This is a genomic window from Vibrio sp. L3-7, from assembly GCF_963898195.1.
Lineage (GTDB): Bacteria > Pseudomonadota > Gammaproteobacteria > Enterobacterales > Vibrionaceae > Vibrio > Vibrio echinoideorum.
This window is the reverse complement of sequence record NZ_CAWQUW010000024.1, coordinates 1-43388: the sequence shown is the minus strand read 5'-3', so window position 1 is coordinate 43388 and position 43388 is coordinate 1. Positions and strand designations below refer to the sequence as shown.

General features: G+C 41.9%; 34 protein-coding genes. 12 read left to right on the top strand and 22 right to left on the bottom strand.

Features of this window, described 5'->3' with window-relative positions:
• Nucleotides 1-258: 258 nt before the first annotated feature.
• Nucleotides 259-648, top strand: a complete 390-nt coding sequence (locus AACW75_RS16750; protein ID WP_135456288.1) for a helix-turn-helix domain-containing protein — start codon at nucleotides 259-261, stop codon at nucleotides 646-648.
• On the opposite strand, the gene AACW75_RS16745 is transcribed toward AACW75_RS16750, so the two are convergent.
• Nucleotides 606-818, bottom strand: coding sequence for a single-stranded DNA-binding protein (locus AACW75_RS16745; RefSeq protein ID WP_135456486.1), 213 nt, complete (start codon nucleotides 816-818; stop codon nucleotides 606-608). The two genes, AACW75_RS16750 and AACW75_RS16745, sit on opposite strands and share 43 nt — an antisense overlap.
• Before the next feature lie 225 nt (nucleotides 819-1043).
• On the opposite strand from AACW75_RS16745, the gene AACW75_RS16740 reads away from it, so the two are divergent.
• The gene (locus AACW75_RS16740; protein WP_135456290.1) at nucleotides 1044-1643 is read left to right on the top strand and encodes a porin family protein; all 600 of its coding nucleotides are present in this window, start codon (nucleotides 1044-1046) and stop codon (nucleotides 1641-1643) included.
• Between the two features lie 334 nt (nucleotides 1644-1977).
• The gene (locus AACW75_RS16735; RefSeq protein WP_029224947.1) at nucleotides 1978-2592 is read left to right on the top strand and encodes a DUF2971 domain-containing protein; all 615 of its coding nucleotides are present in this window, start codon (nucleotides 1978-1980) and stop codon (nucleotides 2590-2592) included.
• Between the two features lie 108 nt (nucleotides 2593-2700).
• On the opposite strand, the gene AACW75_RS16730 is transcribed toward AACW75_RS16735, so the two are convergent.
• From AACW75_RS16730 to matP, 4 genes are all read right to left on the bottom strand, one after another.
• Nucleotides 2701-3921, bottom strand: a complete 1221-nt coding sequence (locus AACW75_RS16730) for a hypothetical protein (protein ID WP_017074279.1) — start codon at nucleotides 3919-3921, stop codon at nucleotides 2701-2703.
• A gap of 132 nt (nucleotides 3922-4053) precedes the next feature.
• The gene (locus tag AACW75_RS16725) at nucleotides 4054-4374 is read right to left on the bottom strand and encodes a hypothetical protein (RefSeq protein WP_135456292.1); all 321 of its coding nucleotides are present in this window, start codon (nucleotides 4372-4374) and stop codon (nucleotides 4054-4056) included.
• 105 nt (nucleotides 4375-4479) lie between these two features.
• Nucleotides 4480-4788 carry a DUF3634 family protein gene (locus AACW75_RS16720; protein WP_017074278.1) on the bottom strand — a complete coding sequence of 103 codons (309 nt, stop codon included), beginning with the start codon at nucleotides 4786-4788 and terminating at the stop codon, nucleotides 4480-4482.
• 19 nt (nucleotides 4789-4807) lie between these two features.
• Nucleotides 4808-5263, bottom strand: a complete 456-nt coding sequence (gene matP / locus AACW75_RS16715) for a macrodomain Ter protein MatP (RefSeq protein WP_017074277.1) — start codon at nucleotides 5261-5263, stop codon at nucleotides 4808-4810.
• A 189-nt stretch (nucleotides 5264-5452) separates the two neighbouring features.
• Between matP and AACW75_RS16710 the strand changes: the two genes are divergently transcribed.
• Both AACW75_RS16710 and fabA read left to right on the top strand, forming a co-directional pair.
• A complete protein-coding gene (locus AACW75_RS16710; protein ID WP_145572248.1) occupies nucleotides 5453-7105 on the top strand; it encodes an AAA family ATPase in 1653 nt (550 codons plus the stop codon).
• A 70-nt stretch (nucleotides 7106-7175) separates the two neighbouring features.
• Nucleotides 7176-7691, top strand: coding sequence for a bifunctional 3-hydroxydecanoyl-ACP dehydratase/trans-2-decenoyl-ACP isomerase (fabA, locus tag AACW75_RS16705; protein WP_010440782.1), 516 nt, complete (start codon nucleotides 7176-7178; stop codon nucleotides 7689-7691).
• Nucleotides 7692-7935: 244 nt separating this feature from the next.
• Here the strand turns inward: fabA and rmf are convergent, their stop codons facing one another.
• The 14 genes from rmf to AACW75_RS16635 form a co-directional block, all read right to left on the bottom strand.
• A complete protein-coding gene (gene rmf, locus AACW75_RS16700; RefSeq protein WP_017074275.1) occupies nucleotides 7936-8109 on the bottom strand; it encodes a ribosome modulation factor in 174 nt (57 codons plus the stop codon).
• 160 nt (nucleotides 8110-8269) lie between these two features.
• Entirely contained in the window at nucleotides 8270-9988 is a 1719-nt protein-coding gene (locus AACW75_RS16695; protein ID WP_145572249.1) for a DUF3466 family protein, read from the bottom strand.
• Nucleotides 9989-9997: 9 nt separating this feature from the next.
• Nucleotides 9998-11914, bottom strand: a complete 1917-nt coding sequence (locus AACW75_RS16690) for an ABC transporter ATP-binding protein (RefSeq protein ID WP_145572250.1) — start codon at nucleotides 11912-11914, stop codon at nucleotides 9998-10000.
• Nucleotides 11892-12152 (bottom strand): glutaredoxin family protein, encoded by a 261-nt coding sequence (locus AACW75_RS16685; protein ID WP_017074272.1) that lies wholly within the window; start codon nucleotides 12150-12152, stop codon nucleotides 11892-11894. Before AACW75_RS16685 ends, AACW75_RS16690 begins: the two co-directional genes overlap by 23 nt.
• Nucleotides 12153-12178: 26 nt before the next feature.
• Nucleotides 12179-14299 carry a bifunctional 23S rRNA (guanine(2069)-N(7))-methyltransferase RlmK/23S rRNA (guanine(2445)-N(2))-methyltransferase RlmL gene (rlmKL, locus tag AACW75_RS16680; RefSeq protein ID WP_017074271.1) on the bottom strand — a complete coding sequence of 707 codons (2121 nt, stop codon included), beginning with the start codon at nucleotides 14297-14299 and terminating at the stop codon, nucleotides 12179-12181.
• A 508-nt stretch (nucleotides 14300-14807) separates the two neighbouring features.
• Nucleotides 14808-15356, bottom strand: a complete 549-nt coding sequence (locus tag AACW75_RS16675; RefSeq protein ID WP_135456304.1) for a cell division protein ZapC — start codon at nucleotides 15354-15356, stop codon at nucleotides 14808-14810.
• Nucleotides 15357-15661: 305 nt separating this feature from the next.
• Entirely contained in the window at nucleotides 15662-16672 is a 1011-nt protein-coding gene (gene pyrD, locus AACW75_RS16670) for a quinone-dependent dihydroorotate dehydrogenase (protein ID WP_145572251.1), read from the bottom strand.
• Nucleotides 16673-17042: 370 nt separating this feature from the next.
• A complete protein-coding gene (locus AACW75_RS16665) occupies nucleotides 17043-21884 on the bottom strand; it encodes an NAD-glutamate dehydrogenase (RefSeq protein WP_145572252.1) in 4842 nt (1613 codons plus the stop codon).
• Between the two features lie 229 nt (nucleotides 21885-22113).
• On the bottom strand, nucleotides 22114-22332 hold the full coding sequence (locus tag AACW75_RS16660; RefSeq protein ID WP_017074267.1) for a DUF2835 domain-containing protein: 219 nt from the start codon (nucleotides 22330-22332) through the stop codon (nucleotides 22114-22116).
• A gap of 328 nt (nucleotides 22333-22660) precedes the next feature.
• The gene (gene pepN, locus AACW75_RS16655) at nucleotides 22661-25267 is read right to left on the bottom strand and encodes an aminopeptidase N (RefSeq protein ID WP_145572253.1); all 2607 of its coding nucleotides are present in this window, start codon (nucleotides 25265-25267) and stop codon (nucleotides 22661-22663) included.
• 217 nt (nucleotides 25268-25484) lie between these two features.
• The gene (locus tag AACW75_RS16650; RefSeq protein ID WP_017074265.1) at nucleotides 25485-26168 is read right to left on the bottom strand and encodes a hypothetical protein; all 684 of its coding nucleotides are present in this window, start codon (nucleotides 26166-26168) and stop codon (nucleotides 25485-25487) included.
• Between the two features lie 278 nt (nucleotides 26169-26446).
• Complete coding sequence (gene prc, locus AACW75_RS16645; RefSeq protein WP_145572254.1) at nucleotides 26447-28441, bottom strand: carboxy terminal-processing peptidase; 1995 nt, start codon at nucleotides 28439-28441, stop codon at nucleotides 26447-26449.
• A gap of 17 nt (nucleotides 28442-28458) precedes the next feature.
• Nucleotides 28459-29082: an RNA chaperone ProQ gene (gene proQ, locus AACW75_RS16640; RefSeq protein WP_017074263.1), complete on the bottom strand. Its 624-nt coding sequence runs from the start codon at nucleotides 29080-29082 to the stop codon at nucleotides 28459-28461.
• A 97-nt stretch (nucleotides 29083-29179) separates the two neighbouring features.
• The gene (locus AACW75_RS16635; protein WP_065104250.1) at nucleotides 29180-29671 is read right to left on the bottom strand and encodes a GAF domain-containing protein; all 492 of its coding nucleotides are present in this window, start codon (nucleotides 29669-29671) and stop codon (nucleotides 29180-29182) included.
• Between the two features lie 89 nt (nucleotides 29672-29760).
• Here AACW75_RS16635 and AACW75_RS16630 point away from each other — a divergent pair, with 89 nt between their 5' ends.
• The 4 genes from AACW75_RS16630 to rsmF all read left to right on the top strand — a co-directional run bounded on the left by AACW75_RS16630 (nucleotide 29761) and on the right by rsmF (nucleotide 37169).
• Nucleotides 29761-31557 (top strand): ABC transporter ATP-binding protein, encoded by a 1797-nt coding sequence (locus AACW75_RS16630; RefSeq protein WP_145572255.1) that lies wholly within the window; start codon nucleotides 29761-29763, stop codon nucleotides 31555-31557.
• Between the two features lie 54 nt (nucleotides 31558-31611).
• Nucleotides 31612-32949: a paraquat-inducible protein A gene (locus AACW75_RS16625; RefSeq protein ID WP_145572261.1), complete on the top strand. Its 1338-nt coding sequence runs from the start codon at nucleotides 31612-31614 to the stop codon at nucleotides 32947-32949.
• Nucleotides 32936-35599, top strand: coding sequence for an MlaD family protein (locus AACW75_RS16620; RefSeq protein ID WP_135456317.1), 2664 nt, complete (start codon nucleotides 32936-32938; stop codon nucleotides 35597-35599). Before AACW75_RS16625 ends, AACW75_RS16620 begins: the two co-directional genes overlap by 14 nt.
• A gap of 148 nt (nucleotides 35600-35747) precedes the next feature.
• Nucleotides 35748-37169 carry a 16S rRNA (cytosine(1407)-C(5))-methyltransferase RsmF gene (gene rsmF / locus AACW75_RS16615; protein WP_145572256.1) on the top strand — a complete coding sequence of 474 codons (1422 nt, stop codon included), beginning with the start codon at nucleotides 35748-35750 and terminating at the stop codon, nucleotides 37167-37169.
• 332 nt (nucleotides 37170-37501) lie between these two features.
• Here rsmF and AACW75_RS16610 read toward each other — a convergent pair whose 3' ends face one another.
• Nucleotides 37502-38410: a CvfB family protein gene (locus AACW75_RS16610; RefSeq protein WP_186437229.1), complete on the bottom strand. Its 909-nt coding sequence runs from the start codon at nucleotides 38408-38410 to the stop codon at nucleotides 37502-37504.
• 28 nt (nucleotides 38411-38438) lie between these two features.
• Between AACW75_RS16610 and AACW75_RS16605 the strand changes: the two genes are divergently transcribed.
• The gene (locus tag AACW75_RS16605) at nucleotides 38439-39794 is read left to right on the top strand and encodes a hypothetical protein (RefSeq protein WP_145572258.1); all 1356 of its coding nucleotides are present in this window, start codon (nucleotides 38439-38441) and stop codon (nucleotides 39792-39794) included.
• A 68-nt stretch (nucleotides 39795-39862) separates the two neighbouring features.
• On the opposite strand, the gene AACW75_RS16600 is transcribed toward AACW75_RS16605, so the two are convergent.
• Together AACW75_RS16600 and AACW75_RS16595 are read right to left on the bottom strand one after the other, a co-directional pair.
• On the bottom strand, nucleotides 39863-40348 hold the full coding sequence (locus AACW75_RS16600; RefSeq protein ID WP_017074255.1) for a PaaI family thioesterase: 486 nt from the start codon (nucleotides 40346-40348) through the stop codon (nucleotides 39863-39865).
• Nucleotides 40349-40504: 156 nt separating this feature from the next.
• Nucleotides 40505-41392, bottom strand: coding sequence for a putative PEP-binding protein (locus tag AACW75_RS16595; protein ID WP_145572259.1), 888 nt, complete (start codon nucleotides 41390-41392; stop codon nucleotides 40505-40507).
• A gap of 207 nt (nucleotides 41393-41599) precedes the next feature.
• Here AACW75_RS16595 and AACW75_RS16590 point away from each other — a divergent pair, with 207 nt between their 5' ends.
• Together AACW75_RS16590 and AACW75_RS16585 are read left to right on the top strand one after the other, a co-directional pair.
• Entirely contained in the window at nucleotides 41600-42658 is a 1059-nt protein-coding gene (locus tag AACW75_RS16590) for a 3-deoxy-7-phosphoheptulonate synthase (protein WP_135456322.1), read from the top strand.
• 12 nt (nucleotides 42659-42670) lie between these two features.
• Nucleotides 42671-43153, top strand: a complete 483-nt coding sequence (locus AACW75_RS16585) for a YajQ family cyclic di-GMP-binding protein (protein ID WP_145572260.1) — start codon at nucleotides 42671-42673, stop codon at nucleotides 43151-43153.
• Nucleotides 43154-43388: the final 235 nt, after the last annotated feature.

The window sequence follows — 43388 nt, the reverse complement described above, 5'->3', positions numbered from 1 at the left end:
CAACAAAGAGCCCTTCAAACAGCCCCTCGAGCCATCAACCCAGTGCTCACCGAACCATTCAAAACCTCCAGTCGAAAGACCTAACAAGGGGACATTTCTATTTGGGACAAATGAGGACATTTTAAAACGGGATTGACAGAGCTTGCCAGAGCAATTTAGTAATGTCCGGTTTGAGCCATTTTAAAATGTCCTCCTAAGCTTACCTATATTGGTCTGCTTAGGAGTTATCCGGATGCTTATTACGATCATCGATTCAAGGTGCTTACTGACGTACGTGAAAAACGACTACGCCAAGTTGACGCTGCTATCATTTTGAATCTGTCTGCGCGTCATATCCGACGTTTGGTGAACAAACTTGTCTCTCTTGGAGCTCAAAGTCTTACACGCGCAGCGCGTGGACGCCCAAGTAATCGACGCTATTCAGAACATTTCAGAATTGAAATACTGAAACTTATTCGTGAGCATTACTCTGGCTTCTCACCAACGTTCGCTCTGGAAAAACTGACTGAACTACATAATCTATCAGTCTCTAAAGAAACACTCCGTCAATGGATGATCGCCGACGGATTATGGCTTCCACATTCACAACGTAAACCTCGGATCTATCAGCCTCTATTCACGGTAAAGCTTGAGCTATCAAGTTCGTAATTTCCTGATTTATATGCAGATCGGTCGTCTTGTAATGATAGCTTCATTTCGACTGGGAACTTGCCACCTAGATATACATATCCTATTTGTTCTCTTATCGTTCTGGCTTGTTTACCATCTTTGCCTGGTAAATTTGTTGGGAGCTCCATAGTCATTATTTCAAACTGCATTTCCACTAAAATTTGCCCTCCAATGTACAGCTTGGTTAATAATAAGTTACAACGCAACACTATCTCCTAGATCGTAACACTTTGTCTTACAACTGAGATGCTGGTATTTCTATCACTAATAAGTCTTTAAAATCATATCCTTAGACAGTTTTTACATTCGTTGGTATATCTTTTATTTGTTAACATATTTTCGAAATCAATAACTTATTATATAAAAGGCTTAATATGAAAATCAGCATGATCGCCCTATCACTATTGACCGCTTTTGGTATGAGCTCATACGCACAAGCTAGTGACAACGAAGCCTCCTCTAAAGAACTCGGTAATTTTTATGCTGGAGTTGATGTCGGCTTTTATAATGAAACTGAATTAGAATACCGCGGCAGTGCAATTGAAGATTCATCTGACCTATCCGACCTGAGTTACAACTTAGTTGGGGGTTATGAGTTCAATACTCACGATGTAGTCAAGTTAGGATTAGAGGCTGAGTACCGACAAATTGGAAAAGTTAACTTTAGCGATACAATGAACATTGAAGGCCAAGCTTTCTTCGTAAATATCAAACCGAAGTTCATTGTTAAAGGTGACGTAGTCGATTTATATGTATCACTATTAGCTGGGGTTGGCTCTATGGATATGGAGGCGAAAGCTTTTGGGGTTTCTGACTCTAAGTCTGAGACTGGTTACCAAGTTGGTGGTGAGCTTGGTGCAATCGTTACAGACAATATAGACATTCACCTTGGTTACCGAAATGCACGCGTTGAAATAGACTCCATAGATGTTTCATCACAAACAGCTTACTTTGGAGCAAGGTACCACTTCTAAACTATCTCCAATAGAACGTTCTATCACAATTAAGCCGAACTCTTTGAGTTCGGCTTAATTGTGATACTTTTCTCCCCTGTACACATAAGCTCTCTAGACAACTCACCCCAACAAAACGTTACGTTGTCTCTTATCTGTAATGATACTTGCCTTACCAATTAGGTTCACACGAAACAAACCGCCTAAACAGGCTACTATTTCGTGTTTAAATTTTGATCTATCAATCAGTTATATGAACAAATAAGGTGATTAAGCAATCAAATGCAATGCATTCGCACTTCCGTTGTGATTTTAAGTGTTAACATCAGGCAATTTTGTAAAATAGGTGTTTGATATGTTGCCTAAGCTTTATAAGTTCAGATCCCTTCACGATCGAAACATACAGTCAATATCTGAATGTTCGTTATGGTTTGATTACGCAAAAACCTTTAATAATCCTTTTGAATCGAATCACGAGTTCAACGAGAACCTTCAAAACAACTTTAAATTAATGTGCTTTTCTCAATCGAGTAGTCACCCCATACTGTGGTCTCAATATGGCGATAATTTTAAAGGTATGTGTATCGAGTATGATCTTAACTTTTACAACGGCAAGGCTAATCTCAACTGCTTTGAAGTCCAATATGAAGATAACCCCGCCATATTTAATTTATCGTCGTTAACAGGGTTAGAAGTTAAGTTGAAAGAAACTAAGTTGGGGTCGGAGTTATTTAAAACTAAGCATTCTAACTGGCGTCACGAACAAGAATATCGATGGGTGTTACCTGATGAAGAAATTGTCGGGAATAAATTGTATCTGAACAAAGAATGCTTAAGAGCAGTGATCCTCTCAGAGCACGCTCCTGTTGACCGAAAACTGAAAGTCTTGATGACTTGTCAAAGCCTTGGTATTCCCGTTAAACACGCTATGGTAAAACATGATTCATTTACGTTTGAAGCGGTAAGCTAAACTAGTTACGAACAAAAAAACCAGCTAAGTGAAGTGGTTATGAAATTTTACAGTGTAATTAAAAGTCCAATTAGATATGGATCTCTTAATTTTATTCTCAACCTGTGTCTACATATTCGTGGTCAGTTTCCCTGGTATTCTACCTTGCACTTGTTCAACCGTCGAAGATGCCATTTGTACCGTAGAGAACCAATAAGGACGATGCTTTGCATTGAATAAGTCACTATTATCCAAAGCTTCAAATATGGAGAATTTTCTACCCTGAGCCAATGCAGCACCATAGACGGTGCGCTCAAGTGCTGGGGTTTCATTCACTTCTTCAAGAAGTGCCCTCTTTATAAACTGGTTACCCGGGCTCCAATCAATAAAATCAACAAGATTTTTTAGTAGCTTAAGCTCTAATTTTTCAACCATCGTTTCTAGAAACTGGGTGTTTGGGAGAACTTCCGTGCAAGCGTAATACTCATCATGTTTGTCGCTCGCGTCTCTGTACCCAAGCATCGTTTTCACCAGCGCATCTTCAAATGTTGATGAGAAATGGTTACAAATCAAAAATAAAGGTAAAACTCGTAGCACACCAAGAAGTATCCCAGCCTTGGGCTCCTTCACAGACGTTTCTTGAAGTCGAAGTCGCGTAACGTTTGAAGTCACCACTAAGTGTTGCCAAACCTTGGGAACGATATGTTTGATGTTACCGTCATTCCATTTAATCAATTGTTGGCTCATGAGCAATGGAAACAACAAGCGACAGTTCTCGATACCGAGCTGTCGCGCTGCAACTTTAGGGTCAAGAATCACCTTGGATTTCTTTCCATACTTCTCGGTAAACTCATGATTGGAAACAAACTCGATTAAACTTGAACTTAATGGTCTACTTTTAGCTGATATTTCATGAAGTTTAGAAAAATTTAAGGACGGCGAATAGGCAACGCTAGCGAACTGGTTGTAATCTGGTAGGTCTGAGAACAACGAACTTATTAAGGTACCTTGAAGCTTCTCAAGCATCAGAGCCGAGGCTGCATTACTCACATCATCGATAACGTATCGCAGTGTTTGTTGCTTCGCGACGACTTTCTCGCGATGCACATTGACTCGATCCTGCTCACAACGTAGTAAAATACGTTGATTGTGGGATATGCGGTCAGACTCATCAAATATCACACTATCACAGTATCTATTTTCCAAACTCAGTAATGTGTCTACTGTACCTTGCTCAAGATTATACTCTGGTGAGATCAACCATCGATTAAAGCGAGCCTCAACATTGATTGAGACCTTTCTAGAGATCTCAATCACTTCAGGGGGGTAATTTTTATTTGCTAACAACAACCGTGCTTTCCTTTGCCCTAAGTTTCTTTTGCCGACATATTCTGTCTTTATAATAAAACTAATATTAATAGAAATTAGAGATTGGTTCACGAAATTGTTTCAAAAGAATTAAGATAATTTAGTTATAGTGCACTAAGGTGCTAATTCTGTGATGTGTAATCGAATAAACTTCTCAGGGAAACTGTATTTGAACTTTTTCTTCTTCGGCAAATACATTTTAGCGTGTTTGCATGCCGTACTATCGCCAGACGCCCTAACCTTTTTGATTCTGGCGTAGCCTTTAGAATGCTTCATTTCGATCATAAGATCACAATACCCCTCGACTTCAACATTGCTCTTGTTGAATCCTTTGATAACTGTCGCTTTGATCTTTTTTGCTACTGGATTAACTAATGCATCATCAGTGAGTGCATGCAAAGGTAAGAAATAAAAAAAGAATACTAGATATCTCATATCTGTTCTCCATTATGAAAGTTGAGAACAGTATGCAGACAATTGAGAGAAACTGAGGATTAATTAAGTATGACTAATTACTAACTCGGACGAAATTTTTGACAATTATGCCTTCTTCGAACCTTTAGACTTAAAGCCATTATGCGGGAATACGTTACGAATACGTTGCTGTACGCTTTTAGGTATATCTTTAGTGAACTTGAGGTTGTAGCCAGCGCGTTTCGCATACACTTTAAGTTCACCTTTAAACGCATTATTGTGACCAATTTCTTGAAGGTTATGTTTAAAGCTCGGCGGAAGATGCCCTTTAACTTGCTCAATAGATCCGTTATTGAATTTGATTTTCAACACGGGTCTATCAATTGCAACTAACCAAAAAACCAACACCGCACCGATTAAAATTACGTACATCATAATGCCACCACTTTGATGATTATTTGTCGTCAGAAAGGAGTTTGCTCAAGTCTTCTTTAAGGCTGGTTACCGTCTTACTTGCCTGTTCACTACGAGAGGCTTCACTCACTAAGTATTCAATTGCGTCTGATAACGTACAACCCAATTCATTCGCTCGTTGAGACAGCTTTTCCCATACGCGATAATCAAGGTCTATAGACTTCTTCTTGGTGTGAACTTGCTCGGCATTGAAATGGCGTTTTCGCTTAGCTCGGATCGCTTGTTTAAGCTTATTATCGAGCTCTGGAGACATATTGTTAGATATCCACTCAAGCACGCCTGTAGGTTGGTGCTCTAGCTTCAATAAAGCTTGTAATGCGACATCAGCTTCACTTGAATCAATGTGACAGGTAATCGATTCACCTTCTTTCCATTTTTTGACCAGATAGTTCCATTTCCAACCACATTCTAAGTTTTCAAGTTGCTGATATTTCATGTCTAATCTCGAGAGTTGATTCTAGTGACAGCGTAACCCAGAATGGGCTACTTAACAATTATTGTCTTGAAAGAATAGACCAAGATCATACTTATATTAGCTTAGTGATTAGTAACTACAACATAGAGCTACAAGCCAGATCGGTTTTTCTATATACTCCCTACCTTATTATCATAATCAGAAACTTAAATGACTCAAGTAGATTGGCGACATGTTACGCCTCAGTACGACGAATATAGCGCTCAATTAGAGCAATTCCCTGACATCTCGCCTTTCCCGTTTTCAGACATTCAACATAGATTCAGAGACGCGCTAACCCGCTTTGTCCGCTTGTCCAACCTTTCGCGTGTATTACTTGTAAACGCCCAGGACAACTCGATCTATCGTCAAATGATTGTTGAATCTTTAGCTACTGCATTAGACGACCAGACTCTTCCGGTAATAAAAACCGAATCTTTAAACGCTGTTTCTCTGTTTGACCAAGTCCAATCAAAAGACGGTAAGATTATTGCTACAAAACCCGGCTTGTTATCAAGGGCAAACAACGGCTACCTGATCGTTTCAGCAAACTTGATCTTGGCAAACCCGGGAAGCTGGTTGTTATTAAAGTCTGCGCTTCTTGGTGAAGCAATAGAGCCAATCAGTAGTAACCCTGAACACTTGAATCAATCCCCAACTTTACCTCTTACCTACAACATTAAGCTGATTGTAGTTGGAGACAGAGCTCAATTGGGTGACCTTGATTACCTGGATAGCGATATTCAAACTGGTTTTTGCCTATTCAGTGAAATAGAGCAAGACATTAAGATCTCACACGACACTTTGACTCAGTATCTTGGATATCTAAAGTGGCTTCAGCAACGTTATAACCTCCCAAACATCACGCAACAGGCGCTAATTGGGATTCTTACCGCTGGAGCAAGAGAGACCGAAGATCAAAGTTACATCCCCTTATGCCCGATTTGGCATAATGCGCTTTTGAATGAAGCTTTAGTTGAAGCGGACAATAGCGAGATTGATGTTCACCATATTCAACAAGCTCAACAACATAAATACCACCGAGAGTCGTACCTACCAGAACGCGCTCTTGATGATATTCGAGATGGCCAAGTCATTATCGAAACCGAGGGTGAGCAAGTGGGTCAAGTTAACGGTCTAACCGTTATCGATGTTCCTGGACACCCTGTATCTTATGGTGAACCGGCTCGAATTTCATGTGTCATTCACTTTGGTGATGGAGACATTACCGACGTTGAACGTAAAGCTGAGCTTGGTGGTAACCTGCACGCGAAGGGCATGATGATCATGCAAGCGTTTGTTAGCAGTGCATTAAACCTTGAAGATCCCCTGCCATACGCCGCATCTGTAGTATTTGAACAATCATATTGCGAAGTCGATGGCGATAGCGCTTCTCTTGCAGAGCTGTGCTCTTTGGTAAGTGCTCTGTCTGAATACCCTATCAATCAACAAATTGCTGTAACAGGTGCTGTTGACCAGTTTGGTCGTGTACAAGCAGTCGGTGGGCTTAACGAAAAAATCGAAGGTTTCTACCATGTATGCAAACACAATGGTTTAACTGGTGAACAAGGTGTGATTCTTCCAAGATCTAACTTAAGACACCTTGCGCTCAAGCCTGACCTTATTGAAAGCATAAAAAATGAAGAATTCCATATTTGGTCTGTGTCTAATGTAGATGAAGCAATTCCTCTAATTATGAACAAACCATTTAGAGACGATGAACAAGAAAGCGTTCTGAGCAAAATCGCAGAACGTATTGAAAACTTTGAAAGACATGAGCACCCTATTGGAATTGTTGCACGCATTAAAAACTGGTTTGTCTAGTACTGATCGGACTTGTTTAGCGTACACCTGTTCACTAAAATGCACCTATCAAAAATCGGAGTAATTGATAATGCAAAACAAACGTGATTCTTACACTCGCGAAGATCTTCTAGCATCAAGCCAAGGCGAACTATGGCCAGAAGGTCCTCAACTACCAGCACCGAACATGTTGATGATGGATCGCATCACTAAAATGTCTGAGACTGAAGGTGATTTCGGTAAAGGTTTGATTCTTGCTGAACTGGATATTACTCCTGACCTATGGTTCTTCGACTGTCACTTCCCTGGTGACCCAGTAATGCCTGGTTGTCTAGGACTTGATGCAATGTGGCAGCTTGTTGGCTTCTACCTTGGTTGGGTTGGCGGCAAAGGTAAAGGCCGTGCTTTAGGTGTAGGCGAAGTGAAATTCACTGGTCAAATTCTACCTACTGCGAAAAAAGTAACTTACGAAATCCACATGAAACGTGTGGTTAACCGTCGCCTAGTTATGGGTCTTGCAGATGGTCGCGTACTTGTTGATGGCAAAGAGATCTATGTTGCTAAAGATTTGAAAGTTGGCCTTTTCCAAGATACGTCAGCATTCTAATCTAATAGTTAGATTTTTAATAAAGCAGCTAATGGTTGCTTTATTTTTATCTTAACATATTTAGTTATAGTGCATTAGGGTATAGCTAGTTAAACTGAATAATTATATGTCCACCAGCGAAACAACCTTAAATCACTGTGGCTAATCCACGGTTTATAAGGCCTTGTATGTATCTCAGAAACTAACAAGGCTCCAGCCATTGTAAATAGCATGGAGCCTTAACTTTTGAATATGTTTGCCCTATCTACTTATAGAGACCTGAATGCTTATCATCTTTGGCATCACGCCAACCACCTAACCAATACGATTTGGAATCCATTTGGCTATATGGGCAAGCTTCTTGTGACCTGCCATTTAAACCAGCTTTGTAACCTTGAGATTGTGCTCGTTCTAGGCGATCACGCTTTTGTCTCTTCATAGTGCAGTCCTCATACGGGTGTTAATTTACTAACATACAATGATTACAACTTAGCGGAGTTTTTGTGACTCCAACTTTAAGAATCGACCAACTTTTCACTTTTCTCAAGGCGAAAAAAAGCCCGAGTTCAAAATTGTGAACTCGGGCTCAAGAGATAAAATTATTTAAATTTTCTACGGAACCCTAACAGACCAAGAACAGTCAAAGCAAACCAACCTAAACTGCCGCCTTGGCGATCAACTTTTTCAGTGTCTGCACTACGAGTTTGGATGTCAGCTTTGGTTGCACCAGAGATCGGAACCAACTTAACGGCTACCACTTCTTCTACCGCATTAGATGCCGCTGCACCACAGTAAGAGTTATGTGACGTTGTATCGTATGCTTGTGTCGTTCCACCGACTGTACACTTAATAGCGGTTGCTGAAATCACACCTGCATCGTTAATTCCTGAAGCGTCAATAATTCGGAAACGGTTATTGGCATCAGAATAATCTTGTCCATCAGCATTTACACCATTTGTTAGATCATCTAACCACCAAGCTTTACTCTCAAACAGCGCAATTCTTGATGCATCAGTGCCGGTCGCTTGATACGGGTAGATAAAACCACGGTGTCTACGTTCACTACCATCGACTTCACGAGTCGTCTCAGCGTCAATTTGGCCGACAAACTCATTGAAGTTGTTAACCGCTTTAGCTTCACCACTCGAACCACCAAAGAAGATACCACCAGACAAGTATGTTGCAGTCGGAGTTGATGCAGATGCATCGGTGACAACGAAGATCTTGTTACCGGCACTACCGCTTTCTGGAACGTAACCATTACGCTTAGAATAGCCCACAGCAAACAAGTTATCGTTAATATCGGTCGCAACAGAGTTGCTGTATCTAGCATCATCGTTTGACGAACCAGACTTAACCTCTGCACCGCTAATCACTTTCGTTGTCCAAGTAGCGCTAGAGATATCCACTGAACTACTGACAAAAACACTTGCATTCATGTCTTGTAGATCGCCATTTCCATCTACAGTGTTGTAGCCCACACCATAAAAAATCGAGCTTGATTCAACAATTGAACGCATACTGCCTTGAGCAAAATAATCATTTTGTTGAGCGTCGCCCCCTCTGACCCAATCGATTTCTTTTGTTGTATTTCCATCCCAGATTGCCGCTTTAGAGCTAAACGTTGTATCCGAAGTATCTGTTTTAGGGCCCTTCGTAGATACACTACCTACATTGTAAACAGTGCTGGTTGCCGTTATAGCTTTCCATGCACGAGTTTCAGAAGAACCAGCAGGTCCCGAAGTAGTCGTAAACAACGCATTATTACGGATACTTCCTTCAGATTTAACGCCGACAGGTTGAGCATTGTCATCCAGAGAGTTAATTACAGTATTGCGGCTATCAAATGTAGTTCCATCTTCTACAAATGCTCTTGCATTGACGTAAGTAAGGTCGTTTCTTTCCTTATTCCAAGTATCGTTCCAACGATTGTCTGCCCAACTTTCACACGTAGAGTATCTCAACTCTCGATAACAATAGTTTTCGAAATCGTCACGCTCTTGAATGTATTGGAATGGAGCATCCATTGCGAAAGGAACTTCCTCGCGATAACTTACAGCTTCAAGAGTATCGCGAGTTTCACCAGCAAGTTTAAATGTACTATCAGCACAGTTGGTCGCCGTTGAGTCAAAACAACCTAACGTAAGATCGTTCGTTCCGTCTGTAGCAGCACCAGGTTGAATCGCGACACCATAGATTTCAGATGCATCTGTGATAGAAGGCGTAACTTCAACGACCTTGTAAAGCGCAGCGTTAGCATTAGTTGCAGCCAAAACTAGGGCTGCAACTGTGGTTAATTTAAATTTAGTACAAGTCATTATTACTTCTTAACTTTCCTGTTGTATTGCTTCGAGCTCTTCCCAGCGCTCAAATGCAACTTCAAGCTCCTGCTCTGCTGCAGATAGCTTATCTAAAACTGGTTGTGTCTGCTCTACAGGTTTTGAGAAGAAGTCTGGATTATTAACTTCTTGCTGCAGAGTTTCAATCTCGGTTTCCAATTCTTCTAAACGCATTGGTAGCGTTTCTAATTCTCGTTGTAGCTTATACGATAACTTCTTGGTTTTAGCTTTAACTGGCGCAGTTTTGGGAGTTTCCTCAACAACTTTGTCCGTCTTTGCTGGCTTTTCAACCTGACGGTACTCAAGTGCTTGTGCTCTTTGTTTCTGAGCATCGTGGTAACCACCAACAAACTCTTCCACTACACCGTTGCCTTCAAAAATCCAGCTCGTCATTACCGTGTTATCAACAAATTGACGATCGTGACTCACAAGGAGCAACGTACCCTCATAGTTGGCAAGCAAATCTTCCAAAAGTTCCAATGTTTCGATATCTAAATCATTGGTAGGTTCATCGAGAATCAGCAAGTTATTCGATTTAAGGAAAATACGAGCCAATAACAGGCGGTTTTTCTCACCACCAGAGAGCGCTTTAACAGGCGTACGAGCACGTTTAGGAGAGAACAAGAAATCTTGTAAGTAACTTAGAGCATGACGCTCACGTCCACCTACTGTTACTTCTTGCTTACCATCAGCAAGGTTGTCAATTACCGACTTCTCAGGATCTAAAATTTCTCGGTATTGATCGAAATACGCAACTTCAAGCTTAGTACCACAATGCAAGCGACCTGAATCAGGTTTAAGTTGATCAAGAAGTAATTTAAGAACCGTACTCTTACCACAGCCATTTGGCCCAATAAGTGCGATACGATCACCACGCATGATATTGAAACTAAAGTCTGTAACGATCTCTTTGCCTTCAAACGCAAAGTTAAGGTTCTCTGCTTCAAATACAATTTTTCCTGAACGTCCAGACGTATCGATCTGAATATTCGCTTTTCCTTGAACTTCACGACGATCTTGACGCTCTTCACGTAACTTTTTAAGAGCACGTACGCGGCCTTCATTACGTGTACGACGAGCTTTGATACCTTGACGGATCCAGACTTCTTCTTGCGCTAGCTTTTTATCGAATTCTGCATTTTGCATCTCTTCAACACGTAGTGCTTCTTCTTTATCTAGTAAGTAGTTTTCATAATCGCCAGGGAAAGAACTTAGCTTGCCACGGTCAAGATCAACAATGCGTGTTGCCATTGATTTAATGAAAGCACGGTCATGCGAGATAAAGATGATTGAACCGCGGAAGTCCTTTAAAAAACCTTCAAGCCATTCGATCGTTGCAACATCTAGGTGGTTAGTAGGTTCATCAAGCAGTAATACGTCAGGATCGCATACAAGCGCACGTGCAAGTGCTGCTTTACGTTGCCAGCCACCTGACAATTCCGTTAGTTTCGTGTTTGCGGTTAGTTTAAGTGCATCAAGAACATTGCTTACACGATCTTCAAAACGCCAAGCATTCGCGTGATCCAATTTCTCTTGAACGCGAGTGAGGCGGTTTAAATTCTTCTCGCTCGGATCTTCAGCAATCACATCAAGTAAGTTGTGGTATTCCTTAAGCAACTCACCTACCTCAGCTAAACCACCAGATACGTATTCGTAAACAGAACCTTGCTCATTACGCGGTGGATCTTGCTCTAGACGAGATACAACCACATCTTGTGTGATCTGCATCTTGCCGTCGTCCATGATGATGTTGCCAGACAAGATCTTCATCAACGTAGACTTACCAGCGCCATTGCGCCCTACCAAACACACACGTTCATTTTCTTGCAGCGCGAAGTCCGCACGATCTAATAATGGGTGATCGCCAAAGGCTAATTGCCCATTATGAATTGTAAGTAATGCCATTCTTCTTTAACCAATCATTAAGTTCTAACAAGCCAAATGGCCAGTTAAGCTCTGAGCTTTGAGAAAGGTCAGAGCTTTCAAATTTGAGTACCGGAATAGTGACCCCGTAACGGGAAAAGAGCTCATCATCCAATGCGATATCGACTACATTGACTTTATGGCTAATATTTAACTGTTCCGTAAGTTTAAATGCCATCTCACATAGATGGCACCCTTCTGTACTGTAGAGAGTCAGCACTATATATCCTTATACAATCTCTTTGACTACTTGTGTGTAATCAACCAGCAGTTATGAATGTGCTTGTTGCGGGAGAAGTCCAATGGAAGCGTTTTTGCTGAAATATTCTGAGCCGTGAGACCTAGTTCTTCTAGACCTTCAACATCCATTTTGAAGTGGCGCTTGTTGTTAGAGAACACAATAGTGCCTTCTTCACGGAGAATACGTTTCAAGTCTTCCATCAACTGGATGTGATCGCGTTGAACATCAAAAGATTGATCCATGCGCTTAGAGTTTGAGAACGTTGGTGGATCAATAAAGATTAAGTCATAAGATCCTTGTTCTTTAGCTAGCCATTGTAAACAGTCTGCTTGAACGAATTGATGCTGACGACCAACACGACCATTAAGGTCCATGTTCTGTTTTGCCCACTCTAGGTAGGTATTAGACATATCAACGGTTGTCGTTGAACGTGCGCCACCTACTGCAGCATGAACAGATGCACTACCTGTATAAGCAAACAGGTTAAGGAAATCTTTGCCAGCAGCCATCTCACCGATACGACGACGAGTGATCTTATGATCTAAGAACAAGCCAGTATCTAGGTAGTCATGAAGGTTAACAATCAGCTTAGCGCCGTATTCGTTTACTTCTAGGTTAGAAGAGTCTTGAGCCATCTTCTGGTATTGAGAACGGCCCTTCTGCTTCTGACGAACCTTAAGCACGACGTTGTTTGCTTCAACGCCGGTCACTTGGATAGAAGCTCGGATAATGTCGGTTAGGCGGCGTTTTGCTTTATCTTCAGGCACATCTTTAGGTGCTGCGTATTCTTGAATAACCAGGTGACCTGGGTAGACATCAATCGCTACATTATATTCAGGCAGGTCTGCGTCATAGATGCGGTAGCAATCTAATTTCTCTTTCTTAGCCCACTTACCGATTTTACCGATGTTCTTTTTAAGACGGTTCGCGAAATCAGGAGCAACCAATTGTTGTTGCTGCTCTGTAGGACGCTCTGACATAGGGCGATCTGAAATTGAATAGTTCTTCTGGTGACACGGTAACGCACCATTGTTCAATTTAAATTGTTTGTCAGCACGCATACGCAGACAACTTAACAGTTCGTCTGAGCTAGAGAAGATTGAAGCGTTACAGCCACCAAATTCCGCTTTCAGTTGTGCACCAAAAGCAGTGTAAAGTGCAATAAGACCGGGTTCTGTCCCTAAACGCTCACCATATGGTGGGTTAGAAACAATCACACCGTCAGCAAACTCTGTTGGACGCTTAAGCTTTGCAGCGTCACCTACTTCGAATTCAATCAACTCTTCAACGCCAGCACGACGTGCATTGTCACGCGCCGTTTTGATCATGCGTTCATCATTATCGTAGCCGTAGAACTTACATTCTACTTTCTTAACGCCACGACGGCCTTGAACGTTCGCTTCAGCTTTCACTTCAGCCCAAAGCTCTGGTTCAAAATCTTCTAGTGATTCAAAACACCATTTCTGACGCTTAACACCCGGAGCTAGGTTTGCAGCCATCATTGCCGCTTCAATAACCAAAGTACCAGAACCACACATAGGATCTAAGAAAGGTTTTGTTGCATCCCAGCCACTTCGAAGAAGAACCGCAGCAGCTAGCGTTTCACGCAATGGTGCACGACCTGATTCAGGACGGTAACCACGTTGATGAAGACCACTACCTACCATATCAACACCAAGAATCGCTTTATCACGGTGAAGACGAACGTGAATGCGAATATCTGGGTTTTCTTTACTGATTGAAGGACGCGGTAAAGACTTCTTCTCGAAGCAATCTACAACCGCATCTTTTACTTTCATCGCACCGTATTGGCTGTTACGAATTTCGTTATTCGTACCGTTAAAGTCAACAACAAAACGTTTTGAACTATGGAATTGATTTACCCAATTAACCGCTGTCGCTGAAAGGTAAAGATCCATGTCGTCCAGACAAGTGAATTCAGAAAGCACACGTACAAATCGAGAAGCCAAACGGCTCCACAAACAACAACGATAAATTTGCTCATTTGTGGCTTTGAATTTAACACCTGCTTGAACAGGTTTTGCGTTTGTAATCCCTAGTTGGGTTAGTTCTTCAACTAATAAATTCTCAAGGCCATTTGAGGTCACCGCTAGATATTGATTCATAGTGTTCTTTTATTGATAAAAATTAGCTCGATTATACCTGAATTTACTATGAGAGCATCACACTAAACTCGTCTTTTCATTGAATCTTTCTACTAATTGTTTAGCAAATGCGCAACCGCGGAGCGATCGCTTACCCATACGCCCTTACAACACAATACCTATCTAACCCACGAGAATAACCGTCATACCAACCTTAAAAAACCAAAGTGAATTGTTATTCACCCTTAAATTGGTATATACCAATATTAAATTAATGGTGTAATTGGGTTACAAACGAACTAAAACAGGGAATAAACATGGGGAGTTTGCACTTTTGGTTAAGAAAATGGGGAGAAATTAAGGTGAAAAAATAGTCGAATGTTCACTATTTAAATGAATAAGCAGTGATGCATTTATCAAGATGAGGTTTTTTAAGCACAAAAAAATCGGCTATTGAGCCGATTATGAGGAAGGTTTTACAGGTTTATGAGTTGTTACACGTGTTAGAAATGATGCTCTAGATTGGAGGTTAACCTACCATAGCGATATGGCCGTGATGAAGGATAGCGTTCGCGTTAACCATTCTATCGTGCATAACCTTAATCGAGTCTCCGAATCGCAACCCTTTTGATGGAGTAAGCAGAAACTCTTCTAGGTCGACAAAAGCACATAGGCTTGCACACTCTCCCACTTCTAGTACGATGAAGTAACCTAGGCTATGCTCGTTACTCATTTGTACAATGTCCCCTTCCTGAGGGTACTCATGTCCTACGCTTTGTGAGTCGAAGAACCAACTCTTAGGCTGTACAGGCTTGTGAAAGCGCTTTGCTGCGACACAATAAAGTGCGAGTTCAGCTTGGCGAGGCTCAGACAACTCTAAGCCAGAAATTTGTTCTTTGAAGGTCTGGTATGAAGATGCGTCATCAACGGTGAATTCATTATCTTTAAACGCGCAGTCCACCAGCTTGTTGCGGACCAGATTCGTTTTGAAAATCATATCCTCTCCGAGGTTTAGCATTAATGAACATTGCTGCTCATCGTAATACCAACTCCATGTATCGCTAGGTTTAAGCATCATTTCGTCTCACACTGTTGAACCATTCCATTAGGTAAAACGCAAAATTACCTTCAATTACAGTAATTTTACTGAGCAATAGGCAAAAAAAAAGAGGAAATGAATTCCTCTTTCTTATCGCTTTTATCTACAACTCAGTGAGTTACAGTGTCTCTTTTGATGAGACGATGCCAGATTACGGTTTTTATAAGCACTGCTATTTTACGAACAGTAGCTTATTAATAACATTCACTCTTCGCGGACTGTAGCTTTTCAAAAACTTCAGATATTTACGAACTATAGCGAATACAACCTATCGCTATTTAAGGCTACAGGTTTTTAACGATATCGCCTACAAGGCTTGGACCTTTGTAAATGAAACCAGAGTAAACTTGTACAAGCTTAGCGCCTGCCATCATTTTCTCTTTTGCAGCAACATACGAGTCAACGCCACCTACCCCAATGATCGGCACTAGGTCACCAAGCTCTTCATGAAGTTTACGAACAACTTCAGTACTGCGAGATTGAACAGGACGTCCACTTAGGCCACCCGCTTCATCGCAATGCTTCATACCTTCAACAATGCTACGATCCAATGTTGTGTTTGTTGCGATCACACCATCGATCTTATTTTTGATCAATGATTCACAAATTTGGCGAATTTCATCGTCACTTAGATCCGGAGCGATCTTAAGAGCAAGCGGGACATATTTGCCATGCTTCGTTTCTAATTCAGATTGCTTGGTTTTTAGTTCAGACAACAGATCATCAAGTGCTTCGCCGTATTGTAGCGAACGAAGTCCTGGAGTATTTGGTGAAGAGATATTTACCGCAATGTAACCTGCGTATTGGTATACCTTCTCCATACAGATAATGTAATCTTCTGCGCCCTTTTCAATTGGCGTGTCTTTGTTCTTACCAATATTGATACCTAAGATGCCGTCATAGTTCGACTTCTTAACATTCTCAATTAGGTTATCTACGCCTAGGTTGTTAAAACCCATGCGATTGATAATACCTTCAGCTTCAACAAGACGGAACAAACGTGGTTTGTCATTACCTGCTTGTGGACGAGGAGTAACAGTCCCTACTTCTACAAAACCAAAACCCATTGCGCCAAATGCATCAATACATTCGCCGTTTTTGTCTAGGCCGGCAGCAAGGCCAACTGGATTTTTAAAAGTAAGACCCATGCACTCGACAGGTCGGTGAGGTAATTGTTGGCGATACAAAAGATCAATAGGTGTGCCGGTGAAGCGTTTGAAATTTTGAATTGCAAGATCATGAGCCTTTTCGGCATCAAGTTGGAAAAAGCCAGTTCTGGCTAGACGGTAAAGCATTGTGCCTCCGATAGAAAAAAGCGCCGTGTAAACGGGGCGATATTATTTACTTATTTACCCAACTATTCAATCTATTACTGTCTGTAAGGGTAAGATAATCGAGTTTGCTAACGAATGAGGTTTATTATTAAGCAAACGTTACCGTATCCTCCCGCGAATCGCCCATTTGACTATCATTCATGTAACGAGCATCAGTCAACTCGGCCAATTAAAAGCTAACTTGAACAACCATAAGTGACTCAACGAAATAATTGGATTCGTCATTCACTATTCGGTCAAATGACACTGTTCTGCTAAATAACACTGTTCAGCCAAACGAAAAAGGCAGACCTTATGGCCTGCCTTCGTATTTTTCTTCTTTACCTAATTACTAGTCTTTAGACATGCAATTTAGATTCAATAACATCAACTCACGTAACGCCACTGAGAACTTAGCAAATTCATGAACCGAACCTACTTTGAATTCGTTCAAGATGCTTTCCCAACGATGTAATGAAACCGAGTTGCTTTCCATCCAATCATCAAGTGCCTTAATCACGTCAATATCTGAAGCACAACCACAGTTAAGTACTTGGCCAGTTAACTGACGTTGCTGCCAATCTAGATCTTCTCTGAATGCCGCGCGTGCCAATGCTTGCCAGTTGTTGTCTACTGCTTGACCATTGATTTGTTTCAAGAACCAATGCAGAGACAAACGGTCACCAAGATTGAAGTAAAGTTTAGACGCTTGTTGTACTGTTTTACCCGTTTCACGAGCTACTGTAGATATATCCAGTGCTGAGTATAAGCTAGATAAACGTGCAACTGAATTCGCAAGTTCTGAATTCACACCCTGATCAATCCATACCTGCGCCATTGCTTGGTGCTCTTCTACTTCTGAAGCCACTAGGTTTTCATCCAGATTTTCAGTAATCGTTGCCACATCACCTTGGTACAACTCGATCAAGCCATTCACTGATTGTTTACCGGTACGGTTTCTTAACAACCAACGAGCGATACGACGAAGTGTACGACGTACGTGGTAAAGCAACTCGTATTGAGCTTCAGAACTTGAGATATTATCGAGCTCACGAATACTCTTAAGAACCTGACCTAAACCGTAGATTTCACGAGATGCAGCGTAAGCATTAGCAATATCAACAATATTTGCACCCGTCTCTTCTTGCAAGCGAGTCACGAAATTACATCCCATCTCATTAACCATTTGGTTAGCCAATGCCGTCGCAATGATCTCTGAACGAAGTGGATGGTTATCCATATGTTCAGAGTAGTTACGACGTAACGCTGTTGGGAAGTATTGCATCAGCTGTTGAGCATGGAATTCATCATTAGCGATATCATCACTAACAAGATCTTCTTTAAGAACCATTTTCCCGTAAGCCACAAGAACAGAAAGCTCTGGTCTTGTTAGACCTTGGCCCTGCTTTTCTCGCTCTAGCAGTGTTTCGTCATCTGGGATGTATTCCAAACCACGATCCAAGTACCCTGCTTTTTCCATTGTATGAATAAAGCGAATCTGCTCTTTAACTAAACCAACACCTTGATGCTCAGTAACGGAAATAGATTCAGCTTGGCAGTAAGCATCGTCTAATACGATCTCGCCAACTTCATCTTCCATCGACTCAAGAACTTGGTTACGCTGCTTAACGGTTAGATCACCGTTAGACACTAATCCGTTCAAGAAGATCTTAATGTTTACTTCATTATCCGAACAATCCACACCACCAACGTTATCAACGAAGTCAGTATTAACTCGACCGCCAGTTAGTGCGTATTCAATACGACCCAACTGAGTCATACCCAAGTTACCGCCTTCACCAACAACCTTAGCTTTCAAGTTACGGCCATCGATACGAAGTACGTCATTCGCACGGTCACCCACATCGGTATGAGTTTCGTTTGAAGACTTAACGTAAGTACCAATACCGCCGTTCCATAGAAGATCAACCTGCATAGACAAGATCGCTTTGATCAAATCGTTCGGTGCCATTGATGCTTTCTTGGTTCCTAGCATTTTCTGAATTTCAGGCGTCAAAGAGATAGACTTAGCTCGACGAGAGAAGATGCCACCACCTTGAGAGATAAGGTCTTTGTTGTAATCTTCCCAGCTTGAACGAGGTAGATTAAACAAACGCTCACGCTCTACCCAGCTTGATGCTGATTCTGGGTTCGGGTCAATGAAGATATGCATGTGGTTAAACGCAGCTTGCATACGAATATGCTTAGACAACAACATGCCGTTACCAAACACATCGCCCGCCATATCACCAACACCAATAGCGGTGAAATCCGTGGTTTGACAGTTGATGCCCATTTCACGGAAGTGGCGCTTAACAGATTCCCAGCCACCTTTCGCCGTGATACCCATAGCTTTATGGTCGTAACCGTTTGAACCACCTGATGCAAACGCATCACCTAACCAGAAGTTGTACTCTTCAGCTACTGAGTTTGCGAGGTCTGAGAATGTTGCAGTACCTTTATCGGCAGCAACAACCAAATATGGGTCATCTTCATCGTGACGAACGACGCTTTTAGGTGGGATAACCTCACCTTCAATAATGTTGTCCGATACGTCTAGTAGTGCACGAATGAAGCGTTGGTAACAACGTTGACCTTCAGCGAAGATTTCGTCACGGCCAGACATCATGTGCTGACGCTTACAAACGAAACCACCTTTCGCACCTACTGGTACAATCACAGTATTCTTAACTTGTTGTGCTTTAACCAGGCCTAGAATCTCAGTACGGAAATCCTCTTGACGGTCAGACCAACGTAAACCACCACGTGCCACTTTACCGCCACGTAGATGCACACCTTCAATATCAGGTGCGTAAACGAAGATCTCAAACACAGGAACTGGTGCTGGGATATCAGGGATCTCGCTTGGTCTCATTTTCAGAGCCAACCAAGGTTTAGACTGCTTATTCTCATCGACTTGATAATAGTTTGTGCGAATCGTAGCAGAGATCATTTCCATGTAGCGGCGAATAATACGATCGTCATCTAAGCTTTCCACGTGATCAAGTTGCTCAGTAATCTTCTTGATCAGATCTTGTTGACCCTTCGCGCTGCCTTTCAATTTAGGATCGAAACGCTTACCGAACAAATTCACTAACCCTTTCGCCAAATCTGGGTAATGAGACAGTGTGTCTTCAATGTATTGTTGACTGAATGGGAAACCAACTTGACGCATGTAGCGAGCATAAGCACGTAAAATTGACACTTCACGGCCAGAAAGACCAGCACCCAGTACCAAGCGGTTGAAACCATCGCTGTCTAACTCACCCGCCCAAATAGCCGCAAATGCTTGTTGGAAAAGATCGCGAGCTTCACGCAGATCAATTGTCTTGTCACTCTTGTGCAACATAGAGAAATCTAGGATCCAATAAGTCACCCCATTGCTCTTTCGCACTTCGTAAGGTGATTCACCAATTACGCGTAAACCAAAGTTTTCAAGCATTGGCATCACATCAGAAAGGTGAATTGGCTCATCACTATGGTAGAAAAGTTTCAAACGAACCGCTTTAGAATCCGCCGCTTCTTCTTGTGGACGGTAGAACAGCATACCAAGTTTGTTGTCTTCACTTAGCGCTTCTAAACGTTCGATATCTGCAACCGCAGAACCAGGCATCATGTCTTCTTTGTACGAACGTGGGAATGCACGCATGTACTCTTTCGATAACGGAAGACCTTTGCTCTCACCAAAGTTAGCAACGATTGATTCAGACAGGCGGTCATCCCACGTAGACGATACTTCCATTAAATTTTGCTCAATTGTTTTCACGTCCACATCCATGTTGTTGTTATCAACACGAACAATATAGTGCGTTCTTGCCAGTGGGCTTTCAGAGAAGTATGTCGTAAATTCGACTTCTTCTTCGCAACCGAAGTATTGCTTTAATATACGTTGGGTTTGACGACGAAGCTCGGTGTTGTAACGATCTTTTGTTACGTAAACCATACAGCTGAAGAAACGGCCAAACGGGTCTTTACGAACGAACAAACGGAGAAGATCGCGATCTTGCATTTGTACAACACCAGTACCCACTTCTAACAACTCTTCTTCACGCGCTTGAAGCAATTCGTCACGAGGGTAATTTTCTAGAATATTGTGCAATGCTTTGTAAGAGTATGATCCCTTACGGTAACCACTCGCATCTAAGATACGCTCTACTTTCTCGCGAACTAGAGGAATTGTTTCAACGGTTTGGTTATAAACAGCAGAAGTGTAAAGACCAGTAAAGCGGTGTTCGCCAATCACTTTACCGTTCTTATCGAATTTCTTAATACCAATGTAATCATTGTAAGCTGGGCGGTGAATGCGTGAAGCCGTGTTGCCCTTGGTTACGATAAGTACATAAGGTTTTTTCGCTTCTAGGCGTGCCGAGTCAGAAAACTCAGACAACTTAACATTACGAACACGATCTGAATTCGCGAACAAACCAAGACCTTGCTCCTTGGTCGGTTGCAATTCAGTGTCACCATTTACAGAAACAAGGTCATATTCCTTGTAACCCATAAACGTAAAGTTGTGCTCACCTAACCAACGAAGGAAAGCCAAGGTTTCATCAAAGCGCTGACCATCGACTGGAATTGTGTCTTTTTGCTCTTCAACTTGGTTGGTTACTTCTCCAAGTCTTTCTACCATTTTCAGCCAGTCGTTCACGACTAAACCAGTATCGGTAAATATATCCAGTAGTTCCGTTTTAAGTGCCGTCATTTCAGCTTTGCTGCTAAGACGATCAACCTCGATATGGAAAAGCGATTGGAACGCACCTTCGTTGTTGCTCATGCCAACCACACTTCCCTTATCAGAACGTGAGATTTGCGTCGGGTTATGAAGCATAAGGTGAGAAGAAAGATCGAGGCGAGTTAATGCCATTTTTACTGAATCAACGAGGAATGGGCTGTCTGGTACCACAATCTCAACGATAGTGTGAGTAGATTGCCAGCCTTGACGGCTTACTGTTGGGTTAAAGACTCGAACAGAAATTTCGTCAGCTTTCTTTTCATTGATGTGATGCCATAAGCTAACTACAGCACCATATAAATCGGATTCGTTTCTCTGAATTAAATCATCATGAGAAACATTACTAAACAAGTGTTGAGCAAGTTGAGTTACGAGAGGTCGATGAGCAAGGTCAAGTTTGTCTTGAATCAGTTTGTAAACTTTTTCAAGTAAAACTGGAACCACAGTTTCACGTGCGGTCATAGTCACACTCCACAATTAGAATTATATTTTATTATTAGGGGGATCACTTAATCTGTTGTTTGAATGGGTGCTGTTAAGCTCATTTCTAATAACGAGTTAAGCAAAGGTAATGCATTCATTTATTGTAAAAGCATTATTGATAAATAGTTAATTGTTTTGGAGGTGGTAGGAGGTGAAATGTTTGATTATGTGATTAAGATTCCTTTTAACTCACTAGGCACGCCAAGCTTTACAGAGCTTCTAACTTAATAAACTTATTTTTTTGGTCAGTTGTCAGTCTAAACCGCCCTCTAACCCCTATTTGTGTAAGAAATGGTCTGAATCGAGTTGCAGGTAACTGTAAACGTAAACCTGTCATTGTTATCACTTGAACTTTGCTTGCCGCCCCAGAATAACTCGCCAAAAATTGTTGATAAGAGATGTTAAGTTGGAAAATATAGTGGTTCATACGATGCCTGTATAAATATACAGTGCCGGAATTTTTTGGCACAAACGGGTTAAAATTAACAAGGTGTTAGCGCTTATAGCTATGTTTAAGAATCAAAGCTATGTTTAAGATTCAAAATACGCCTAAGATTTAAAGCCGCGCTTAAGACTTAAAATCTCGTCTAAGATTTAAATCTACGTCTAAAAAATGATTCTAGTAAATTGAGACTGTTAACAAATTGAAGTTACTAACGAGTTGACGACTCTGACAAGTGGATCCGCCTCAAAAGCAAAAAATCAGTGACAGATACTTCTGCCACTGATTTAGTTTACCTGTTTTAGAGCTTAACTTAAGCCTCTAGTGCTTTATTCACTTTTTCAAACAGATCTTTAGCTAAGTTATCCATGTTCTTAAGCGTCTCAAGTTCCTTTTTGATCAGAGCTTGACGTGCATCATCGTACTTACGGAACTTAAGCAGCGGGTCGATTAAACGCGAAGCCACTTGCGGGTTACTGCTGTTTAGCTCACGTAAAATTTCACCAGCAAACGCATAACCTTGACCAGATTTATCATGGAATTGAACTGGGTTCATATTCAAGAACGAACCCACTAAGTTACGAGTACGGTTCGGGTTCTTCAGGCTAAATGCTTGGTGAGACATTGATGCCTTAATCACTTCAAGAGCATTTAAACTTGGGTTGGTGCCTTGCAATGCAAACCACTTATCCATAACCAGACCATCGTGCTTCCACTTATCACTGTAGTCGGCCATCAACTCTTCGCGACATGGCAGTTGCGCACTGTTTGCTGCACCCATTGCGGCCATGGTGTCCGTCATATTGTTTGCTTGCTGATACATAGCAACAACTAAGTCATTGCCCTGCTCAGTATGAGCTAAGTAACTTAGACAAACTTTACGCAGAGTTCGCTTACCAATTGAATCATGATCGATCGTGTAATCGGTTAATACATTGCTGTGATAAACGGCCGATAATTCATCTTCAAGTTCTTTCGCTAACGTAACTTTCATCGAATTCAATACAAATGCAACCGCATCGATATCGACACGCTTGTACCAACCAGACACTTCATTATGGCTTGGTAGAGAAAGCATCTCTGCAATAAATGCAGGTTCCAGTGAATCACTGAGTAGTACGCCACGGAATGCATCAACAACAGAAGCTGAAATTTCGAACTCTTGACCTTGTTGAACTTTTTCAACGTTACTGCGGATGTACTTAGCCAATAGCATTTGACCTGCATCCCAGCGAGAAAACTCATTGCGAGCGTTAACCATCAAGAAGATCAGCTCTTCGTCTGAGTAGTCGTATTCAAGTTTCACTGGTGCAGAGAATTCGCGAAGTAACGATGGGATTGGTTTTTCTGAAACGTTTTCAAACACAAAGGTTTGTTCCGTTTGTTTAACGTCAAGTACGTTATGAACAGGCTTTCCGTTACATTGTAACGCAATTACTTCGCCTGTTGTCGTGTATAACTCAATGTCCAACGGAATATGTAGAGCCTGCTTTTCCGTTTGCTCATGAGTTGGCGCTGTCACTTGACGAGTCGTTAACGTGTACTCTTTTTTCTCTACGTCGTAGTGGCTTTCAACAGAAAGCGTCGGCGTACCAGACTGGCTGTACCATAAACGGAACTGAGACAGATCAACACCCGATGCATCTTCCATTGCCGCTACGAAGTCTTCACATGTTGCCGCCGTGCCATCATGACGTTCAAAGTACAGCTTCATGCCTTTTTGGAAACCTTCCTCACCCAACAATGTATGGATCATTCGGATCACTTCACTGCCCTTTTCATATACCGTCAATGTGTAGAAGTTGTTCATTTCTATCACTTTTTCTGGGCGAATTGGGTGAGACATTGGGCTCGCATCTTCAGCGAATTGTGGCCCGCGAATAATACGAACATTGTTGATTCGGTTTACTGCACGAGAACCAAGATCAGAAGAGAACTCTTGGTCACGGAATACCGTTAAACCTTCTTTCAAGCTTAACTGGAACCAATCGCGACACGTTACTCGGTTGCCAGTCCAGTTATGGAAATATTCGTGACCGATAACCGCTTCTATACCTAGGTAATCTGTATCAGTGGCTGTTTGATCGTTTGCTAGAACAAACTTAGAGTTGAATACGTTCAGGCCTTTGTTTTCCATCGCGCCCATGTTGAAGAAATCAACGGCCACGATCATGTAGATGTCTAAGTCGTACTCTAGGTTAAAACGCTCTTCGTCCCATTTCATTGAGTTAATCAAAGAAACCATCGCGTGGTTTGCGCGGTCTAGATTGCCTTTGTCGACAAAGATTTCTAGATCAACATTGCGACCAGATTTTGTGGTGTATGCGTCACGTAGTACATCGAAATCACCCGCAACTAAAGCAAACAAGTACGCTGGTTTTGGATGTGGGTCTTGCCATTTCACCCAGTGACGACCGTTTTCAGCTTCGCCTTCATCTACACGGTTACCATTACTGAGTAGGAATGGATTTTCGGCTTTGTCTGCGATGACCGTTGTCGTGAACTTCGCCAATACATCTGGGCGATCCATGTAGTAAGTAATGCGTCGGAAACCTTCAGCTTCACATTGAGTACAGAATGCACCACCCGACTTGTACAGGCCTTCAAGAGCGCTGTTCCCTTCAGGGTTCACTTCCGTCACGATCGTTAGTGTAAAATCTTTCGGAAGGTCATTCAGAGTAAGCAGAGTTTCTGACTGCTCGTACTGCGTCCACTCTTTGCCTTCAACCAAAACAGAAACAAGCTTCAAGCCTTCACCATCAAGTATTAACGTTGAGCATTCTCTCTCTTGTTTAACCTTCGAAACCGCTGTAATGATGGAAGCAGCGTCGTACAAATCGAAAGTGAGATCGATTTCAGAAATAGTATGAGATGGTGATTGAAAATCTTTACGATACTTGGCTTGAGGTGTGTGCGCCATGACGGGTTCCTTTTGATCGTTATACGTAATTATAATTTAACTGTATATATCTAAAGGTTGAGCGCCGAGAACACAAGGGGAAAATTAAAAAAAGGAGGCATTGTAGGAAAATGCCTCCATGTTTTGCTATTTTATCAATCAAATCAGACAGGAGTGTCTAAGAAACGACCAGTAAACCATATTATCAACGAACCGAGTTTCCGGCTAAATCTCATGCTTATCGAATCCGATTAAGCACCGCAAACATGTCTCCCTCTTCACCTTGAAGAGTCAAAACATCACTGTTCAGAGTATAACGAGTTCCGTGCTCGCCATTTTCATACAAGAGCACCAGTTGATCACCTTCTGTATAATAAACACCGCGACGAACTACCTCACTGCCAACTTCATCAGATACTCGAAACATAAACACGAAATCTGGTTGTAAGACTAAATCCATTTTTTGGATGTTACTGGCACTTAAGTCACTACCAGAAAGTTCAGCACTAGACCAGATGCCAGCCAATGCATTAGGAAGAGCTTTAGTAAACAAAACACCATTAAGATTCAACATGTTATGGTTACTACTGTAGGCGTAAATCTGAGGTTCCGAAGTATTCAAACCCAAAATAAGGGTATCTTCATTAGCGTTATACAAACCTTCCCAATGATCGACACTGTAGTCTTTCTTTTGAATATCTATCGTGAACGAATAATTTGAATCTAGTGTCAACTTAATAGCTCTAAAGTTTTCAGTCTCTTGTTCCGGTTCTGGGTTCATCAAATACCAATCACCAAGCAACAAAGGAAGATCAAAATGAGATAGATTACTGTCGCTTTTTGATTGTTGTGCGCTCGATGCTACCTCGCTACCAAAAGCAACAAAACTTACACAAGATAAAAATAATAGAATCCATTTCATAAGCGTCCCCTTGTTTTCTTTAAGCTTAGGCACGTAATGAATAGAAAGCGAAGAAATATGATCTAAGTCACTAAATTTTAAATGCGAAGTAACTTAAATGACAATATTACTCGCATAAATAGATTAAATTTTGAGCATTTAGAGGTGGAAATAGCAGTTGAAATACAAATTTTTTGTCAAATTGAAGGCACAAAAAAAGCGAGCCTAGGCTCGCTTTTTAGATAATTCGTCTTTGAATTGTGCATGTTTGAACAAGCACATTTCAACAGGCGTTGAATCTACTTCTTGATCATATCCAGCATGATAGCAACTGACTCATCAAGGTAAGCATCTGGGGCTTCGTAATCTTTAGGAATATCATCCAACGTTTTAAAGGCCTCTTGTTTAGCGGCTTTTTGACGTTGATTAATACGCTCTAAACGAAGTACGTCTGCATCATCGCTTTCTTGCTGACGTACCTTCTCATTAAGAGAAAGGTCGTTATCGTCTTTATCTGCCTTATATTTTTCAATATCTTGCGCGATAAAACCAAATTCCATGTCAGTCGCGATGCGAGCTTGGTGTTGAGCCGTTAAAGCAGTAATTTTCTCATCGTTACGTTGTAACACTGAGTAATTCGCTTTATCAATGCTATCCCAAGGCAGAGCATTGTCTTCTACACTTTCACCAGTATCTGCAGGATCAATTGGTGTTGGGTAAGCAATGTCAGGTATTACACCTTTATTTTGCGTACTGCCACCATTGATTCGATAGAATTTCTGGATTGTGTATTGAACATAACCCAACTCTTTGTCGAACAAATCATAAATATGATTCAAAGAGCGATGTTGTTGCACCGTTCCTTTACCGAAAGAGTTTTCACCAAGGATGATTGCACGACCATAGTCTTGCATCGCTGCCGCAAAGATTTCTGAAGCTGATGCACTGTAGCGATTGACCAACACCGTTAACGGTCCTTGGTAACTAATTTCGCCATCAGTATCGCTGTTCACTTTGACGCGACCGTAGCTATCACGAACCTGAACAACAGGTCCCTCTTTGATAAACAAACCAGAGAGCTCAGTTGCTTCAGTTAATGCACCACCGCCGTTATTTCGAAGATCGACAATTATGCCATCAACACCTTGCTGCTTAAGCTCAGCGATCAGTTTATCGGTATCTTTAGATAGACCAACATAAAAACTTGGTACTTCGAGTACACCAATTTTTTTGCCATCTTTCTCGATAACTTCTGATTTAACAGCGCGGTCTTCTAAACGAATCTTATCGCGTACAATTGTGACAACGTTACTTTTTGCATCTTTACCGTCTGGCAAGATCTGTAGCTTAACTTTAGTCCCTTTCGGGCCTTTAATCAGTTGTACTACGTCATCTAAACGCCAGCCGATAACATCAACAATTTCTTCGCCGTCTTGGCCAACACCAACAATCCGGTCGCCATCACTTAGTTGTTTGCTATTTGACGCAGGGCCACCAGCAACTAAAGAGCGAATAACGGTGTAATCGTCGGTCATCTGAAGTACAGCACCAATGCCTTCTAAAGATAGATTCATCTCAGATTGGAATTGCTCTGCATTTCTTGGAGAAAGGTAACTGGTGTGCGGATCAACCTCTCGCGCAAATGCGTTCATGTAGATCTGGAAAGCATCTTCGTTATGCGATTGTGTAATACGCTTCATCGCATTGTTATAACGCTTTTCCAAGACTTCTTGAATCTCTGGCCATTCTTTACCTGTGAGTTTTAGGTTCAACGCATCGTATTTAACGCGTTTTCTCCAAAGCTCATTCACTTCAGCAATATCTTTTGGCCATTCAGCTTCACTACGATTGAGCTCAATACTTTCATCGGTATCAAATTTAATCTCGGTATCGAGTAAAGATAATGCGTATTGAAAACGCTCAAAACGCTTCTGCATAGACAAATTATAAACATCGAAAGCAATCTGGTTATTGCCTGCCTTCAGCTGGTCGTCAACTTGTACGGATAACGAAGCGAAAGAGTCAATATCAGCTTGAGTGAAGATATTACGATTATAATCCAGCATCTCTAAATAACGATTAAAGATAGCTTGAGAGAAATCATCGTTGAGATTGAAGTGTTTATAGTGAGAACGAGTAAATCGAGAAGTAACACGTTTACTAGCAGTTTCGTGTTGGACTTCAGGAACGAGTAGAGGTAAATCGTCCTGATCTAATTTGGCTTCGAGAGCCTGAGCTGAAGCTGCTAGCCAAAAGCTAGCAGCAATCAGTGTCAATTTTGAACGGCATTTCATGCGTAGGAGTATCTCCTTTAAGCGCGCAAGTGCTCCGCTTTAACAACCATTTGTAGGCCGTTTGCTAACTGAACACGCACATCTTCCTTATTGATTTCAACAATGGTCGCAGCCATGTTTCCTTTACCCATGTTCACATTTACTTCGTTACCAGCGATAAATTCGTCAGCGTTCAAAGCGCGTGTTTCAACAGGCTTTTCTACTTTTGGAGCTTTAGGCGCTTGACGACGAGGCTGTTGAGCTTTCTTCGCCTTAGGTTTCGCTTTGCCTTCTTCACGAGCTTTTTGTGCTTGTTCTTTACGACGAGCTTGCACTTTAGCTTTGCTTTCTGCAAGTGTAGCTTTAGCGTGCTCAACGTGCTCTTCTTCTAGTGTGCCACACGCGTTGCCGTCTAGGTCAACACGATCTGCGCCAGCTTTTACGCCGTGCAGGTAACGCCATGATGATGTGTATTGTCTTAACGCTGCACGAAGCTGAGTCTTACTTACTTTTTCGTCTTCATCTAGACGTTCAGCAAGATCTTGAAAAATACCAATTTTAAGTGGTTTTGCTTCACCTTCTAGAGTAAAGCATTTAGGGAAACATTCAGCAACATATGCGATAACTTCTTTGCTGTTTTTTAACTTTTCAGTGTTTTCCATGTGGGTTCCTGGTTTTTGCGGTTTTCCGCGAGCATTAAGAAAATATTTTTACGTATTATAGAGAGATGCTTGGGAAAAACCACAGTAAGAGAATAATTTATGCCTTGTTCGCGTGCGAATTAAGCACCTTTTCCACTTCAGCCATAAAAAATGTCAATCCGTCTTCATCAATTTGAGAAAAACGACCAATATTTGGACTATCGATGTCAAGAACACCCACGACTTTACCATCGATAGAGAATGGAATAACGATTTCTGAGTTACTTGCAGCGTCACAAGCGATGTGACCTTCAAACTCATGAACATCATGAATGCGCTGAACTGTATTCGTCGCAACCGCAGTTCCACAGACTCCACGCCCTACTGGAATTCGAACACACGCTGGCTGACCTTGGAATGGACCAAGCACAAGCTCATCTTGTTGCATTTGCTTATCTTGCTTCATTAAGTAAAAACCAGCCCAATTAAGTTCATCTAATTCCATGAACAACAATGAACTAATATTCGCAAGATTCGCAATTAGATCGGTTTCTGATTCAATTAATGCAACGGCTTGTTTGGTTAAGCGTTGGTAATGTTCTATTTTCATATTAACTTCCAATTAAATTGAGACTTCCATTATCAAGAGAACGCAGTAAAATGCGGCCATCAAACTAAATAGGACTTATTCTCATTACAATGAACAATTCAGAAGACACTATTAGCCGTTCTTGGTTGATAACTCAAGTAAAAAAACACAAGTCCAAATTACTGTTTGCTAACTTTGTTGCCATTTTTGCAACTCTTATTAGTGTCCCGATCCCGTTGCTTATGCCACTAATGGTTGATGAAGTATTACTTGATAAGCCAGCTTCTGGTCTAGATATGATGAACCACCTACTTCCATCATCATTACAAACACCAACTGGCTATATTGCTCTTACTCTCTTGTTGGTTATATTGATGCGCTCTGCCAGCCAAGCGTTGAATATTCTACAAGGTCGTCAGTTTACTTTAGTTTCCAAAACGATCACCTACCAAATGCGTAGCAAGATGATCGATAAACTTGGCCGAATCAGTATTAGGCAATACGAGACTAAAGGCAGCGGCGGTATCAACGCCCATCTAATTACAGACATAGAGACCATTGATAAGTTCATTGGTTCGACTCTATCCAAATTTATCATCAGCTTTTTAACTGTGCTCGGAACGGCAATCGTCCTACTTTGGCTTGAGTGGCGACTAGGGTTGTTCATCTTACTGGTCAATCCTGTTGTTATTTACTTTTCTCGTAAACTAGGCAGCAGGGTTAAACACCTTAAAAAATATGAGAATCAGTCTTTTGAGCGCTTTCAAAACCGCTTGGTAGAAACCTTAGACGGTATTTATCAACTAAGAGCGGCCAATAAAGAACGAATTTTCTTGGATGAACTTAAAGTTCAAGCAAACCAAGTCAGAATCGATGCCGATAAATACGCATGGCAATCGGAAGCTGCGGGTCGCGTATCATTTTTGTTGTTTCTATTAGGTTTTGAGCTTTTCCGTGCGGTCGCGATGCTGATGGTACTTTTCAGTGACCTAACTATTGGCCAAATATTCGCAGTATTCGGTTACTTGTGGTTCATGTTGGGACCAGTTCAAGAGTTACTTGGGATTCAATTTTCTTGGTATAGCGCTAAAGCGGCACTGCAACGCATCAACGACCTGCTTCTACTAGAAGAAGAAAAACGTCCGATAAGCAAGGTCAATCCATTCAGCGAAGATAAAGAAGTGACGGTGGACATCGACGACGTTACATTCGCTTACACATTAGAAAACACTGTTCTAAATAGATTATCTTTACATATACCGGCAGGTAAGAAAGTCGCTTTGGTGGGAGCAAGTGGCGGTGGTAAATCAACATTGATCCAGCTACTCATTGGGGTTTATCAAGCAGACTCTGGTTGTATACGCTACAACGGTGAAACCACCGACGACATAAGCTTTGATGTAATACGCAATCAAATTGCCGTTGTTTTACAACAACCTATACTCTTTAACGATACATTAAGGCATAATCTGACTCTTGGTGCTGAATACGATGAAATGTCGTTGTGGCGCGCCCTCGAAGTTGCTCAAATGCAAGATGTGATCAAGCAACTGAGTAATGGTTTGGATACTCAAATTGGCAGAAATGGTGTTCGACTGTCTGGTGGTCAAAGGCAACGTTTGGCCATTGCCCGTATGGTGTTGAGCAATCCGAAATTTGTTATTCTTGATGAGGCGACATCGGCATTAGATACTGCAACTGAGTCAGCATTGCATAAAGCTTTGAGTGAGTTTTTGAAAGATCGCACAACTTTGATTGTGGCTCATCGATTATCAGCGGTGAAACAAGCCGATCTAATCTATGTTTTAGAAGATGGGCAAGTAACACAAACGGGAACACATGGTGAATTGGTTGAACAACAAGGACTATATCAAACACTCTATGGCAGTGTGCAATCGCACGCTTGATGTTCGTTGTTCTATGCATTTAAGTCAGGTAACAAGCCAGACTTACGTTTCAACTTGGGAGGTCGTGTGACCTCCCCATCAGTAACTAACTCTTTATCAACTCAACACCAGTTGTCAACTAAGTCTTCGTTAACAGCTGAGTCTTCGTTAACAACCGAGCACCAGTGCGACAGCAGCTCCGTACGCCTTTGTCAGGGCTGTGAACTGCCGGTCGACAGAATGGATATACCGCACGGCAAGTCAGCTTATTGTCCTAGGTGTGGGACCCAACTTTACCGAGGTGGCACACCTAGCCTTTCCGGAAATTTAGCAATCGCAATCACTTGTCTGTTGCTGTTTATCCCTTCTCACTTTTTTGAGTTCATTAGCATCCGCCTGATTGGGGTGATGATACCTGCCACGTTGCCATCCGGTGTATTTACCTTGATGGGCGAAGGCTTCCCGCTGCTCGGATTACTTATCTTATTCTGTAGCTCTATAGCGCCGTTGCTTGTTTGTAGTTCTGTACTCATCACTCATGTCTCACTGCGTTTTAAGGTTTTTACACCGTTTCGTTACGCATTAGCGATTATTCAAACCCTTAAGCACTGGATGATGTTAGATGTATTCTTAGTGAGCGTCGCAATATCCTGTTTCAAACTTCAAGATTACTCTGATATTTTTGTTGGCCCTGGTTTGATAGGCCTGATTCTATTACAACTGTGCAGTGTGTTGCTGGTAAGCCGCATTAGTGTAAGGCGCTATTGGGAGGCCTGGGCTAAGGAATCAGACTACGCGTTCGTCGAGAGTAAGAACGTTCATTGTCACAACTGCCACCTTTCTCAACCAGATGGACATTCATGCGTCCGTTGTCACCATGATTTATATCACCGAAAGCCCTACTCTATACAAAAGACTTGGGCGTTATTGTTTGCGGCTACCGTCGCCATAGTGCCAGCTAATGTGATTCCAATATCGATCCTTATAACCAATGGACAAAGGTTAGAAGATACGATTCTTTCGGGTGTTGCCTCTCTAATTAATAGTGATATGTATGGTATTGCCGTGATCATTTTTGTCGCGAGTATTGTCGTACCCGTTGCGAAAATTCTTGGCCTTAGTTACATACTAATTTGTATTCAAATGAAGCGTGCTGTCTACCACAGGCAACGCATGACCATCTATTTCATTGTGAAATGGGTTGGAAAATGGTCGGTTATGGACCTCTTCGTTATTTCGATCATGATGACCTTGGTCGACCGTGGACAAATTTTAAACTTTACACCAGGTTACGGTGCAGTCGCTTTTGGCGTCGTTGTTGTTCTTACGATGTTGGCGGCTGAAAGCTTAGATCCTAGGCTAATTTGGGATAACTACACCTCTAAAGATGAGTCAGTGAATGAACAACAATAACCAATCACAAGCGTCATATTCACCAGATGTAAGAAAAAACAAAGGCATCTCACCTTTGTGGATTCTTCCTATTCTAACTGTCGCTCTCGCCGGTTGGTTAGTGATGAAATCGATACACGATGCAGGGCAACGTGTGCAGATCTACTTCTCAGATGCTGCTGGATTAGTCGCAGGACGCACAACCATTCGCTACCAAGGCTTAGAGGTGGGTATGGTTCGTGATATCACGTTATCTAAAGACCTTTCCAATATTTACGTTGATGCTGATATCTATCCTGAGGCTCAAAAACTTTTGTCGAAAGGCACACGCTTTTGGTTAGTGAAACCAACCGCTAGCTTGTCTGGCATATCAGGGTTAGACGCACTCGTTTCAGGTAACTATATTGCGATTCATCCTAGTGAAACTAAAGAAGAACCTGAAACTGTGTTTCATGCATTGGACTCATCTCCTTCTGATTTATTAGCATCTGAAGGACTCAACATTTCGTTAACGACTAAAGACCTAGGCGGCGTGTCTATTGGTTCTCAAATCGTTTACCGTAAGATTCCGATTGGTGAGGTTTATAATTACCAACTCAACGACAACGCAAAATCAGTGACGATTCAAGCTGCAATTAAAGATGAATACAGTCATATCATTACTGATCAAAGCCGTTTCTGGAACGTCAGTGGCTTGGGTGCGAGTATTGGTTTCTCTGGCGTTGATGTTCGTTTAGAAAGCTTAAGTGCTCTGTTAGGAGGCTCTATTGCGGTTGATTCACCGGGAGAAGGTCAACCGGTCGAAATGCACACCAAATTCAAACTCTATCCTGATTTGAAAACTGCAGGTCGTGGTATTTCTATCAAAATCGCGGTTCCAGACGACAACAAGATCAGTGCAACCGGCGCTCCGATCATGTATCGAGGCATTGAAATCGGACAAATCACCAACTTATCGTTGAGCGAAGGTCGCGAACACGTGATTGCTTCCGCTGCTATCCAACCTGCATTCAGTGACTTTTTAAACAGCGGCAGTAAATTCGTACTTGAAGAGGCAGAGCTATCTCTAACAGGGATGAAAAACATTGCTAACTTGGTAACAGGGAACTTCTTAACATTAGTACCTGGCGAGGGTGAAAAATCTCGTCAGTTTACCGCTATTCGCAAAAACGAGTTCAGTCAGGAACAAGAGAAATCTGTTGCGATTCGTCTAACGTCTAACAATTCATTTGGTTTGGATGTTGGAACCCAATTGCTATACAAAGGCATAGCTGTTGGTTCTATCATTGATGTTGGCTTAGTCGATGGTGTCGGCACAGGAAGCGACAAGCATGAAGTATTTATGGACGCCTTGATCGACAACGAATACTCGCACCTCATCAAAAGCCATAACCGATTCTTTGTCACGGGTAGTGCCACTGCAGAGCTAACGGAATCTGGATTAAGTGTAACGGTACCACCCGCGAAACAACTGCTATCAGGCTCTATAAGCTTTGTGAGTGAAGGTAAAAATCAATCCCGTACTAACTATCAACTTTTCCAAAGTAAATCATTAGCGGAGATCGCTAAGTTCAACCAGACTGGTTCAAAAACGTTGTCACTGTTTGCCAGTGAGTTACCTTCAATTTCTAAAGGTAGTCCACTACTCTACCGTAATCTTCAAGTAGGAAGTATTTCAGATTTCCAACTCGCTGATGGTGGCGTAAGAATCAAAGTCACGATTGAAAATCGCTATACACATTTGATCAATAAGCACACTGTTTTCTGGAACCGTTCAGGTATAGAGGTTGATGCATCTTTATCAGGTATCAGCATTAAAGCCGCACCCGTAAAAACACTGATTCAAGGTGGTATCGCCTTTGATTCGTTACCCGGAATCGACAATAAGTTAGGTGACGTGTGGAAGTTGTACAACGATTCGAAATCAGCTCGTAAATTTGGTCGAGCGATTACCATCACTACGTCCTCTGCAGATCAAGAAGTCAGTAAAGGCACAGCAATCAAATATCAAGGTGTGACGGTGGGTGAAGTAACCTTAGTTATCCCTAACTTCAATAAAGGTGGTATCGAGATTACAGCTCGCGTGTTACCTGAATATGTCGAGAAAATTGCGGTCGCTGGCAGTCATTTCTGGTTAGCCGAACCGGAAATTGGTCTGAACGGTATTAAGAACGTTTCAGCACTGATCTCGAAGTACATCAACGTCGAACCTGGTAATAAAGGTCAAAGAGCAACGAAATTTAAACTGAGCAAAGGGCCAATACAACCTGAAGGGAAAATATTCCAACTACAAAGTGAAACACGCGGTTCAGTATCGGAAGGGACACCTATCCTATTCCGTGAGTTGGAAATAGGCACCGTTATAGATGTACAGCTCGGCGAGTTTGCAGACCGTATTATCTCAACGATTCAAATAAAACCTGAATTCGCGTATTTGATTCGTTCAAACAGTGTCTTTTGGAATGTCTCTGGCGTAGACGTCTCTATCGGCCTCACTGGTGCAAACATCAAAGCAGGTACAGTCGATAGCCTAATCAGAGGGGGTATTACCTTCTCTACGCCACCAACGAATGAGCTACAACCCGTAGCAAGCGAAGATCAGTCTTTCTATTTGTATCCACAAGCAGAAGACGAATGGAAGTCATGGCGAACAGCTATTCCTAAGCCATAAGCTAAGTCCGCACCTGTTATGGAAGATGAATTCTTCTTAAAAATGCAGCCATTGAGCTGCATTTTTATTGTTTGAAACAAATATGGTTTAGGACAATCTGATTTTGCTTTAAACTGCCCGCATTATCGCTATAAATCGAGATACACTTTTGCACGCTAACGTATATATTCCTGAAGAATTTCTAACTCACATTGAAGGCATCATGCCAAGCCATTTAGATATGGCTTCTTTTGTCGCATCTTGTCAAAAGCCACTTCGTAAAAGCATTCGTGTAAACACACTGAAGGTCAGTGTCGAAGACTTCCTCGTGCGTGCAAAAGATAAAGGGTGGGAACTGGAACCTGTACCGTGGTGTGAAACGGGATTTTGGATCACTGCCGATGAAAGTGAAGCGCCTCTAGGCAATACGGCGGAACACATGTCTGGGCTTTTCTACATCCAAGAAGCTAGCTCTATGATGCCGCCTTCTGCGCTATTTCAAGGCGAAGAAGATTATCAAGCCGTGTTAGATACAGCTGCAGCACCAGGTTCGAAAACGACCCAAATTGCAGCATTAATGAATAACCGTGGAGTATTGGTTGCCAATGAATACGCGGCAAGCCGAGTAAAAGTACTTCATGCAAACATCGAACGTTGTGGTGTTCGTAATGCAGCACTAAGCAATTTTGATGGGCGTGTGTTCGGAGGTTGGTTACCAGAACAGTTTGATGCCGTATTGCTAGACGCACCCTGCTCTGGTGAAGGCACAATTCGTAAAGACGCCGATGCGATGAAGAACTGGACGTATCAATCTGTAGTCGATATTGCCGACACGCAAAAAGACCTAATTGAAAGTGCATTCCATGCTCTTAAACCTAATGGTGTTTTGGTTTACTCAACATGTACGTTAAGCACTGAAGAGAACCAACAAGTGTGCCATCACCTAAAAGAAACCTTTGGTGATGCGGTTGAGTTTGAATCTCTTGAATCACTGTTCGACAACGCAAAAGCAACGACTACTGAAGAAGGCTTTCTTCACATCTTCCCTCAGGTGTATGACTCTGAAGGTTTCTTTGTTGCACGTATCCGTAAACTAGCGTCTGTGACTCCACCAGAAGTTAAAAAACGAATGGGTAAATTCCCATTCGAGAAGGCAACAAAGAAAGCTCAACAAGAAGTCGCTGAACAACTGCTGGGCGCACTCGATATCGAACTACCAAGTGATACTCAAGTTTGGATCCGAGATAAAGACGTTTGGCTATTCCCTGAGGCGCTTGAGCCTATGATCGGTGCATTCCGTTTCTCTCGCATGGGCATAAAAATCGCTGAGACTCATAAAAAAGGCTATCGCTGGCAGCACCAGGTAGCCACAACACTGGCTACAGGCAATGAAGTCAATATTGTAGAGCTATGCATTGAAGATGCTCGCGAATGGTTTATGGGACGAGATGTGCGTCCTGAAGGCCTACCGGGCAAAGGGGAAGTATTGGTGAAGTATAACGGCGCAATCATTGGCCTTGGCAAGTGGGTAGGAAACCGAGTGAAAAACGGTTTACCGCGAGAACTTGTGCGCGATAAAAACCTTTTCTAGTCGTTCGATTAAAAGCATCACCGCCTTTTACTAGCAAAAAACAAAAAGCCCAAACAACGTAAGTTGCTTGGGCTTTTTCTATTCAGCTTTAACGACGTTTAACTGCTTTTAGCACAATTAGCGTAAATAAAAACATCGTCAAATCAACGCTTAATTACATAAACATCAATTCAAGTCACTACTTTCGCTATGAAAAATCGCATATTGGTGAATTTAAACTAAACTTCTGTCTATTAGGCAAAGAACTACAACGATTAGCGTAGGCTCTTCGGAGCCCTTTCCCCTAAGCCCAAACAGGAAGGTTTGGGCTTTTTTTTGACCGACAAGCTCGCTTATTTAACTAGGCTGATGCCTTCTTTGTCGATAGTGATCTTGCCAGACTTGTACAAACCACCAATTGTCTTCTTGAACGTACCTTTGCTGGTTCTGAATGCAGAGAAAATAACTTCCGGAGAAGATTTATCATTCAAAGGTAAATAACCACCTTTCCTCTCAAGCAGATCGAGAACCTTAGTGCTTAGGTCATCCATTTTAGCCACACCAATTTTCTGAAGAGACAAGTCAATCTTACCGTCTTCTTCACGAACGTTTTTAATGTAGCCTTTTAGCGCTTTACCTATGAACAGCTTACCGATGATGTCTGATGGGAAAATCATGCCCCAATGCTCACCGTTCACGATCGCTTTGTAACCTAACTGGCTGCGCTCAGCGATAATGAGATCCACTTGCTCGTTTTGCTTATAAGTCGCAGGCGTGTTGTCTAACCACTTGTTGAACTTTGTTGTACCTACAATGCGGCTAGATGCTTTATCAATATACACATATACTAAGATTGACTGACCTTCGTTTAAACGGCCACGTTGCTCGCTGAAAGGAACAAGAAGATCTTTACCTTTCACGCCCCAGCTCATGAATGCACCGGTGCTGTTTACGCCTTCAACCGTCATCAAGCCAAACTGCCCCACTTGAGCAATTGGTTTTTCAGTCGTTGCAGCGATCTGGTTGTCAGAATCAATGTATAAGAAAACATCCAGTTTTTGACCAATTTCAACACCTTCAGGAGTAAATCGTTTTGGCAGCAACACGGTTCCATAGTCGCTAGCGTCAAGGAATACACCGAAGTCGGCTTGCTTTACTACTTCTAAGTTGTTTATTTGACCAATATTAATCATCAAGATTTTCTCTACTTTAAATTTGGCGGTGATTATACGTGATCTCTGATATGCTTTCGCTAGTTTCATTCATATTTTTACATTCTAGGAGACATCGTTGATCACCGTTGATAAACAAGATGCGATAACACTCAAAATTAACCATGCAATGGCGAAGACCAAAAAGCTCGACATGGACGTTTATCTATTCATTCCCGGTGAACTCGGACTCACTCCCGAAGTACTTTCTGAAAGTGCCTTTTTCTACAGCTCAATTACTCAAAAGCGCGCCTACTACAGTGACAAGACACTGTTACCTTTGGTACACAGTCGCTTGGCAAAACGTGGACGCTTATCAACGACACAGTATCGTGTGAGTTTGAGTTTGTTCGCATATCAATATGTTATTGCTTTAGATAAAGCCGTGAGCAGTTTAAATAAGACTGATAGTGACGACGTAACAGCTGATGAGGTTGATGAAGTTATTGAGCTCGCGTTAGACATCTTGAAGAAGCTTCGCCGAAGTATTCCTTATGAAGAAAACCTCAAACGCTACTACGCAAACATTGATAACTATCTTTCTTGGTACACAGAGCAAAAGTTCTTATCGTTGGTTTCTCACATGCCACGAGGCAGTGAATATTCGACCATCAAAGAACGTCTTTTAATACTATGCGAAAAAGAAACGGCTCACCGAAAGCTTAATCGCTACAACTCAGCAAGAGTTCGAGAAGACGTTACTCGTCTAAGCAACAAAATGCGATTGCTTCGCCGTTTAATTGAGCACCCTATCGTCCTCAAAGAAAAAACAACATCAATGGGTAAAAACGTAAAACGTGCCGTTAAAGGTATCGCAACGGGTTTGGTGATGGTAGTAGTAACGACAACGGTCATATTAGCCCGTGACTTCTTAGGCGAAATTACCGCCTCGTTCATCGTGTCGATGTCATTCATCTATGCGTTGCGCGAGATATTCAAAGATGACTTAAGAGATATCCTTTGGCGCTGGCTTCGTAAAGGCAAACCAAAATGGAAACGTCGTTACTTTGATCCGACAACCAATAAGTCTGTTGGCCATAAATTGGAATGGTTGGATTACGCTAACTTTTCTAAGCTGGCCGATCGCATTCAATCGATCCGTAAGAAGCGTGTTGTACAGCGTGAAGAACAAATCTTGCATTATCGTTCGCACACTGAAATGTCTACATCAACATTCATGAGTGGTTACGAAGAGACACGCGAAACGCTTTCTATCAGTTTGAGAGCTCTGACGCGTTTGATGGACAAAGGGTCGAATAACGTTTATCGCCTGAATGAGGGACAAGTGAGCCGTGAGTCAGTAGAAAAACGCCACCTTCTTAATTTAATCATCAAAGAAAATAATCACGATAATGAACCGACATATTACCGTTGGAAAATCGTAATGAACCGCTCAAAAATCGTAGATATCGAACAGATTACTCAAGAATCTTAAAAGAATTGCAGTATGTAGCTACTAAATCGCATACTGCAGTTCTGGTTTGTCATTGCTCGAAATGCAGATTAACGTCTGGAAGGAACTTTCTTAATAGACAGTGTCAGCTGAAACTCCGCCATTGGCTCATCACCATGTAAAGAAGGACAAGTCGCGATAATCGTTACGGCTTGATTAACACGTTCACCCGTCGACATTGTTTCAGCCAGCATAGTATTAATGAGTTCACCATCGTTACATGTAAAATGCACATCGGCTTCAGGGCGCTTCAAGAAATTGCCGGTGACCTCTTTAAATGCCAACGATATTTTTTCTCCTTGCTGTTGAGATTTGCTCATCGCAAGAAAGCCCCCTGCAACATCAGCTCCCACAGCTAATACACCAAAATACATACTATTTAAGTGATTCTTAGTTCTTCTTTTAAGAGGGATCTTAAGTTCGACATGCTTATCATCAAGGGCAAGTAACTTCGGCCGACATAACCAAATTAACGGTACTTTGAACATACCAAACATAGTTAAGTAGAGATTAGCTTTTTGTAAAGGGGTTAACATCCGAGTCACCTAGCATAATTAGTCCTCTGACCAGTTAATAGATTCAAGATCGAAATGTCAAAAAAATGTTACAAAAAAGAGATACCATCGAACAATGATATCTCTTTCATTCTCAAAGCATTAGAGCTTCAAGCAATTATGCAACTGGCTAATTATTTACGCGGTAACCACCGTTTCAACACCTTCAAGATCAGCGATGTAACCTTGTAAGCGAGGATAGTCAATCAACCCTTGAGTTACCAATAATACTGGTTTCTTCGCATGAAGCGTTGCTTTAACGATCATATCCAATAAGGTAATTACAGCCTCGTTTTGAGGGTCAAAAGCATGTTGCTGACCTTCATTTTGCTTATCTACACCTAATGTGAAAGACGCTAAGCTATCAACATTAACGACAACACCATCAAAGTAATGCAGTAATCGTTCACTCAGCAATACCGCTGATGGCACGTCGCAAGAGAACAGAACTTTCAAACCATTCAGCCCACGCGGTAAACCTTGCTCTGCGAGCAAATCGATAATCTTAGCGGCATCACTTAGTGCGCGAACATAAGGAACAACCACTTCAACGTTAATACCTTGTTCTCGCAGTGTCTTGATTACCTGACACTCTAGCGCGAACGCCTTGCTGTATTCCTGTGTCGCGTAGCGAGCCACACCACGAACGCCAAGCGCCGGGTTAACTTCTTCTACTTCACAGCTACCGCCTAGCAATGAACGAAAGCCAAAGCTGTCTGCGCAGCTCAAAGCAATTCGTATTTTAGTATGACTAGGTTGAATTGCCGCTTGAATTGCAACAACAAGAGTAGAAACAAAATGTTCATCGACACTTTTATCGCCAAGAATGGCATTCAACGAAGTTTTTTCTATATCAGAAAGAGTTTCTAAATGGCTTTCTATACTTGGATGGTAGAAGACACGATCCATTATCAATTCAGATAGTGAAACGTATAAGTGGTTGGAATTATTATTATCGTTATAAGAAGGCAGCACATCACCTAAGACCAGTTCTGGGTGCAAAGTGCTTTGATTTTCTTGAGTCATTGCTGCTCCAGCATTTTTATGTTGTGTTCAAACGAAAATACCGATAGCTGCCTGTTAATACAAGTGAAAATCCCTTATTTGACGCTGGGCTGCTGATAAAAATAAGAATATTAGCAATAACAGAGATAACTTTGACTTAAGAGAGTTTATTCCTCTGTTCAATTCCGTTATCTTAACCACTTCGCAATAGAATAAAAAAGCTATCACATGCCACTAAAAACTGATGAGTTGAGAACCCAAGCTCTGGGTCCTATGCCAACTCCTGCCGAATTAGGCAATGCACATCCTATTACTGACGACGTTGCTGAGCGCATTAAAAATTCTCGCCGCCAAATCGAAGATATCTTAACAGGTCGTGATAACCGCCTATTAGTTATCGTTGGCCCCTGCTCTGTTCATGACACAGATGCGGCTCTTGATTACGCTGAGCGTCTAAGCCAAATTCAAGAACAGTACAAAGATGAGCTGTTCGTAGTAATGAGAACCTACTTCGAGAAACCTCGTACCGTTGTAGGTTGGAAAGGTTTGATTACCGATCCTAACCTTGATGGCTCATATGCACTTGAAACAGGCTTAAACAAAGCTCGTAAGCTTCTATTGGATATCAATAAGCTTGGTCTTGCTACTGCAACTGAATTCCTTGATATGATCACGGGCCAATACATTGCAGACCTGATCACTTGGGGCGCAATTGGTGCTCGTACAACTGAATCTCAGATTCACCGTGAAATGGCGTCAGCATTGTCTTGCCCAGTTGGCTTCAAGAACGCAACTAACGGCAACATCAAAATTGCTATCGATGCGATTCGTGCTGCACATGCTTCACACTACTTCTACTCTCCAGATAAGAACGGTCGCATGACGGTTTACCGTACTTCTGGTAACCCATACGGTCACGTAATTCTGCGTGGTGGTGATAAAGGTCCTAACTTCGACGCTGAATCTGTTGAAAACGCATGTAAGCAACTGGCAGAAGTTAACCTTCCTGAGCGCTTAGTTGTCGACTTTAGCCACGCTAACTGTCAGAAACAACACCGTAAGCAGCTAGACGTTGCACAAGATATTTGTGAACAGATCAAATCTAACAAAAATCAAATTGCAGGCATCATGGCGGAAAGCTTCATTGTTGAAGGTAACCAGCCAATGACAGACATCAATAACCTAGAGTACGGCAAGTCTATCACTGACCCATGCTTAAGCTGGGAAGATACTGCAACAATGCTAGACATGCTTGCAACGGCAATTAAAGATAGAAATTTAGCTTAAGGACATAACACAATGCCATCATTTGACATTATCTCTGAAGTAGAATCAGTAGAACTGCGTAACGCTGTAGACAACGCAAACCGTGAACTATCGACTCGTTTCGATTTTCGCGGCGTTGAAGCAAGCTTTGATTACAAAGATGAATCAGTAAAATTGACTGCTCAAGACGATTTTCAACTGAAGCAAATGCGCGATATCCTTCGTAGCAACCTAACAAAGCGTAATGTTGATCCTAACGCGATGGAAGCGAAAGCAGCAGACCAAACAGGTCGCACTTGGCACCAAACGGTTATCTTTAAGCAAGGCATCGAAACGGATGTCGCTAAGAAAATCGTTAAGCTAATCAAAGACAACAAAGTTAAGGTTCAAGCTTCTATTCAAGGCGACAAAGTTCGTGTCACCGGTAAGAAGCGTGATGACCTACAAGCTGTTATGGCTCTAGTTCGCAGCGGTGAACTTGGTCAACCTTTCCAGTTTGACAACTTCCGCGACTAATTTTTGAGTTTGAGCGACCGCTTATTTGGGTTGCTCATTCATCAGCACAATGTCGTGCTCGAAATAGCAAAAAGCCACTTCTTTTGGGAAGTGGCTTTTTATTTATCAGTGTCCCGTCCTGAAATGTGTTTACACATTGAGGACGAATTATGACTACTTCAAATAATACCTACGTTAAGCGCACTCAGCGTGATTACACACTAGGCTTTAAATTACAGGTCGTCGCCGCTGTAGA

What these genes read in the sequence shown, in the direction of transcription:
- AACW75_RS16695 (WP_145572249.1), bottom strand. Translation starts at nt 9,988, where the DNA reads ATGACTTGTACTAAATTTAAATTAACCACAGTTGCAGCCCTAGTTTTG.
- AACW75_RS16630 (WP_145572255.1), top strand. Translation starts at nt 29,761, where the DNA reads ATGAACAATTCAGAAGACACTATTAGCCGTTCTTGGTTGATAACTCAA.
- AACW75_RS16665 (WP_145572252.1), bottom strand. Translation starts at nt 21,884, where the DNA reads ATGACCGCACGTGAAACTGTGGTTCCAGTTTTACTTGAAAAAGTTTAC.
- AACW75_RS16675 (WP_135456304.1), bottom strand. Translation starts at nt 15,356, where the DNA reads ATGATGCTTAAACCTAGCGATACATGGAGTTGGTATTACGATGAGCAG.
- AACW75_RS16745 (WP_135456486.1), bottom strand. Translation starts at nt 818, where the DNA reads ATGCAGTTTGAAATAATGACTATGGAGCTCCCAACAAATTTACCAGGC.
- rlmKL (WP_017074271.1), bottom strand. Translation starts at nt 14,299, where the DNA reads ATGAATCAATATCTAGCGGTGACCTCAAATGGCCTTGAGAATTTATTA.
- AACW75_RS16595 (WP_145572259.1), bottom strand. Translation starts at nt 41,392, where the DNA reads ATGACTCAAGAAAATCAAAGCACTTTGCACCCAGAACTGGTCTTAGGT.
- fabA (WP_010440782.1), top strand. Translation starts at nt 7,176, where the DNA reads ATGCAAAACAAACGTGATTCTTACACTCGCGAAGATCTTCTAGCATCA.
- rmf (WP_017074275.1), bottom strand. Translation starts at nt 8,109, where the DNA reads ATGAAGAGACAAAAGCGTGATCGCCTAGAACGAGCACAATCTCAAGGT.
- AACW75_RS16585 (WP_145572260.1), top strand. Translation starts at nt 42,671, where the DNA reads ATGCCATCATTTGACATTATCTCTGAAGTAGAATCAGTAGAACTGCGT.
- pyrD (WP_145572251.1), bottom strand. Translation starts at nt 16,672, where the DNA reads ATGCTTTACCGTCTAGCCAGAACTGGCTTTTTCCAACTTGATGCCGAA.
- AACW75_RS16650 (WP_017074265.1), bottom strand. Translation starts at nt 26,168, where the DNA reads ATGAAATGGATTCTATTATTTTTATCTTGTGTAAGTTTTGTTGCTTTT.
- AACW75_RS16660 (WP_017074267.1), bottom strand. Translation starts at nt 22,332, where the DNA reads ATGAACCACTATATTTTCCAACTTAACATCTCTTATCAACAATTTTTG.
- AACW75_RS16740 (WP_135456290.1), top strand. Translation starts at nt 1,044, where the DNA reads ATGAAAATCAGCATGATCGCCCTATCACTATTGACCGCTTTTGGTATG.
- prc (WP_145572254.1), bottom strand. Translation starts at nt 28,441, where the DNA reads ATGAAATGCCGTTCAAAATTGACACTGATTGCTGCTAGCTTTTGGCTA.
- AACW75_RS16620 (WP_135456317.1), top strand. Translation starts at nt 32,936, where the DNA reads ATGAACAACAATAACCAATCACAAGCGTCATATTCACCAGATGTAAGA.
- AACW75_RS16600 (WP_017074255.1), bottom strand. Translation starts at nt 40,348, where the DNA reads ATGTTAACCCCTTTACAAAAAGCTAATCTCTACTTAACTATGTTTGGT.
- pepN (WP_145572253.1), bottom strand. Translation starts at nt 25,267, where the DNA reads ATGGCGCACACACCTCAAGCCAAGTATCGTAAAGATTTTCAATCACCA.
- AACW75_RS16610 (WP_186437229.1), bottom strand. Translation starts at nt 38,410, where the DNA reads ATGAAACTAGCGAAAGCATATCAGAGATCACGTATAATCACCGCCAAA.
- AACW75_RS16725 (WP_135456292.1), bottom strand. Translation starts at nt 4,374, where the DNA reads ATGAGATATCTAGTATTCTTTTTTTATTTCTTACCTTTGCATGCACTC.
- AACW75_RS16735 (WP_029224947.1), top strand. Translation starts at nt 1,978, where the DNA reads ATGTTGCCTAAGCTTTATAAGTTCAGATCCCTTCACGATCGAAACATA.
- AACW75_RS16720 (WP_017074278.1), bottom strand. Translation starts at nt 4,788, where the DNA reads ATGATGTACGTAATTTTAATCGGTGCGGTGTTGGTTTTTTGGTTAGTT.
- AACW75_RS16710 (WP_145572248.1), top strand. Translation starts at nt 5,453, where the DNA reads ATGACTCAAGTAGATTGGCGACATGTTACGCCTCAGTACGACGAATAT.
- AACW75_RS16690 (WP_145572250.1), bottom strand. Translation starts at nt 11,914, where the DNA reads ATGGCATTACTTACAATTCATAATGGGCAATTAGCCTTTGGCGATCAC.
- proQ (WP_017074263.1), bottom strand. Translation starts at nt 29,082, where the DNA reads ATGGAAAACACTGAAAAGTTAAAAAACAGCAAAGAAGTTATCGCATAT.
- AACW75_RS16635 (WP_065104250.1), bottom strand. Translation starts at nt 29,671, where the DNA reads ATGAAAATAGAACATTACCAACGCTTAACCAAACAAGCCGTTGCATTA.
- AACW75_RS16590 (WP_135456322.1), top strand. Translation starts at nt 41,600, where the DNA reads ATGCCACTAAAAACTGATGAGTTGAGAACCCAAGCTCTGGGTCCTATG.
- matP (WP_017074277.1), bottom strand. Translation starts at nt 5,263, where the DNA reads ATGAAATATCAGCAACTTGAAAACTTAGAATGTGGTTGGAAATGGAAC.